The following is a 56274-nucleotide window of genomic DNA, read 5'->3' as shown; positions in this document are numbered from 1 at the left end:
AGGAGATGCTGAGGGTCGTCCCCAACGAGCTGCGTGAGGCGTCGTACGCGCTGGGCGTGCGCAAGTGGAAGACGATCATGAAGGTCGTCCTCCCCACGTCGATCTCCGGCATCGCCTCCGGTGTGACGCTCGCGATCGCACGTGTCACCGGCGAGACAGCCCCCATCCTCGTGACCGCGGGCTTCCTCGCCACGACCAACTGGAACCCGTTCAGCGGCTGGATGACAGCGCTGCCCGTCTACATCTACCGCCAACTCGTCAACCCGACCGCCCCCGCGGCCCCCGTGCCATCGGAGATGCGCGCATGGGCCGCAGCGCTCGTGCTCATCATCATCGTGATGCTGCTCAACCTGGTGGCACGCATCGTCGCCCAGGCGTTCGCACCCAAGAAGACAGGGCGCTGACTCAAGAGGACAGGGCGCTGATCGCAGCCGGGGCGACCACGCACCGACAGGCACAGCCGACACGAGCAGGCATCGAAGCAAAGGAATCTGAAGACTCATGGCAAAGCGCATCGACGCAGTCGACCTCAACGTCTACTACGGCAGCTTCCTGGCCGTCGAAGACGTGAACATCCGTATCGAGCCCCGGGCCGTCACGGCTTTCATCGGACCGTCGGGCTGCGGCAAGACCACGTTCCTCCGCACCATCAACCGCATGCACGAAGTGCTCCCCGGCGCCTATGCCGAAGGCAAGATGCTGCTGGACGGCGAGAACATCTACGACCCGCACGTCGACCCGGTGTCCATCCGGGCGGAGGTGGGCATGGTCTTCCAGCGGCCCAACCCCTTCCCGACGATGTCGATCCGCGAGAACGTGCTCGCCGGCTACAAGCTCAACGGCACGCGCATGTCGAAGTCCGACGCAGACGCCATCGTGGAGAAGTCTCTGCGGGGCGCCAACCTGTGGAACGAGGTGAAGGACCGCCTCGACAAGCCGGGCTCCGGGCTGTCGGGCGGCCAGCAGCAGCGTCTCTGCATCGCCCGCACGGTCGCGGTCGAACCGTCCGTCATCCTCATGGACGAGCCCTGCTCCGCGCTCGACCCGATCTCCACCTTGGCCGTCGAGGACCTCATCAACGAGCTCAAGAAGGACTACACGGTCGTCATCGTCACCCACAACATGCAGCAGGCTGCGCGCGTGGCGGACAAGACCGCGTTCTTCAACATCCAGGGGACCGGGAAGCCGGGCATACTCATCGAGTACGCGGACACGAAGACGATCTTCCAGAACCCGGAGAACGAGCAGACGATCAACTACATCTCCGGCCGCTTCGGCTGATCCGCTCCGGTGGTCCTCCCAGGCTGTTCCGGCTGCCTCAGCTGCCTCAGCTGTCCCGGCTGTTCCGGCTGTTCCGGCTGTTCCGGCTGCTTCAGCTGCTTCGGCTGATCAACGCTGGCCGATCCGCGTCGCATCAAGCCGTCCCGACCGGGCCACCTGGGCGAGTCCCTGACCGTGCTTTCGAGTGAGTGCGATTCGGCCCCAGAGCGCACGTTCTGGGGCCGAATCGCACTCACTCGATGCCGCAGCAGATCCGACCCGCCACCGCCACACCACGGCCAAAACAGTTCTGCGGGTCAGCGTCCCGTCACACCCCTGCGAGGACGAGCAGACCCGCGAACCCTGCTCCCAGGACCGCGGGCACCGGCATCGCCAGCAGGGCGGCACCCGCGACCGGGTAGAGGAACCGCATGCGGATGATGCCGCGGCGTCCGGAGAACTGGGTGCCCACGTTGGCCGCGGTCACGGAGTAGACGATGGAGACGGGGACGGCGACGGCGAAGGCCGACACGAGAGTGGCCGTGGCCGCGACGCCGTTCGCGATGACGGATTTGAGCGGGTCGAGCTTCACGAGGCGCACGGCGACGGTGCGCGCCACCCGCCAGCCGGAGGACACGGTGCCGACCGCCAGCGCCGTGGCGATGAGGAGTCGCACCGGCCATCCGACGGGAGATTCCTGCCCGTCCACGAAGTCGATGCCCTGGTACGCGAGGATGGCCATGACGAGCACCGCGGCAGACTTCTGCGCGTCCTGCACCCCGTGGCCCAGTGAGAGCAGACCGGTGGCGACCCCGTCCGCCGCGCGCGCGGTCCGGAACAGCGGCTTCGGTGCCGAATTCTCGGCCAGCCGTGTGACGACGAAGGTGACGAGCGCGGACAGCCCGAGCACGACGAGGGGTGCGGCGAGCAGCGGCAGGATGAGCCGCAGCAGCATCCCCTCGAAGTCCGCCACCGCTCCGAACACCAGCCCCGCTCCCAGCAGACCTCCCACCAGGCTGTACGTCGACGACACGGGGATCGCCAGCATGTAGGTGGCGATGCCCCACACTGTCGCGGCGGTCATCCCCGCGACGATGACGGCGAGGATGCCGTGGGGGTCGTGCGGGAGTGTCACGGTGTTCTCCGCGACGACCAGCGCAACTCCCTGTCCCAGGAGCGCGCCGATGAAGTTGAAGGTGCCGGCCAGCAAGAGCGCGATGCGCGGCTGGAGTGCGCGGTTCTTCACGGCGTTGCCGACGGTCACTCCGGCGTCGTGGAAGCCGTTGACGAACGCGAACGCCGTGATGACGACGACTGCGGCGAGGAAGAGGAGGTCCACGTCCCTTGCTCAGGACTCTCGGACGGCGATCTCCGCCACGACGGTGCCGATGCTCGCGAAGGACCGGGCCGTTTCGTAGAACATCTGGCCCAGGAGCGTTGCGGCCGCAAGGTACGCAAGGCCCCTCTTCGCTGCGGGGACGGCGTCGGACACCTGCAGGTGGAGTGCCTCCGCGCGGTGGAAGAGCCGGGACATCGATTCGACGTACTGCCACTGGTCCGGTTTCCCCGGCAGGCGCTTGAGCATGCTGTGCGTCTGGTCCGTCGCGTTGGACAGGAGGGCGAGGAATTCGAGGACGCCCACGGGGAATTCGTCGAACGCGGACGACGACAGCGCGAAGCCTACAGATTCCAGGCGGTGGGTGGTCTCGCAGAGAGTGCTCGTGAGTCGGTAGAGCGCATCCCGGTCGACGGGGGTCGCGTAGTTCTCGCGCAGTGCGCGCAGCACGGCTGATTCCGCAGCGTCAGCGTCGTCGGAGACGGCCGCGAGACGACCGGCGGCTTCACGGCGCTCGTCCATGGGGATGCCGGACAGTTCCGCGAGGATGAGCGTTCCCTGCCGGAGGCTGGCGGAGAGGTCTGTGAGGTGCTTGAAGTACTCGGCTTCGTTCGACAGCCGGCGCAGGCGCACGAGTCATCACCCTCACTGGTCTGGATGTGGGTGGGTGCCGGGCTGAGAGCGCCTCTCGGCGTTAGGCCGCTCGAAGCGGCGTGTGTTGGAGCCCGGGGCTTCAGCAGCCCGACACCCGATGTGACCCGAAGGCCACGACCCCAGTCTAACGGCTACCGGCCGTCAGCATCACCCCAGCGTGTCAGCTCTGTGCGAACGGGCGGAGGACACGAGGTCGGATGCCAGCTGTTCGAAGGCGCGGGATTCGTCGCGGCGGCCCAGTTCCCAGCGGCCGGCGGCGGCGACCTCGGCGAATGCGGCGGCCCGCAGCAGCGCCATCGTGAAGTCGCCGCGGAAGGCACCTGCGAGGATCTCGTCCGCGGCGCGCATCACCTCGTCGGGGCCGGGAGGGTCTTCGATACCGGCGACGAGCTCCGCGAGGTAGGCGTCGACGCGGATGCGTCCGCCCAGCCCTTCCGCGCGGGACACGTTGCGGCCGGTCGTGTACTCCTCGGCGGACCTGCGCGGGTTCCGGCTGATCCATTCGCGCAGGGCGTAGAGCCGCCACAGCACGCCCGGCAGGGAGACGGCGGGTGCGGTGGACCAGATCTCTGCGATCGCTTCGAGGCCGATCTCGTCGGCGAGGTGGACGAAGCGGGCCGTCGCCTCGTCGTCACGAGCAGACCGGACGGCATCCGTGCCCGAGGCGGCAGCCGCGTCCGAGGTCGCAGCACCTCCCGAGGCCGCGGCACCGTCGGAAGTCCCCGCACCTCCCGATGCTCTCGCACCACCCGACGCCGCGCCATCGTCCGCGGACGGGGTCCCATCGGTGTTCCCGTAGACCAGGAGGGAGGCAGCCGCGTGGGCGAGTTCGGCCAGCTGGGCGGGGTCCGGGTGGGTGTCGTAGGCGTCCAGGTCCGGTTTCGGCAGGGGTTTGTGGTGTCGGCGCATCATGCCTCAGGCTACTCCCCCGCCCTGAACGGCGGGCTCACGTGCCCCGACACGGCGAACTCACAGGAATGTGCGGGCGCTCAGGTTGTGTTTGTACTGTCGTGAGTGCGTCCCTCGCGCAGTGATCCTGCGCCGAGCAGCGGACGCTTCGAAGGCCCCGAGGAGGACCTATGACCCCGCACACCGCAGCATCGAAGGGACTGGGAACGGCGACGAAGTTCGCGTTCGACAAGAACGGGGAGCTGCGCCCGCAGGCCCAGACTCTGCTGGGCAGGGCGCTGTCCGTCCAGCGTCCCGTCGTTCTCGCCTACATCCGCAGTGTGCGCAGACGGCATCCGCTCGCCTCCCCGGAGGAGATCGCGGTCATCCTCCGCAAGCACTACGTGAACGTCGCGACCGGCGGTGGTGCGGCCGTCGGTGCGACGGCGGTCGTCCCCGGCCTGGGCACGGGTGCCGCTCTGGGCCTCGCGGCGGTGGAGACGGGAGGGTTCCTCGAGCTGTCGGCCCTGTACTCGCAGTCGATGGCGGAGCTCCACGGCATGCAGGTGAGTGAACCGAAGCGTGCGAATGCGCTGGTGATGGGTCTCATGCTGGGCGGGGCGGGCAAGGACCTCGTGCGTCAGTTCTCGCAGCAGATCGACGGGGGGCCACCCGTCCACTCGAACTTCGGCGCCCTCGTGACGAAGCAGATCCCCACGGTCTTCATGGACACGATCGTGAGGAAGCTGCGGAAGAAGCTCATCCGGACCTACGCGGCACGGACCGGCGGGTCGATCCTGGGGCGCGCGCTGCCGTTCGGCGTGGGTGCGGTCGTGGGCGGGACCGCCAACCGCGTCATGGCGAACACGGTCGTGAAGAACGCGCGGAACGCGTTCGGTGACATGCCCGCCCATTTCGCTCCGGAGCTCGACCCCGCCTCCAGTTCCGCGCTCAAGGACGCGGACATCACCGCAGGTCTGCGCCACTTGCTGAGCATGCGGGCCCGCCGCCGCGGGAAGAGCATCGAAGGCGAGACCGTCGACCAGCTGGGCCTTCCCGACACGGACGAGACCGACTCCGGGCCCGAGGCGCCCCGCACCTGGCGGCCCGACACCCGCCTCTGAGTCGGAAGACTCAGGACGCGGTGGCGGCTTCTTCAGTCACGAGCTCGAATGCGTCCTGCAGCCGGTCGTCGTCGACGTCGTTGCGGATGACGCGGCCGAAGTGCTCCTCCTCGATCGCCTCCGCGACCCGCGGGTCGTCGTAGGAGTCGCGGAGCACGCCCCATGCGGGTTCGTCCGCGCGGTCGGAGGTGGTGGCGATGACGTTGACGTACTGGAGCGTCTCGTCGCCCTGGGGGTCGTCGGCGACGAGGGCGTCCTCGATCGCGATCTCCTGGCTGGGGTCGAAGTAGTTCGACCCGACGACCACTGCGTCCAGTGACGGGTCGTCGTACTGCTGCGGGATGGTCGTCGCCTGCAGCTCCGTGAACGTGAAGTCCTTGGGGTTGTCCTCGATGTCGTCGAGGGACGCGAGGCCACCGGCGCCGGCGCGCAGGGTGATGAGTCCGGCGCTGTCGAGGATGCCCAGAGCACGCGCGGAGTTCGCCGCGTCGTCGGGGATCGCGATGTTCGCGCCGTCCGGCAGGTCGTCGATCGAGTCGATCATCGGGGAGAAGATGCCCCAGCGGACGACGACGGTGGAGAACAGCGGGACGATGTCGTCGTCGTTCTGCTCGTTGTAGGTCGCGAGGAACCGGATGTGCTGGAACGCGTTGCCGTCGAGCGCGCCGTTGGAGACCTCCGAGTTGGGCAGCACCCAGTCGTCCAGGTTCACCCATTCGACGTCGAGCCCCTTCTCCTGCGCGACGTCCGCCACCGTGTCGAGGTAGGCGTTGTCCTCCGAGGTCGCGAGCCGCAGCGACAGCTGCTCGTCCGTCGCCCCTGCGTCGTCGCCGTTGCCGGTCAGCGCGATCGTGCCGCCGGTGATGAGCGCGATCGCCGCGATGCCCGCACCCACCCCGATGGCGATGTTGCGCTTCCGCTTGCGTCCCGCGAGCTCCTCGCGGATCCCAGAGGGCGCCGCGCCGCCCGTCGTCTTCTCCACCATCGTCCTGCTCCCTGCCTGTCACTCGTGCTGTCGAACGTGACAACAGTGGTGCAGGACGTCAGGCGGAAGCGCGCGCCGCGTCACGCGGGGAAACAGACCGACACACGGCGCCACAGACTGCCGTGGTCCGCCAGCGGGTCACAGCAGCTGGCGCAGGTTCGCCTTCGCGAGGTCGATGAGCTCGTCACCGCGCCCCGACAGCACAGTGCGGACCGCGAACAGTGCGAACCCTGCTGCCTGCTCCGCCTTGATGGAGGGAGGCATCGACAGTTCCTGCCGCTCGACGACGACGTCCAGCAGAGCGGGGCCGTCATGGGCGAGGAACTCCTGCACGGTCGCTTCGAGGTCCTTGGGCTTCTCCACCCGGAACCCCTTGATGCCCAGCGCCTCTGCGACAGCCGCGAAGTCCGGGTTGTTGAGGTCCGTCGCGTGGGTGACGAAGCCCGCCGCCTTCATCTCGAGCTCCACGAAGTTGAGGGAGTCGTTGTTGTAGACGACAGTCTTGATCGGCAGGTCGTGCTGGGTGACGGTGAGCAGCTCTCCCAGCAGCATCGTCAGTCCCCCGTCACCTGCCATCGCCACGATCTGACGGTCCGGGTAAGCGGCCTGCGCCCCGATCGCCTGGGACAGCGCGTTCGCCATCGACCCGTGGGTGAAAGAGCCGATCAGCCGGCGCGTCCCATTCATCGTGAGGTGGCGGGCTGCCCACATGACGGGAGAGCCCACGTCCGGGATGAACACCGCATCGTCGGATGCCCCTTCGTCGAGCAGTCGGGTGAGGTACTGCGGGTGGATGCGTCGACGGGCAGGGGTCGCGAGCTCGTCGAGCTCCTTCCGCGTCTTCCGGTAGTGCTTCACCATCCGGTCGAGGTGCTTCGAGTCCTTCTTCTGGCTGAGCATCGGCAGCAGTGCCTCGACGGTCGTGCGCACATCGCCCACGAGCGGGTGCTCCACACTGATGCGGCGCCCGATCTGGCCACCGCGCACGTCCACCTGGATGACGGTGGCATCCTGCGGCAGGAACTGGGGGTACGGGAAGTCCGTTCCCAGCAGCACGAGCGTCTCCGCCTGCATCATCGCGTGGTAGCCGGATGCGAAGCCCAGCAGCCCTGTCATGCCGACGTCATAGGGGTTGTCGTGCTCGATGAACTCCTTGCCCCGCAAGGCATGGACAATCGGCGCCCGGAGCCGTTCGGCGAGTTCGACGACCTCCGCGTGGGCGCCTTCGACCCCGGCACCGGCCAGGATCGTCACCCTCGTGCAGTCGTTGAGCGCCTGCGCGGCCCCTGCCAGCGCCGGCCCGGCTGGGAGGACGGTGGACTCCGTGGGGAGGACGGCCTCGGCGGCGGTGTCGACCTGGGCGAGCAGGACGTCACCGGGGACGACGAGGACGGCGGGACCGCCCTGCCCCAGCGCTTCGCGGATCGCGATCCGGAGCAGGCGCGGCAGCTGCTTCGCCGCACTCACGTGCTCGACGTAGACACTGGCCTCGCGGAAGAGCTCCTGCGGATGGGTCTCCTGGAAATATCCGGTGCCGATCTCCTCGCTGGGAATCTGCGCGGCGATCGCGAGGACGGGCACGCGGGACCGCTTCGCGTCGTACAGGCCGTTGATGAGGTGCGTGTTGCCCGGTCCGCAGGAACCGGCGCAGGCGGCGAGCGAACCGGTGAGTCCAGCCTCGGCGGAGGCGGCGAATGCGGCGGCCTCCTCGTGGCGGGTGCTGACCCAGTCGATCCCGTCCGTCGCGCGCAGGGCATCGGTGAAGCCATTGAGGGAATCGCCCGCGATCCCGTAGACGCGGCTCACCCCGCTCGCTGCCAGTGTGTCGACGAGGTGTTGTGCGGCGGTGGGCATGGCGCTCTCCTGACGGATCGACTGCATGTGTCCGCTCCCGAGCCTAGCCGTGTTGTGTCCGCCGCGGCAGGGGACGTTGGTGAGCGGTGGGGTGTGGGCTGAGGGCCGTGTGGGTGGAGCGTCGGCGCCGGGTGTGAATCCGCTTCGGAACGGCCCGCTCCCCTTCCGTCGCACCGGCCACTGGACCAGGCTGAGGGCATGACTGGAGCAACGAGACCACGGGACCCAGAGGACATCGAGAACGCCGGGATCGGCCCGCACGAGGAAGGCGGGGCCCCTCAGGACCCGGGCAGCACGGGGACACCCACGGTGTTCGCCACCCTGCAGGCTGAGGATGCCCACGCGCTCATCACGTACCTGACGGAGACGTTCGGCTTCCGCCTCACCGCCCGCTACGACGACGGCGACACCGTCGCGCACGCAGAGCTGCTGTGGCCGGAAGGTGCCGGAGGCGTGATGCTCGGGTCGTACCGCGAAGGGCGCGACTGGACACGGAAGCCGGGCACCGCCGGGACCTACGTGGTGGTGCAGGACGTCGACGCACTGCACGACCGCGCGCAGAAGGCCGGCGCCGAGGTCGTCATCCCGCTTTCCGACACCGCCTACGGCAGCCGCGAGTTCGGTGTGAAGGACCCGGAGGGGAACCTCTGGTCGTTCGGCACGTACCCGGGCGTGCCGATGCCGTGAGGGCTGGTCGTCACGGCGTCACGATTGCTGACGGCCGACAGCCGGCGTGGGCCCCGATCGGTGGCCCTCCTCGAGTGAGTGCGATTCGTCCCCGCAGGGCTCGCCCGAGGACGAATCGCACTCATTCGAGGGGACGCCCCGTGAGGACGTCAAGGGGAGCTCCCTGAGAACGTCGTGAAGAGTGGAGCACCACGGGGTCCAGTGGGCCTCTCGAGTTCGATACACTTCTGCGTGGGCCTATAGCTCAGTCGGTAGAGCAACGGACTTTTAATCCGTGGGTCGTGGGTTCGATCCCCACTGGGCCCACCGTTTGCCCTGGTCAGGAACCTACTTGGCCAGGGCATCACACATTCAGGCCCCCACATGGGCCACATTCAGTCGTCCGCATGGGACATTCAGAGGACACGAGAACCCCTGAAGACACCCGGACAGGAACGGCATGGCCACAGCGCTTGTCATCGGAGCAACCGGATACGCCGGCCGACATCTTGTCGCCGAATTGCACGACCGCGGCCACAGCGTGCGCGCCCTCGTGCGTGATCGAGCACGCGCAGAACGCGCTGGACCCTGGGGAGCGCCCGGGCTCGCGGGACTCGTGGATGAGTGGGCCGTCGGAGACGTCACCCACCCCCGCTTCACGCGCGATGTCGCGGCGGGAGTCGAAGTCGTCGTCTCCGCCCTGGGCGTGACCCGCCAGAAAGCGGACCCGTGGGCGGTCGACAACCTCGCGAACTTGGCGGTCCTGCACTCCGCCCGGACCCACGGTGCCCGTTCGTTCACGTATCTCAACGTATTCGGGGGAGACAGGTGCCCTGCACAGCTCACGCGGGCGAAGACTGCGTTCGCGCAGACGCTCGCCGCCTCGGACATCACTGCTCAGATCATCAACCCGACCGGCTACTTCTCCGACTTGATGGAACTTGTGACGATGGCGAGGCGTGGGATCGTCCCCCTCTTCCGCCCCGGCGTCCGCATCAATCCCATCCACGGCGCCGATCTCGCCACGTTCACCGTCGACCGGATGAAGCATGACGGCACCGGCACGTGGGACGTGGGTGGACCGCAGATCCTCCGCTGGGACGAACTGGCCCGCACCGCGTTCGAAGCCGTGGGCAGACGGCCCCGCACGGTCCGCATCCCTCCGGCGGCGCTCCCTCCCGTGCAACGGCTGACCTCTCTGATCAGCCCTCGCCTGGCCGATCTGGTTCTCTTCGCCACGTGGGGCATGACGCACGACGGAGTCGCACCGCGCACGGGACTCCGGCGGCTCGCGGACTTCTACGCGGAGAACGCCTCGCGCTGACACCGCACAACGGGTTGACGGTCAGGGCTGCGACGCCACTGCGCTCTCTGATTCCTCAGTGTCGACGGCAGGTTCCAAGCGGACTCTCTGGGTGTTCGGAATCAGCAGGGTTGCGATGACTCCGAGCACGAGGAACCCGGCTGCGAGGTAGGACCCCAGCGCGAGGCTGTGCGTCATGGCCTCACGTGCAGCATCCGCGACGAATGCCGTATCCGGGTGAGCAGCCAGTGGATGGATGGCCGCGCCCGCACTGTCGGTGACGGCATCACCGAACTCGGCCGCTTGATCCGCCGACAGGCCTCCATCGACCAGCAGAGTCCGGATGTTCGAGCTGAGCGAGGAGAAGAACACCGTCGTGAGTGCCGCGATGCCGAGCGCAGAGCCCAGCTGACGGAACGTGCTCTGAATGCCTGAGCTCTGACCGTCTTCGTCCTCCGGCACATCTGCGAGGACCACATTTGTGACCTGCGACGTGGCGAAGCCGACGCCGATCCCGTAGAAGAACAGCACGAGGGAGATGAGGAGCCATCCGGCATCGGTGAACGTCGCAACCGCACCGAGACCCACCAGGCCCACGACCTCGAGCACGAGGCCGATGCGCACCAGACCGAGCGGTGAGACCTTCGCCATCAGCGGGAAGCTGATGCCACTCGCCACGAAACTGCCGATGGCGATCGGCACCAGAGCGGCACCCGCCTGGAGCGAGGTGTAATCCATCGTGAAGACCAGCCAGAGCGGGATCACAGCGATGATGCCGTATTCGCCCAGTCCGATGATCGCGGTGGCGATATTGCCGTTGCGGAACGACGCGATCGAGAAAAGCTTCGTGTCCATGAAGGGCTCGCGCATGCTGCCCGGACGGCTGGCAACCACTTGACGTGCGACGAAGACCACCATCAGGACGACGGAGAGCACGAGTGCGACAAATGCCGGGGACAGGCCGGAGTCCCACGTGAAGCCGGGCAGTTCGAATGCCTGCTCACTCATGACCCACCCGATCGTGCGTCCTTCGATCAGCCCGAACGCAAGGAGCCCGAGCCCGACGATGGAAAGACCTGCACTGACAAGATCGATGCTCCCCTTCTTCCGTGGAGTGGGAACGAGGTAGAGAGCCGCCAGGACGAGGATGACGATCGTCAGCGGGATGTTGATGCCGAACGCCCACCGCCACGACCAGTTCTCCGACAGCCATCCGCCGATGACCGGTCCGAGCGCGGTCGCCCCTCCGATCGTGGATCCCCAGATCGCGAACGCCTGACCTCGCGCCTTGCCCGTGAACATGCGGTTCAGGAGGGCGAGCGACGTCGGCAGGATCAATGCCGCCGCCACCCCCTGGAGGAAACGGGCGAGGATCAGGATCTCCCCGTTGGGCGCCAGTCCCGCCAGGAGGCTGGTGGCGCCGAAGCCGACGACGCCCCAGATGAAGATCGTCCGCGCTCCGACGAGGTCTGATATCCGACCGAAGAGCAGCAGCAGGGCGGCGAAGACGATCGCGTAGGATCCCTGGATCCATTGCGCCTGGGTGGAGTTGATCGCGATGTCCTCGACCACCGCCGGCGTGATGACGTTCACGATCGTGGTGTCGACCACGATCAGCGCCACGCCCAGTGCGATCGCTATCAGACCTATCCACCGACGGACACGTGTTGACGCAGGTGACATATTCACCCTCCCCTATGCTTGACCATGAAGTATCTTGACCGTGAAGCTACTTGAGCCCGTGATAGCTTGTCAACCGTCCGCGTCCGGACTCACACGACGAGGAGGCACGATGACGAAAGGTCGCAAGACCTCGCCGGAGCAGGATGCTCCGGAACCTCGGGAAGCCGTGCTTGCAGGCCTTCGCTCCTGCAGCGCGATCTCGGCAGAGATCAGCAAGCGCTTCGCCGGAAGCCTCGGGCTGCACCCGACGGACGCAACCGCCCTCATCGAGATCCTCGAAGCGGAGGAACGCGGCATGCACCTCTCCCCGGCACGCCTCAGCGAACGCATCGGACTGACATCGGGCGCGACCTCGTCACTCCTCAACCGCCTCGAAGAGGCCGGCCATGTCGTGCGGAGTCGCATCCACTCCGACCGGCGAGTCGTGACACTGCAGTCCACCGCCGGGGTGCAGGAGGTCGCGAAAGCGTTCTTCGACCCCCTGGCCGTGCGCCTGGATGCGACGATGAGCTCCTACCCGACCAGCCTCCTCGAAGAGCTCGACACCCTCCTGGCGGAGCTGCACGCGGTCACTGAGGAGTACGTGCAGGACCTCCCCTCCTGACGCGCACACGCCGGTGACCGCGCGCCGGCTCCCGCAGCACGACGCCGCACCCCACCGGCGTGCCGCAACGAAGTGAGCGCCAAGACCCCGGCGTCACCGTGAACCCCGCCCCCTCGCGCCCCGAGCTCGTGCGAAGCACTTGCGGCACCCACCCCCTCAGCACCCAACCCCCTCAGCGCCCGCACTAACCGGATTGTTCGCATCCACATACGGTGTTGGGTTGCTACTAACCGGATGACTCGACTCCGCTTACTTGCCCAGGAGGCGCACCATGGACACCACAGACACGCTGCAAGCGGAAGAAGGAGCGCGCGCCGCGTCATGGGTCGCAGTCGGAGCACTGGCCGTCGTCGTCGCGCTCCTCAACGCTGCGGAGCAACTGCCCGCCAGCCTGCTCACCCCCATGGCCGCCGGCCTCGACGCGACGGAGGGGCTGATCGGCCAGTCCGTCACGGCGACCGCGATCTTCGCGATCGCCGCCAGCCTCCTGACCGCACCGATGACGCGCAGGGTCGACCGACGCCCCGTCCTGCTGGCGCTCACCGCAGTCCTCGTCGCGTCCAGCCTGGTCGTCGCCCTCGCACCCAGCACGGCGATCATGCTCACCGCGCGCCTGTTCCTCGGATTGTCGGTCGGTGGTGTCTGGGGGCTCTCGGCCTCGCTCGCACTGCGGCTCGTCCCGGTATCCGACGTCCCCAAGGCACTCGCCGTCATCTTCGGTGGAGGCTCTGTGGCGATGGTCGCCGCTCCTGCGCTCGGCGCGTTCTTCGGCGGGATCCTCGGCTGGCGCGGAGTCTTCGTCGGCCTGACGGTGCTTTCCGCGATCGCACTCGTCGCCCTCCTCTTCGCCCTCCCCTCCATGCCCACGCAGAGCGCGAGCAACGGGACCGGGCTCGCCACAGCACTCAAACAGCCCGGACTGGCGTTGGGGCTCGTCGGCGTCATGCTGATGTTCGGCGGTGGACAGACGTTCCAGACCTACGTGCGGCCGTTCCTCGAAGAGGTGTCGGGGATGATGACCGGACAGGTTTCCCTCACACTGTTCATCTTCGGTGTCACGAGCCTCTTCGGGACGATGGCCGCCCCGCGCCTGCTGGGACGGATCAGCATCCGCACCGTCCTCGCCGGTGTCGCCGTCGCCGAGGTCGTGTCGCTCCTCGCACTGCTCGCGACCGGCGGGTCGATGGTGGCGGCGATGGCCTGCGTCGGGCTGTGGGGCTTCTTCCTCGGCATGGTCGCAGTCTCATGGTCCACCTGGGTCACGCGCACCTACCCGGACCACGCCGAACCGGCCGGCGGCATCCTCGTGGCCGCGATCCAGGGATCCATGATGCTGGGTGCCCTGGTGGGCGGCGGCCTCATCGACAACCTCAGCGTCGTCGCGCCGCTCATCGCCTCGATCGTGATCCTGGCCGTCGCAGCGCTCTACGTGTGGGGGCTGCTCGATCGTCAGGGCCCGTCGAAGGCGGAAGCCCCTGCGTGACTGGTGGTGGCCCCTGCGTGACGGCACCGGATGCTCAGTCGAGGCAGAACTCGTTGCCCTCCGGGTCCGTCATGACGATGAATCCGTAGCTGAAGGGCGGATCCGGGTCGAAGCGCTTCACACGGGTGGCACCCAGCGCCACCAGCCGCGCGCACTCATCCTCGAACGCCGCCATCCGCTCTTCACCGACCAGGCCGGGAGCGGTGCGCACATCCAGATGCACGCGGTTCTTCGCCATCTTGTCCTCCGGAACCTGCTGGAAGAAGATCCGCGGCCCCTTCCCCTCCGGGTCCTCGAGCGCGGAGGACGAGTTCCACTGCGACGGGGGCACACCCACCTCTTCGAGGAACTCGTCCCAGGCGGCGAGCGCCGTCGCAGCGTCCGCACCGCGCGCCAGCTTCACCCTCGGTGGCGGCGGGTGCACGTAGCCCAGCGCCTCGCGCCAGAAGAGGGACAGCGCCCGCGGGTCGTGCGCGTCGAACGTGATCTGGACCGATGTGCTCATGAGGAGCCCCTTCCGCTCACCTGGCCACCCTGCACTCCCTCATTCTGTGTATGCAGGTACAGATCCCTCAGCAGGCACACTTCCGCGAGGTGGTGCAGCAGCTCGCGATGGATGTGCAGCACCAGCCGTGACATGGGGTCCTCCGCGAAGTGCCCTTCCGCTTCCCCGCAGGCGCGGTGCAACCCGTCTTCGCCCAGGGATTCGACCCCGTCCAGCCACGTGGCGATCTCGTCATCGAGCTGTGCCAGGGCCTGCTCGGCGGTCACCGCGTAGTCGAAGGTGTAGTAGTCGACCGGGTCCCGCCCGAAGTGCGAGGCGTTCCGCATCGCCAGCACACCGACGGTCACGTGACCCAGCCGCCAGGCGATCGTCGTGAAGGGCGCGGGGTCCGGCTCCGGGAACGCGAAGTCGATGATCATCGCTCCCGCACCGGCCTGGACGGGCGCGACGCCCGTCCCCCGGGGCCGCACGCTCCAGCTTCCCGGGGCCGGTTCCCAGAAGTACTCGTCGTCGGTCATGCCCGTCAGTCGTTCGCGGAGCAGATGGCGCCAGTGCCACGTGAACTGATCGCGGAGCATCTGATTCCAATGCGATCCAGTCATGGACCAATGATTCCACCGTCAAGGGCTCCTGTCATTCCGCGAATCGCAGGACTGTCAGCCGGACGGCTGCACCCGGTACGTCACATGCGTGACGCCAGACCCCTCAGTCACTCCCGCGATCTCGAAGCGCGCGGCTGTTGCCACCGTCTCGTCGAACAGCCTCCGCCCCAGTCCCAGCAGGACTGGCACAAGATGCAGCTGGAGCTCGTCGACGTATCCGCCCACCAGTCCCTGTCGGATCGCGCCGCCGCCGTGCAGACCGACTGCCAGGTCGTCGGCGTCATACCGCGCCAGGGCCCACGCTTCGTCGAATGAACCGACGAAGTGGAACGTCGAGCCCTCCCGCACTTCGTCCCGGCGTGGGCGGTTCGTCACAACGTAGAGCGGCATCCGGAAAGGCGGCCGAGGCCCCCACGCCGCCTGCGCATGCTCATAGCTGTCGCGGCCCATCACCATGGCGCCGGTGCGCTCGAGCTCGTGCCGCAGGACGTCGTCCGCCGTGAGCTGCGTCCGGTCCGCGATCCCGTGGTCGAACCATCCGTGGAGTGCTCCCCCGCCTTTACCCATCGGCTGCTGCGGACTGGGGTCCACGCCGGTGTAGAACCCGTCCAGGGAGACGCTCAGACTCGCGATCGTGGTCATGTGCACCCTCCGTCGCCGTGGGACCCCATCGTCATGTCGACCTACTCACCTGCGATGTTACCCAGACCACACCGACAGCGTCCATGGAACGGGCCCGGGGGCCACGGTGACCTGCAGGTCCGCAGACACCGGTCCTCACTCAGAGGGTCGCTCCGACCTCCCCGTTCGCCCCGGTTCGGGCCTCGTGCGGGATCGGCAGGCGGTACCGGGGGAAGAATTCGGCCTCCTCGTCCCATGGCACCGCCGCCGCCTCGAACTCACGGCGCCGTCCTGCCACCAGTTCATCGAACGCCTGCGGATCGAAGATCCTCTCACCGGTGTGGAAGAGCACTCCCCCGTTCGGGGCGAACCGCTTCTTGTAGCCCTCCAGCCCGTCCCCCGCGTGCACGCCACCGCCCAGCACGTAATGGCGATACCCGTTCTCTCGGGCCCAGTTCATGGAATGGAACTCCATGAACTCCGTGGGACGCATGCTGAACGCCTCTTCGTCCGTGCCGCCGAGAAAGGCGTAGACCGCGTCGGACCCTGCGAGCAGGAGATTCGCGGCAACGGCCCGCCCCTCGTGGAGCACACACACGATCACCGTCCGATCACCCATGGCGGCGTGGAGGCCCTCGAAGAACTCGTCGCTGAACCGGTACCAGTCATCGCTCTCGCGGCGCGCCATCGTCCCGCTGTAGATGCGGATGAAGTCGTCGATGCGCGCGTTCGTCGTGTCGACCACGATGTCGAGGCCCATGCGCTGCGCGCGCCGAACGCCCTGCCGCACCTTCTTGTGCAGGCTCGCCCAGAGTTCGTCCTCCGTACTGGGCAGCTCGCACACGAAGTTGAGATTCCGGGACCGCTTCATGCCCGGGTACGGGAGGACGTCGTCGAACAGGGAGAACCTGATGAATTCGGCGACCACCGCGTTCGACTGCGCCCACTGGTCGAAGCCGGCCCAGAACCGCTCTGCGACGTCCTCGGCGTCAGCGCTGCCCCAGTGCAGCGGGCCTCCGTAGCCGTAGGGGGACGTGATGTCATGACGCGGGCCGTCACCGATCGGCCTCAGCACGAACGGGTACAGGACCGTGGACTCGGTGTCCTCCCGGACCGCCGCGTACAGCCTGCCGTCCGACGGACGCAGGAGGTCGCCGTAGCCCGGGTGCGCGTACGGCAGCTGCATGGGTGACCTGTCCCAGATCTCGCACCAGGCACTCCAGTCCGCCGGCGACCTCGGGTCCAGAACTCGAAAACTCTTCATCAGATCCAGCCGCTTTCCGTGAGTTCACCGATACGAGTGCCGACGCGGTCGTCTCAGGGCGAACGCCTCAGGCTGCTCCCACGCTAACGGCGATACCTCGCTTTCCAGCCGGCTCTGACGCCGCACTGCGGATTACCGCGCAGTAACTGCGGGATCCCGCAACGGGACGGGACGACCCGCAGAACGCTGCGGACGACCGCATGAACCTCCCCGACCCCTATCTCCCCCGCACTCCTCACGGCTATACGTGTCCTAGGAGGGCGCTCGAGCGGAGTTCGAGAGCTGCAGGAGAGGAGTGCGCATGGTCGGGCCAGCAGTCGAACCGGCGGTCGGACCAGCAACGGACGGTTCGCCTCGCACTCGCGGGGTGCGCACTCGCAATCCGCGCGCTCACAGCCCCCATGCTCGAAATCTGCATGCTCGCAGACGCACACCCCTACGCCTCGCGGTGAAACGGGTGCTCGACGTCGTCGGTGCATCCATCGGGCTGCTCGTGCTCAGCCCCTTGCTGCTGTGTGTCGCGATCACGGTGCGCATCCGCCTGGGTGCTCCCGTGCTCTTCACGCAGTGGCGCACCGGCCGGCACGGAGCCGCGTTCACGATGCTCAAGTTCCGCACCATGACCGATGCCGTCGGCGCGGACGGCGAGCTGCTCCCGGACGACCAGCGACTCACCGCGTGCGGCAGGCTCCTGCGCCGCACCAGCCTCGACGAGCTCCCCGAACTCCTCAACGTGCTCCGCGGCGACATGTCCCTGGTGGGGCCCAGGCCGCTGCTGGAGTCGTACACGGAGCACTTCACCGAGGTCGAGGCCCGCCGGCTCCTCGTCCGCCCGGGGATCACCGGGCTGGCGCAGGTGCGGGGCAGGAACACGGTGGGCTGGGACGACCGCCTGGCATGGGACGTCGAGTACGTGGACGGCCTGTCGGTCCGCCGGGACCTGCGGCTCCTGCTCGAGACCGTCGCCGCGGTGCTGCGCAGCGACGGGGTCGTGGAGGACCCGTCGTCCGTCATGGAGGACTTCGACGTCGAGAGGGCGCGGCGGAGTTGAGGGGGCGACGGACATGACTGTGAGCACGGACGCAGCAGGCACGGCGGACACTGCGGGCATGAGGACTGCCACTGTGTCAGCCGCGACAGGGATGAAGGGCACGGCAGGACCGAAGACCACCGATACCGGGCGCACCGACGATCTCCGGGTGCAGCCGCTGGCTGACGAGCATCTCGCGCACTTCGGCGACATCCTCCGGAGCACGGTCGAACCGGAGCACCAGCGCTTCCTCGTCGACAATCAGCACGGGTACCTCGACTACCTGCGTCTCGTCACCCGCTTCCCCGCATCGTTCCCCCACCACCGGCTGCGCGTCATCGCCGGGCCGGACGGAGGCCCCGCCGCATTCGCCGATTTCCGGGTCCCGCCGTCGGGTGCCGGCTTCCTGTCGTCCCTGGTCGTGTTCCCCGAGTTCCGGCGGAGAGGGCTGTCACGGCGTCTGCTCACCGCGTTCGCGTGCGAATTCCGCGAGGCCACGACGCTGAGCCTGGATGTGTTCGTGGACAACGAGGCGGCGATCGGTCTTTACACGTCGACGGGCCTCCGCCCGATCGCGACCGAGTACTGGCTGGTGCGTGACCTCCCGGAAGCGCGGGCCGGCTCCCCCCTTGCTCACCCCGACGAACCCGCCTCACAGGGGCTCGAGATCCGTGACCTTCCGCAGGTCATGAGCATGCACGAGGCCTACGGGTTCTCGAGCTTCGTCGCAGCCGGGGCGGAGTCGCGCGGCCGGGTCGGCCTGCTGGGCGCCGAGGTGGTCAACTGCTTCGAGGAGGCCGCCTTCACGGACCTCGATTTCCTCTCCACCGTGGCCCGGACGTTCCCCGACCGGCGGACCGCGTTCCATTCCACTCCGCACCGCGGCCTTGCAGGCGAACCGGGTGTCCGGCTCGTCAACACCTCCGTGCGCATGGAGCTGTCCGACCTGTCCGCACTGCGCAGCGCTCACGACACCTGAAGACGCGCCGCTGACACCCGACTCAGCGCCGATGGCTCCTGACGATGACCCACACCCGGCTCACTGCTGACAACTCCGTTCGAAGAGTCAGCAGCACCCGCGCGGTCGCGTCACACCCGTTCGATGTCGGGCACCGCAGCGTGCTCTTCGAACCCCGCGGATCGGTACGTGGCGACAGCAGCGACATTCGCAGTCTCCGTGCACACGAGGGCGCTCGTCGCACCCATGTCGCGCAGTGCAGCGGCTGCGGCGACGGTGATCGCCCGCCCGTAGCCGAGCCCGCGATGGAGCGGGTGGACCCCGACGGGTTCGAGGACCCCGGGCCGGCCGGGACCTGCGGACCAGGCGGTGGCGGCCGCGACCTCGGTGCCGTCGTCGTCGTAGGCGACCAGGCAGCGCGCGTCGCGGTAGACGGGGCAGCCCGCCATCGTGCGCCACTTCGCCGTCGAGAACGTGGAGCCGGAGAACGCGGCCCGCTGCACAGCGGTGCGCAGGTCGGCGGTGTCCGGCGTCGCGACCTCCACCCTCGCGCCGGGGTCCCGGACCGTCTGCGTGAGGTCGCGGGACAGCGGGGTCCACGGTTCGCCGTCGCGCCAGCCACCCGCGAGCAGAAGGTCGCGGAAGGCACCCGCGAAGCGTGCTTCGACGGCAACGCCTCCTGCCGGCAGGACGCCCCGGTCGGGTCGCATGACGTCGGAGGCGAGCCGCCACAGGAAGACGGGATCCTCGCGCACTTCGGGCGAGACTCCCAGCCGCAGGAGGGCGGCACCGTCGAGCAGCCCGACCGCCTCGATCCGCCCGTTCCGCCGCCATACCCGCAGTGATTCCGCGATGACCCGGGTGCCGAACCGCCAGAACCACCCGATGTCACCCGGGTGCAGCTGCATCGGCTCGCCGTCGGCCTGCCAGCCGCGCAGGGCGTCCACGACCTCGTCCAGCTCTGCTGGTGATACCGGAACCGTCACGTCGATCGACACAGTCCGATCTCACCATCTTCGAGAGATTCGCACAAACCCGCACCCGAGGCGCCCTGCCCCGCCACAGAGTCGCTCAGTTCCGCAGCCCCGCCCTCTCGACGTGGTTGCGCGCGTGTGCGATCGCTTCGTCGAGGTCCTCGAACAGGTGGTTGGCGTGGCGGAGCGATCGCAGCACGCCCACCGTGCGGAAGAGCTCTTCGTGCCGAGGCTGCACCCCCTTGATGAGGACGGTCACCCCGCGGCGCTCCAGCGTCTGGACGATGTCCGACAGTGCGTGGGCGCCGGTCGCGTCGATCACCTCGACGCTCGACATGCGCAGGATCACGACGACGACCCCCTCGAACTCCATCACCTCGTCGAAGACCCGCTCCGCGCCCGCGAAGATCAGCGGACCGTCGACCCGGATGATCGCGACCCTCTCGTCGCCGGGCTGCGGCTCACCGGGCAACGGCTGCCGGGAGACGCGCGTCTGCCGGGAGAGGTTGCGGATCGCGAAGAAGCCGGCGATGACGACGCCGATGAGGACGGCGACGACGAGGTCGAACGCGACCGTCACGATGGCGGTGAGGATGAACGACGCAGCGTCGGCTCGCGTCGATCGCATGATGGAGGCGGCGGTGATCCAGTTGATCATCCGCCACGCCGTGAGCATGAGGACTCCCGCGAGCGCGGCGAGCGGGATCATCCCGACAGGGCCCGCAGCGAAGAGGACGACGCCCAGCAGCACGACGGCGTGGATGGCGGATGCCAGCCGGGAGCGGCCGCCGGAGCGCACATTCACTGCGGTCCGCGCGATCGCGCCCGTCGCGGGCATGCCGCCGAACAGGCCCGAGCCCACCGACGCGATCCCCTGCCCCACGAGCTCACGGTCCGCGTTGTACGGACCGGTCTCCGCCATGGAGGCGGCGACGCGGGCGGACAGGAGCGACTCGATCGCCGCGAGTGCCGCGACAGCCAGCGCCGGCCCCATCAGGCTCGACAGGTCGGCGATGGCGAACTGCGGCAGGGACGGGGTGGGCAGCCCCGTCGGGAGTGTGCCGATGACGGCCAGCGGGTTGGTGAGCACGAGGCAGAGCACGGTCGCGATGATGATGCCCAGGAGCGAACCCGGGACCGCCGGGTGCAGCCGGTCGACCAGCAGCATGACGGCGATGACGAGCACGGCGGCACCGGCCGCCCATGCGGTGTAGGTCCAGTCGGCGTCCGCGATCGATTGGATCGCGGCGATGAGCGCATTCGTGCTGTGCTCGCCCTCCCCCACACCGCCCGGCGACATGATCGACGGGATCTGCTGCAGGAAGATGATGACGCCGATCCCCAGGGTGAAGCCCTCGATGACCGGCCACGGGATCACGCCGACGGCACGCCCCATCCGCAGCAGCCCCGCGAGCACGACGATGATGCCCGCCATGATCGACACGACCGCCACGGCGGCGGGCCCGTGGGAGGCGACGATCGGCAGCAGCACGACGACCATCGCGCCCGTCGGACCGGACACCTGCACGTTCGACCCGCCCAGGACGGCGGCGAGGAACCCGGCGACGATCGCGGTGATGAGGCCTTCACTGGCGGTGAGACCGGAGCTGATGCCGAAGCCCAGCGCCAGCGGCAGCGCGACGATGCCGACGGTGATGCCTCCGACCAGGTCACCGCGCCACGTGGTGCGCAGCTGCGCGTAGTCGGAGCGGTCCGGCAGGAGTCCACGCAGGCGGTTCCAGACGTTCAGAGGGTTCAAGAGCGCTCTCCTTCCGCCAGCGGCGTCGTGTGGAGCTTCGGGAGGGTACCGGCTTCCGCCAGCAGTTTCTCGTCCGCGGCCAGGGTATCGAGGACCAGGGACCTCACCACGGCGAGCATGTCTGCGACGCGCGTGTGCAGCAGGCGATAGTAGACGTGACTGCCGCGCCGTTGGGAGCCGACGAGCCGGTGACGACGCAGGACAGCCAGGTGCTGGGACAGATGGGATGCCTCCAATTCCGTCTCGCGGAGGAGGGCGGAGACGCTCATCTCACCGGGCTCGGCGGCGGGCGCCTCGACCTGAGCGCGGTCGTGAGCCGCGGCCAGCAGTTCGAGGATCCGGATGCGGAAGGGGTGGGCGAGACCCTTGAAGAGGTTCGCCTTGATCTCGTACAGAGGCCGTTGATCACTGATTGATGACATGATGGATTCATCATATCAGGTGGTGGCGGCGGGGTTGAGGGCGGGGCCGTCGCGCTGGGGCCACGTGGCGCGAGCCGCGCGCTCACGCAGTGATTTCACCTACTGAAATGCGTCCTTCACGGAATGGAATTTGGCGAGTATGCTGGCGGAGGCTCTCGCAGGCGCACAGAACGCTCTGCGGCACGGCTCAGAGCACAACCCCACCTTCGACGACGAGGAGCATCCTCTATGAAGCGCATCGGCATCATCGGCGCGGGCGCCGTCACAGCGGCGACCATCGCCTCCCTCATCGCCCCGACCGGCGTGGACCCGGAGATCATCATCGTGAACCGCACCCACGCGAAGGCTGTGGGACTGGCGGAGGACTTCACGTACGCAGCGGCGGCAACCTCACGGTCCCGGGTGCGCGCCGGCGACTATGCGGACCTCGCAGGCGCCGACCTCGTCATCATCACCGCAGGCGTGAACGAGAAGGACGGCGGGGCGACCGACCGGTCGGACGACGCCGGTCGCCGCGTCCTCATCCCCGCGAACGCACGCGCCTACGCGGACATGATCGGGCAGCTGCGGGAGGTCGACCCCACGGCGACCGTCCTCGTCGTCACCGATCCGCCGGACCCGCTGGCGGCACTCGCACGGAGGCTCGCCCCAGAGATGACGATCCTGTCATCCGGCACGACCATCGACACGGTGCGATTCCGCTACCGGATCGGGCAGGAGCTCGGGGTGCCCGCGAGCGAGGTCGATGCGATGGTGCTGGGTGAGCACGGGACCTCGGCGGTGTATGCGTGGTCCACGGCCCGGGTGGGTGGCAGGCGCGTCCTCGACCTCATCGAAGAGACGGGCGAGGATATCGCAACCGTCGAGCATCGCATCCGCGAGGCCGTGAAGTACTCGAACATCTCGATCATCGAGGGCATCGGCGCCAGCCAGCACGGGATCGGCGCAGTCGTCGCGCAGATCGCGGAGGCGATCGTCGACAACAGCCACGCGATCATGGCCGTCGCCTCCTACCGCGAGGAGTACGACACCTTCGTCGGGCTGCCGACCGTGCTGGGACGCGAAGGGGCGGTACGCGTGCTCACGCCGGAGCTCACCGACGAGGAGCAGGCGCAGCTCGACGAGAGCGCCCGCATCCTGCGCGAAGCGGATCAGATCGCGTTCGACTCCGCAGGGGTGTGAGGCGCTAGCCGGCGGCACCCCGATCGGCGAGACACCGCACTCATGCTCGAGACACTGTGGAACGTACCGGAGTCTCGAACTCGAGGACGGTGTCTCGTCGACGCACTGTTCCGCTCAGACGCTCAGAGAGTCGAGACATCCGTGTTCGCCCCGCAGACGACAACCGCGACCCGCTCCCCCGCCTCGGGCACGTAGGCGCCGGCCAGCAGCGCGGCGTAGGCGGCTGCGGCACCGTGCTCTGCGGCGATCCGGAACTCCTCCCACAGCGCCGCGCGTGCGGCGATGATCGCGTCGTCGTCGACCAGGAGGCTCGTGACGCCCACGCGCCCGGCGGTGTCGAAGCAGATGTCGCCGATCCTCCGCGCGCCCAGAGAATCCGCGGCGATGCCGGACACGTCGACATCGGTCGGTGCGCCCGCCTCCAGCGCGGTCGCGAGCGTCGCGGCCGTCACCGGCTCGACACCCACGACCTTCGCCCGGCCCTCCGCCGCAGCAAGAGTCCCGGCGATCAGCCCGCCACCGCCCACAGCGACGATGATCGTGTCGACGTCCGGGGCGTCCTCGAGGATCTCCTCGGTCATCGTGCCAGCACCGGCAGTGATCTCCGGCTGATCGTATGCGTGGCAGTAGACGGCACCGGTGTGTTCCGTGTGTTCCATCGCGGCGGCGAACGCCTCCGCGTACTCCGATCCGACCTGTTCGACGACGGCACCGTACGCCCTGAGGCGAGCGACCTTCACGGGGGGAGCGGTCTCCGGCACGAAGACCGTGGCGGGCACCCCTGCCTGACGTGCGGCGTACGCGTTCGCCATCCCGGCGTTCCCACCTGAGGCGACGACGATCCCCACACCCGGGTCGAGCTCTCCGCGCTCCAGCGTCGACAGCACGCGGTTGAACGCGCCGCGTGCCTTGAACGATCCGGTGTGCTGAAGATATTCGCACTTGAGGAGGAACGACGGAGAGGAGTTCGCGCCTGCGACGGCGAGCATCGGGGTGCGCCGCACGTGCGAACGGATGCGCTCCTGTGCGGCGAGGACGTCGTTTCGAGTGAGCACGGGAGCCTTTCAGGAGGGGACACGAGTGGCGGCGCTGCGACCGCAAGTCCCGCAGCGCCGCCGTCAGGCTATCGCGGCCCTCTCAGTCGGTGGGGGCGACTTCGATCTCCGCGCCGACCGCGAGATCGCTGATCTGACGGGCCAGCTGCAGGTCCCGGTCCGTCACCCCGTTCACGTCGTGGCTGATGAGGCGGACCCCCACAGTCGGATATGTGAGGAGCAGGTCCGGGTGGTGTCCGGCATCTTCAGCAACCGCCGCGATGCGCTGGACGAAGTCCAGGCCGGTGACGAAATCACCCGTGTTGAAAGTGGCGCGCAGGCCATCATCTGCGGCGTGCCAGTCGATGAGTCGAGCGTCCTGCAGTGCTTCCGTGAGCTGCTGTCCAGCGTACTCAGTCATACCTCCACCCTACGCGCGTGCACGTCGTCCGCACCTGGAAATCCAGTCATCATTCCGCCAATGGGCCCTCATCACCGCTGCGTGTTGCGGATCAGCCACCCCGCTGCATGCGTGCGCAAGGGCCATTGGGTGCACAATCGGAGGGACGACAACCGAATGGAGAACCCCATGCACGCGGCAGGAGCCGATGGACATCCCGGCCACGTCCGCCCACCGGGCAAGCGGATGCGCGCTGTGGGGCGCGTGCTCTTCTGGATCGGCGCGGCCCTCATCGTCGTGTGCCTGGTGATCGGCACGATTGTCGCCATCACGGGTTTCACGCGCGTTGCGGACACCGCATCGGACACAACGGTCGTGGCCGGTCCTACGGACGTGACGCTGGAGGAGGGCGAGCGCCTCCTGTTCTACGTTCCCGGTGAACCCGGTGAGCCGAACGTCTACTCCGACTCCCCGCCCGTCGTCGCCACTGCAGATGCGAACTGCACTGTCACCGGACCCGCGCCGCGCGAGATCAGGAGCCCGGGGGCCCATCGTGTGACGCTGAACGGCGAGACCCGCGTGTCCGACGGTGGCTTCGAAGCCGAGTCCGCCGGAACCTACACGACCACATGCGCACCGGTTCCGGATGTGGAGGTCACGCTCGGGCCGCCGACGGACGTCGGAGGCATCCTGGGAGGGATCGGCGGTGTCTTCATCGGTGTGTTCGGTGCGATCGGCAGCGGTGTCATCACCATCTTGGGCCTGGTGCTGTGGCTGGTGGGGCGCAGCACCATGAAGAAGAACGGTCTCCTCTGACGCAGTCCCCTCTGACACCGGCGCGCGGTTTGCCCCGCGGCGGTGTCAGCCCGCCAGTGCGCCCGCCTTCCAGTCGTCGACGAAGGTGTCGTTGTCCTCGACCCATTCGGCGACTGCCTTATCGAGGTTCTCCCCGGCGTAGTTGTCCTCCGAGAACATGGTGTTCTCCAGGCTTGCGAGGTTCTCGTCCGTGATGACGAGGTTCTTCAGCAGCTGGGCGACCTGCGGGTGGTCCTCGCCGAACCCGGAGTAGGCGAAATTGTAGACCACTTCGCCCGCACCCATCGCGCCTTCCGGGTCCTCGAGGTCGCGGACCGGGAACGCGTCGTACGCCCAGTGCGGACGCCACAGGGTGACGACGATGTTCTCACCGGAGTCTGTCGACGACTGCAGCTGGGCGAGCATCGCCGGGGTGGACGAGATCTTGAAGTCCCAGTCCTCCAGGCCGTAGGTGGGGATCATCTTCTCTTCGGTCATGCGGGTGAGGCCCGCCCCCGCTTCGATGCCGTAGATCGTGCTGCCGTACTCGTCCGCCATCTCCTTGAGGTCCGCCAGTGACTGGGCGGGCGAGTCCTCATTCACTGCGATCGTGTTCTTCGCGTCGATGTACCAGCAGCCCTGGGCCTCCATGTCGTCGCCGAACTGCTGGATGTAGTCCTCGTGCGTGACCGGCAGCCAGCTGTCCATGAGGAAGTCGATGTCGCCCTGCGCGACCGCGGTGAATGCCGGGCCCGCGTCGAAGGATTCGACAGCCACGGTGAAGCCGTCCTGTTCGAGCGCGTACTTCGTGAGGTGTGCCGCGGCATAGGACTCGTCCCAGCCGTTGAAAGCACCTATCGTGATGTCCTTGTCGTCTTCGGAGTCCAGGTCGACCTCCGCGGACTCCTCGCCCGGGGTGCAGTCGCTCCAGTCGACGTCACCATTTCCGGCGTCGGCTTCCACCGACGCGTCGTCACCGTTGTCCGTCGCACCGCAGGCGCTGAGGCCCAGCGCGATCACGGCAACAGAACCCGCCACTGTCATCATTCTTCGGAGCGCCATCGGCTCGATCTCCTCGCGAACTGACGCACAGGCGGGAACTCCGACGTCCGGCCGGGCACCTGTGCAAGACCTGAGCACAGTCTGACAGCCGACTCGGACACAGAACAGAGCTGGACGGAAACTGATTCGAGGGCGTTACTCGATTGTTAGCCAAAGGGGACACTGTTGCGCATAGTGCACCTGACCAGGCATTATTCCTCTTTCGATCTCAGTGCATGACCTTCCGTGCGACCCAGTTCCCCAGGGCCTGCGCGAACTGCACGAGCAGGACGAGGACGACGACGATCACGGCGACGACCAGCCAGTCGAACCGCTGGTAGCCGTAGCGCATCGCGAGGTCACCCAGGCCTCCGCCGCCGATCACACCGGCGACCGCTGTCGCGTCGACGAGCGCCACGAAGATGTAGGTCATCCCCAGCGTGAGCGGGCCCAGCGCTTCCGGCACGACGATCGTGAAGAGGATCCGCAAGGGGCTCGCACCCATCGCGGCACCGGCCTCGATGGCGCCTGGGTCCACGGACACGAGGTTCGATTCCGCGATACGGGCGATCGACATGCTCGCGACGACGGTGAGCGGCACGATCGCGGCGACGGGGCCGATGCTCGTGCCCATGATCGCGCGGGTCAGCGGGATGAGCGACACCGCGACGATGAGGAACGGGATCGGCCGGACGATGTTGATGACGAAGTTGAGGACGGCGAAGACCGTCCTGCTCTCCAGCAGGTTGCCCTTCCGCGAGGCGTAGAGCACGAGCCCCAGCAGGATGCCGACGACCCCCGCCAGCAGGAAGGACACGGCCACCATGAGCAGCGTCTCGAAGATCGCATCGGACAGACGTGGCAGGAAGGCGTTGAAATCCGTGACGCGCATCAGGCTGCGACCTCCTCGACGTCGGTGGCCCTCCGCAGGGCGGCGATCGTCGCGTCGACGTCCGGGCCCGCACCCAGCAGTTCGATCGTGAGCCGGCCGAACAGGCTGTCCTTCGATTCGCTCACCCCGCCGTAGACGATGTTGAAGTCGACGCCGTGCTCGCGGGTGATGCGGGACAGGAACGGGTCGTTGGACTCGCGGTCGCCCACCCGCACCTCGACCAGCCGCCCTGTGTGGACCTTCCGGATCGTGGACAGGGACCGCGGATCCGGGCGGTGCCGCAGCACGGAGGCCACGAACCGCTTGGCGGTGCCCGTCTGCGGGTCGGAGAACACGCTGGAGGCGCTGCCTTCCTCGATGACCCGGCCGCTCTGCATGACGGCGACCTTGTCCGCGATCTCGCGCACGGCGTCCATCTCGTGGGTCACCATGAGGACGGTGACCCCGTACTCCTCGTTCACCCTCTTGAGGAGGTCGAGCACCTCGAGGGTCGTCTCCGGGTCGAGCGCACTCGTCGCCTCGTCGGAGATGAGCACGTCCGGCCGGGTGGCGAGCGCGCGGGCGATCCCCACCCGCTGCTTCTGCCCACCGGACAGCTGGCTGGGGTACTGCAGGGCCTTGTCGGAGAGCCCCACGAAGTCCAGCAGCTCTTCCACGCGGTCGATCGTGTCGGATTCGCTCAGCCCCGCCAGGCGCAGCGGGTAGGCGATGTTCTTGTACACGGTGCGCGACCGCAGCAGGTTGAACTGCTGGAACACCATGCCGATCCGCTGCCGGGCGGACAGGAGGCTCTTGCCCCGCAGCGACGAGATCTCCTTCTCGCCCACGAACACGGACCCGGTCGTGGGCCGTTCAAGCGCGTTCACCGTGCGCAGCAGGGTCGACTTCCCCGCACCCGAATAGCCCACGATCGCGTAGATGTCGCCCGGGTCGATCGTGAGGGAGACGTCGTCGAGCGCCGGCACTGTGCGCCCGCGGTGCTCGAACGACTTCGACACGCACTCGAACGTGACCGACTGCGACATCAGGCGAGACCTCCCATCGGGGCTGCAGCGCCGCAGTGCACTGCGGCACCGTCACCAGCTGCGGCACCGCGCCCGGCTGCGGCACCGTCACCAGCTGCGGCACCGTGACCGGCTGGGGTGGGGTCCCCACCCTGAGAACGACGAACACTGAGGGGCATGGCGGGCCTTCCGACGGCGACAGAAACGAGAGAGAAACGAGAGAGCCCCATCGTCCTGCCAGGTGAGTGGTGTGAGGATGCCGCAGCGACGCACGTGGTCATCGGGAGTCACACAGCGTCAAGACCGCCTCGCGTGCGAGGCCGCCGAACCCGGCGAAGCCCCGGCCTCGGTGTGATGACACGATGAGCACTCTTGGAAGGAGGTGCGTCCTGCCTACCGATCCCCGCCCCTCATCCTCGACCGCTGACGGCAGTTCCGGTCACGGCATCCGTCGTCTCAAGGTCGCGGTCGCGACGGCGTTCTTCCTCCCCGGGCTGGGCATGTCGTCGTGGGTGACGCAGACTCCTGTCATCCGGGACCTCGTCGCTGCGACGACCGCGCAGATGGGGATCGTGCTCTTCGGCCTGTCGATCGGGTCGATGGTGGGGATCCTCGCGTCCGGTGCACTCGTCGCCCGCTGGGGCGCACGTCGCGTCATCGTCGCCGGCATCGTGGGGATCAGCCTGAGTCTCGTCCTGGTCGCCTGCGGTGCAGCGGTCGGCAGTCAGGCCGCTGCGATGGCGGGTCTGGGTGTGTTCGGGCTGGGGATGGGCAGCGCGGAGGTCGCATTGAACGTCGAGGGCGCGGAGGTCGAGACCCGCACCGGTCGCCCCTTCCTCCCCGTGGTCCACGGCAGCTACAGCCTGGGCACCCTGGTCGGTTCCGGGATCGGGATCCTCGCCGTCACCTTCCAGGTGGACCCGCTGTGGCATCTGCCGGTCGTCGCCGTCGTCATCGCGGCAGCGCTCCTGCGCGCGGCGCGCGTTCTGCCACCGGCCACTGGACGCACTCATGGCACGGATGCGGACGACTCCGCCGCCGAGGCCCCCGCCCCTGCTCCTTCCGCCGCCCCACCGCGCAGGAGGTCTCAGGTGTGGCGGGATCCTCGCCTGCTCCTCATCGCGGTCATCACGCTCGCGGTGGCGCTCGCGGAAGGCACCGCCAACGACTGGCTGCCCCTCGTGATGGTCGACGGGCACGGTCTGGGCCCCGGCCTCGGCTCCGGTATGTTCGCGGTGTTCGCGGCCGCGATGACGCTGGGCAGGTTCGTCGGCAACCCGGTCGTCGCCCGGCTGGGGCGTGCACGCGTCCTGGCGGCGAGCGCAGGGTTCGGCGTGATCGGTCTGGGACTGGTCGCCTTCGTCGACCATCCGGGGGTCGCAGTCGCGGCCGTCGTGCTGTGGGGTCTGGGCACCTCGCTCGGCTTCCCCGTGGCCATCTCCGCGGCCGGCGCGAGCGGCGATCATCCTGCGTCACGGATCGCACTCGTATCGATGATCGGATACGTCGCACTGCTGGCGGGACCGCCGGTCCTGGGCTTCGCGGGCGAGCACTGGGGGCTGCGGGCAGCGCTCGTCATCCCGCTGGCAGTCCTGCTCGTCGCGATGCCGCTGTCACGCTCCACCACGCCGAGGGCTCACGCCCGCGCACGCGTGGAGTGACACGCCTCCCCCGCCTCCGCGCGGCCATCCACTCAGTCCCGGCCCGTGGCCGCCTCGGCGATGCTCTGCGCCAGCCGCTCCACGTCGTCCGGAGTCGTCCAGCGTCCCTGTGACAGGCGCAGCGCCCCCATCGCCCGGGGGACCTCCACGCCCATCGCGGACAGCACCGGTGACGGCGCATCCGCCCCGGCATGGCAGGCGGAGCCCGTCGACGCCGCGACCGAGCTCGCCCCCGCCAGCACGTCCATCCCCCGCGTATCGTCGATGCTCACGTTGAGGGTCTGCGGCAGCCGCTGCTCGCGCGGCCCGTTGAGGCGCACCCGCCCGGGCAGCAGCTCCTCGAGTCGCGCGGCGAGCCGATCCCGCAGTGCCCGCATCCGCTCGACCGACCCCGCCTCGAGCTCCTCCCCACAGAGCCGGGCGGCCTCCCCGAACCCCGCGATGCCGGCGACGTTCTCCGTCCCGCCCCGCAGCCCGCCTTCCTGCCCGCCGCCGGGCAGCAGCGGCGCGAGGGGCGCGCCGGACCGCACGTAGAGCGCGGCCACTCCCTTGGGCGCGTACATCTTGTGCCCGACGACCGTGAGCAGGTCGGCTCCCAGCTCGTCGACGTCCACGGACACCTTCCCGACGCTCTGCGCCGCGTCCGTGTGGAAGAGCGCCCCACCCGCGTGAGCTGCATCCGCCAGCTGCCGGATGGGCTGGATCGCACCGGTCTCGTTGTTCGCGTGCATGATCGACACGAGGACCGTCTCCGGCCGCAGAGCCTCAGCCAGCACGGCGGGGTCGACCAGTCCGTCGGGGCCCACGGGCAGGATGGTGACGTCGGCACCGTCGGCGACTGCGGCCTCGGCGGCGGCCAGCACGGCCGGGTGCTCCGTCGCCTGCACGATGAGGTGCGTGCCGGAATCCGCGCCCGAGGCGGTCCCTCCGTCCGACACAGACCCCGCGCCCGAGGCCGCCCCCACCGCCCGCAGCACGCCGCGGATGGCGAGGTGGTCGGCTTCGGTGCCGCTGCCGGTGAAGACGATCTCGTCCGATGCGCTCGCGCCGACGAGCGCCGCGACCTGTTCCCGCGCCGTGCGCACCGCGGCGGCCGGCGCCGCCCCGAAGTCGTGGGCACTGGAGGGGTTGCCGAAGTGGGTGGTGAGGAACGGCATCATCGCGTCGGCGACACGCGGGTCGACGGGTGTGGTGCCGTTGTAGTCGGCGTAGACCGCGGATGAATGAGTCAGGGGAGACCGGGGATCCATGCCCCCAGTCTCCCCCCGGTCGTGACGGTCAGTACACAGTCACGGCGAGTGGTCGAAGCACCGCGATCCGTGTGGACCCATCACGATCAGTACATCGCGTGCTGGCCGCCGTCGATCGGGACGACGGTGCCGTTGATGAAGCCGGAGTCGTCGGACAGCAGGAAGGCGACGAGTGCCGCGACCTCTTCCGGCTTGCCGAAACGCTTCATGGGGTTGACCGACACGAACTCCCTGCCGGCCTCTTCCCAGTCGTCCCCACCCAGCTGGCGCAGTGAACCTTCGACCATCGCAGTCATGATCGCGCCAGGAGCGATGGCGTTGATGCTGATGCCGTGTTCACCGTATTCCCGAGCCGAGTTGCGGGTCAGGCCCACGACGCCGTGCTTGGAGGCTGCGTAGCCGGACTGGTTGCCCACGCCGCGGATGCCACCGACGGATGCGGTGTTGACGATCGACCCGGAGCCCTGCTTCCGCATCTGCTTGAGGACAGCGGCCATCCCGGCGAAAACACCGGTGAGGTTGACGGCGACCACCTTGGCGAACTCGTCATCGCCATACTCCTCGGTGAGGTTCTGCGTGCCCTCGATGCCGGCGTTGTTGAAGAATCCGTCGATCGCCCCGAACTTCTCCACAGCGACATCGACGTAGCGCTGGACGTCTGCGGACTTCGTGACGTCCGCGGTGACCAGTTCGACGCCGCCTGCACCGCTCGCCGCCTGTATCTGCGCCTTCGTGCTCTCAAGGCCGTCGGCGCTCATGTCGACGAGCACGAGATTCGCGCCCTCCTGCGCCAGGCGGACTGCGGTGGCCTGCCCCAGGCCCGAGCCGCCGCCCGTGATGATGACTGTCTTGCCGTCGAAACGTGCCATGTGCGATCACTCCTCTGCATCGAACGGCGAGCGCACGTGGTCGTACAGCGCGCCCACCTGGAAGAAGGACTGTCCACCTTCTATGTTGTTCAACATTGAACCAGATGGTTTCATTCCAGCGGCCGCGGTGATGTCCAGTACATCGACGGAGGCTCCTCCCGCTCAGCAGACCCATGCACCTGTCAGCGGACCACAGCCACGCGTCAGCGGCGGCGCTTGGCGGCCCGCTCGGCCTCCGCCTCGGCGACGAGGGCGCGGATGGCGGCCATGATCTGCTCGGTGAGCTCGCGGCGCTGCGGACCGGCAGGGTGGGCACGCGCCGGCGCCGGGATCGCCTTGCCGAACGTCATCGCGAACGACTTGGGCTGGGGGAAGTTCGCGTCGACGGGCATGACGTCCTCCGTGCCGACGATGCCCACCGGCACGATCGTCGCGCCCGTACGGATCGCCAGCTCCGCAGCGCCCGTCTTGCCCTCGCCGATCTTCCCGTCGCGACTGCGCGTGCCCTCCGGGTAGATGCCGAACACACCCCCGGACCGCAGGATCTCCTCGCCCATCTCCAGCGCCTTCACCGCTGCCGCAGCGGATCCCCGCTCCACCGGGAACGCACCGACGGACGCCATGAAGCTGCCCACGAACTTGTTGGCGATGCTCCGCCCCTCGAAGTACTCCGCCTTCGCCATGAAGCTCACGCGCCGCGGAGACAGTGCGGACAGGTAGATCGAGTCCGCGAACGACCGGTGGTTGCTCGCGATGATGACGGGCCCCGTCTTGGGCACGTTCGTGACGCCGGTGACCGTGGGGCGGTGCGCGGACTTGATCGATCCGCGGAACAGTGACCGCATGGCCCGGTACTTGAAGGTGAGCTCCTCACCGCCCATCCCCAGCGGATGACCGTCGCGAACCCCGTCGTCCGCCGCGAGTTCCATCGCTGAACCCGTGGGCTCCTCCGGCTGCTCGCTCGTGGTGTCATCCATCTCGTGGCTCATGTCCTGACTGCTGTCCTCCCTCGCACAGGAACGATCCGCCACCGGGCCGCGCGGCTGCTCGTGAGCCACGGGATCATGGGCATCCGTTCCTGACTGAATGCTAGGAACATCGTAACCACGAGCCGAGCACTCCCGGGCATCGCACGGATCATCCGCGGACCAGTTGAGGGCGATGAGCGGCCGAGCAGCGTCCGCCACCTGCCCTGCCCCCGGCAGCGCCTCCCCCGCAGCGCCTGCCCGGCGTCGCCTCCCCGGCAGCGCCTGCCTGGCGTCGCCCGCGTCACTTCCCCCGACACTCACGCGGAATCACCCCCGCAGCCCACCTCGTCGCCGCGTCTCTGGTGAGACCTGTCACGACGTCCCGATCCGCCTATCTTCCGCCCCCACGGACACTTAGGCTTGATCAGTTGCAGGCGCACCCCGGGGCCCGCGCCCCAGCCCTCACAGACCTCACAGCCCCCTCAGCCCTCCTTCGGATTGGACATCGCCATGGTTCGCGCCCGTTCCGCCGGCGACACGCCTGCCGCCCCGCGTTCGACCGGACTGGCCCTCACTGCGCTGGCCGCAGGCGGGTTCGCGGTCGGCACCACCGAATTCGCGTCGATGACGCTTCTGCCGTGGATCGCGGAGGACCTGGACGTCTCGATCCCGCAGGCGGCGATGTCCGTGAGCGCATATGCGATCGGCGTGGTCGTGGGCGCCCCGCTCCTGACGGCACTCACCCCGCGCATGGACCGTCGGCTGCTGCTCCTCCTCGCCGCCGCCGTCTTCACCCTGGGCAACCTGCTCACGACGCTTGCGGTGAATCTGCCGATGCTGGTCGGGATCCGCTTCTTCACGGGGCTGCCCCACGGCATCACGCTGGGTGTGGCTGCGATCGTCGCCGCCAGCCTGGTCCCGCCGGAGAGATCCGGCAGAGCGATCTCGCGCACGATGCTGGGGCTCACGATCGCGAACATCCTGGGTGTCCCCGCCGCCACCGCCCTGGGCAGCGCTGCAGGGTGGCGCTCCGCGTACATCGTCATCGCGGTCGTCGGGCTCGCGACGATCGTCGGGCTGCTGAGCTTCCTGCCCGCGGTCCCGGCGAAGCCCTCGTCGTCCGCCCGTGCGGAGCTCAAGACCATGCTCCGCCCCCAGATCTGGCTGCCGCTGCTGGCGGGTGCGGTGGGGTTCGGCGGGGCCTTCGCGCTCTACACCTACATCACGCCCACCGTCACCCAGGTGACCGGCATCCCGGAAAGCCTGCTCCCGTGGGTGCTGGTGCTCTACGGCTGCGGGATGACTGCGGGCTCTCTGGTAGCTGGCCCGTGCCTGGACCGGTCGATCGACAAGTCCGCCCTGGCCGGGGTCGTCGGGATGGGTGTCATCCTGGCGTTCTTCGCCGTGTTCGCCCACCTCTGGTGGGTCGCCCTCCCCCTGCTGTTCCTCATCGGCATCGCGACGAGCCTCTTCACGAACGGCCTGCAGGCGCGGCTGCTGCGGGAGTCCCCCGACGCACCCAACATGTCCGCAGCCATGAACCACGCCGCGTTCAATGCGGCGAACGCGCTGGGCGCGTACCTGGGCGGCCTGGTGGTCGCCGCCGGGCTGGGCTACCGGGCGCCGGCTGTGGTCGGTGTGCTGTGCTCGGTCGCCGGCACGGCGATCCTCCTCCTGGCCCTCGGTCTGGGACGTCGACGTCACCGCACCCGCGTGGTCTGATCCGTTGCCGCCGAGGCCTCAGGGCCTCGGTCTGCGCCGCGCCGGGTACGTTCGCGTAACGAATGGGGCCTCGTACGGGACGGGAAGGGGCGCGTGACGCGAACCACAGGTATATTTTCAGGGTATGTCCGCGGTTCGGGCAGGTCGACAGATACGACCGCATCAACCCGCCGCCAACCTGTCATGTGGAGGCAACTGTGAAGAAGTTCCTGCCCGCGTGCGCCGCCGGCGCCGCAGCCCTGATCGCCCTGTCCGGATGCGGTGGAGGTGACAGCGGCGGCGACGAGGACGCCGCGACGGAGGTCAACGGTGTGGAGCTGGTGAGCGCTGGGAAGCTCACGCTCTGCTCCGACATCCCCTACGAGCCGTTCGAGTTCGTCGAGGACGGCGAGAACGTCGGCTTCGACATCGACCTGGCACAGGCGACGGCGGACGATCTGGGTGTCGACCTCGAAGTCATCACGACGGCGTTCGAAGCGATCCAGTCGGGGTCCGCGCTCGACACGAACCAGTGCGACATCGCGCTGTCCGGGATGACGATCACGGAGGACCGCGCGACGAAGATGGACTTCTCGAAGCCGTACCTCAAGGACAACCTCGCGCTCATGACGAAGAAGGATTCGGACATCACGAGCATCGACGACCTGCAGGGCGAGAAGGCGGGCGTCCAGCAGGCCACGACCGGTGAAGCGTACGCGACGGACCACGGTGTGGAGCCGGTCCAGTTCGAGGACGCGGGGCTCATGACGCAGGGCATCCAGTCCGGTCAGGTCGATGCGGTCATCGCGAACATCTCCACGATCTTCGCGGCGACGGAGGCGGACGACACCCTGCACCTGGTCGAGGAGTACGACACCGGTGAAGTGATCGGCGCGGCCGTCAAGAAGGACAACACCGCTCTGCTCGAGCAGTTCGAGACGACGGTGACGGAGCTGCGCGACTCCGGCGAGTACGACGACATCGTCGACCAGTGGTTCGGCGAGGTCGCGGACGCGGCCCGCATGAGCGCGGAAGAAGCCGACGCCTGATCCACGGCTCACGCATGATCGCCCGGGCAACGGCGCCCGGGCGATCAGCGACGGTCCGGCGGTGAGCGCCGGGCACTGGACCCGGTGCGTACCGCCGGGTCACGACGGTCCGAGCCGTCGAGTCGACTACTGTGGCTCGATGGCCCCGGCCATCCCGCTCCGTCACGACGGTCGCGACGACGGTCGACGGGGCACTGACTGCATCCACCTCTGACGGAGGAGAGCCTCTGTGGCAACAGCCCCCGCTTCACCGCGTCGACGCACGAGCATGAGTCCGCGCAAGCGCGCCCAAGTGAATCGGATCGTGCAGTACGCGATCCTCGTCGTCGCCGCTGGCGCCGCAGCAGTCCTCACCGACTGGTCGACGGTCGGCGAGAAGTTCTTCAACCCGCAGGTCGCGCTCAACCAGTTCCCCGGCGTCGTCACCGTCGCGCTGAAGAACACGGTCATCTACACGGCGCTGGGATTCGTCCTGGCCCTGGCGCTGGGTCTCCTCCTTGCCCTCATGAAGATCTCTCCGGTCGCGCCGTACCGGTGGATCGCGACCCTCTACATCGAGTTCTTCCGCGGCCTTCCCGCACTGCTGATCTTCATCGCGTTCGGCTACGCGATCCCCTACGCGTTCGGCATCCGGATCGACACGTATGTCACCGTCATGCTGGCGCTCGGCATCGTCGAGTCCGCCTACATCGCAGAGACCCTGCGCGCAGGTCTGCAGGCGGTGCCGAAGGGCCAGTACGAGGCGGCCCGCTCGCTGGGCATGAGCAACAGCCGCGCGATGATCACCATCGTCATCCCGCAGGCGGTGCGCATCATCCTGCCGCCGCTCACCAACGAGATCATCATGATGACGAAGGACTCGTCGCTCATCTACCTGCTGGGGCTCACCGCCAGCCAGTACGAGCTGGCGAAGTTCGGCCGTGAGGCGATCTCGTCGCCGGAGGCCGGCCTCACGCCCCTCGTCGTCGCCGGAGCGGCGTACCTCGTCATCACGGTGCCGCTGGGGATCCTCGCCCGCACGTTCGAATCGCGCACCGCGAAGCTGTCGAGAGAGTAGGCGGGATGATGCCCCGCACTCTCACGATCCGACCGACCCTGCACCCGCGCAAGGAGCACCCATGAGCACCCCCGATCATTCCCCCACCGGCGGCGGTATGTCCGCAGCGGCGGGACTCGCCGCGACCACCGCTGAGGGCTGCACGATCACGGACCTCCACAAGTCCTACGGCGACGTCGAGGTGCTCAAGGGCATCAGCCTCACCGTGAACCCGGGCGAGGTCGTCTGCGTCATCGGACCGTCGGGCTCCGGCAAGTCGACCCTGCTGCGCTGCATCAACCTGCTCGAGACGCCCAACCAGGGGAAGATCACGGTCGCCGGCTACGACGCGACGGATCCGGACGTGCAGATCGACGACATGCGCGCACAGGTCGGCATGGTGTTCCAGAGCTTCAACCTGTTCCCGCACATGACGGCGCTGGAGAACTGCTCGATCGCACAGCGCCGCGTCCTGGGGAAGGACAAGGCGGAGTCGGATGCCACGTCGCTGCAGAACCTCGAGAACGTGGGGCTGGAGCATCTGGCGGACAGGTACCCGGACCAGCTGTCGGGCGGCCAGCAGCAGCGCGTCGCGATCGCCCGGGCGCTGGCGATGAACCCCTCCCTCATGCTGTTCGACGAGCCGACGTCCGCCCTGGATCCGGAAACGGTGGGCGACGTGCTGGGCGTCATGCGTCAGCTCGCGGAAGCGGGGATGACGATGGTCGTCGTCACCCACGAGATGGGCTTCGCCCGCGACGTGGCGGACCGTGTCCTCTTCATGGACGGCGGGGTGCTCGTGGAGGAGGGCCCGGCGAAGGACGTCATCGGCAACCCGCAGCACGAACGCACCCAGTCGTTCCTCGCCCGTGTCCTCCACCCGGACGGCACCCCGGAAGGCTGAGGCATGCGCAGAACTTTGCCACCTACTGGAAACTTCGCCACCTACAGTGTTCTAGGTACGTAGCTGGCGAAGTTTTGTGTAGGCGGGTACGGCGACCTGCGCCCCGGGAGTGCGACCTGCTGCCCGAAGGTGCGACCTGCTGCCAGGGCCGCAACCGCACCTCTTCCTCTGTGACGACGAACACGCGTAGGCTACGGTCATCTCAGCCCCCTTCAGCAACAGGATGACCTGCCATGACGGAACAGCCGGGACACAGGCCCGACACCACCGCCAGCCCCGACACCACCGCCCGCATCGAAGCCGGCGCCGCCCACCAGCTGACTGAGGCCGAAGCCCGCAAGGTCACTCTCGGCGCCCTGGTCGGCACCGCTATGGAGTGGTACGACTTCTTCCTCTTCAGCGCGGCCGCCGCGCTGGTCTTCAACGTCCAGTACTTCGCCAACGACAACGCGGCCGCCGCCGCGATGGCTTCGTTCGCGACGTTCGGTGTGGGCCTGGTGGCCCGACCGCTGGGTGGCATGTTCTTCGGGCGGATGGGCGACCGGATCGGCCGCCGCACGACGCTCATGGTGACGATCATCGGCATCGGCATCGTCACGGGCCTCATCGGCATGCTGCCGACCTACGCAGCGATCGGCATCGCCGCGCCGATCCTGCTGGTCCTCCTGCGCATCGTGCAGGGACTGTTCGTGGGCGGCGAATGGGCCGGCGCCATGACGATCGTCGTGGAGAACGCCCCGCTCAAGCACCGCGCCCGCTACGCTGCGATCCCCCAGATCGGCTCCCCCATCGGCACGATCCTGTCGTCCGGAGGGTTCTTCCTCGCCACGATGTTCTTCTCGAAGGACAACTTCGATTCGTTCGGCTGGCGCATCCCGTTCCTCGCCGCGATCCCCATGCTGCTGCTGGCGCTGTGGATCCGCAGCAAACTGGAGGAGTCGCCGGTCTTCCAGGAGCTCCTCGAGTCGAACGAGGTCGTCAAGGCCCCCATCTCCACGACACTGCGCGAATCGTGGAAGCACATCATCGTCGGCATGGCGGCCGCACTGCTGGGCGTGGGCGGCTTCTATCTGGTGACGACATTCGTCGTCTGGTACGGCGTGAACGTCCTGGGCGAGTCCGACCAGGTCATGCTGCTGGGCACCCTCTTCGCCGCCACGGTCGAGATCCCCGTCCTCATCATCGGCGGACGTCTGGGAGGGAAGTACGGCGCCAGTCGCGTCATCCTCTACGGCGGCATCGTCTCCGCTGTCCTCGCGTTCCCCGCGTTCCTGCTCATCGACAGCGGCAGCTCGGTGCTCGTCATCGTCGGGATGACGATCGCGGTGTCCGCACTGTCGTTCCCGTACGCCGCATCCGGCACCGTCCTCACCGGGCTGTTCCCGGCCACCACTCGCTTCACCGGCGTCGCGTTCGCCCAGAACACCGCGGGCATGCTGAGCGGGTTCGTCCCCCTGCTCACCACCGCCCTCGTCACGGCCGCGGGCAACCACTGGTGGCCGGCGGCCGGACTGCTGGTCGTCGTGTCCGCGTTCACCGCTGTCGCCGGCTACCTCGCACCCCGGATGAGTCAGGACCTGCCGGGCTTCAAGCACTGAGGCTCGCGGGCCCCGCAGCCACCACTGGTCCCGCCGGACAGACAGCCCCTGCCGTGTGTCCGGCGTGCGTGATAGGACTGAGGACATGAGCGAAGTCACAGCGTCCGCCACTGCCGCCGGAGCCTCCACGTCCACGATGTCCGCCGGTCACCTCATCGTCCGCCAGCTCGAAGCGGAAGGTGTGGAACGCATCTACAACGTGCCGGGCGAATCGTTCCTCGACGTGCTGGACGGTCTCTACGACTCCTCCATCCACACGATCGTCTGCCGGCAGGAGGGTGGCGCTGGGTATGCCGCGGTCGCAGAAGCCCGCCTCACCAGCCGGCCCGGCATCGCCATGGTCACGCGCGGCCCCGGCGCATCGAACGCGATGATCGCCGTGCACACCGCCTACCAGGATGCGACTCCGCTGGTCCTGTTCGTCGGGCTGATCCCCACCGCTCAGCGCGGACGGGAAGCGTTCCAGGAGTTCGATCCGAACGCCTGGTTCGGGTCCACCGCGAAGAAGGTCCTCATCCTCGACGACCCGGACTCCGCCGCACGCATCGTGGCAGATGCGATGCACACCGCCGCATCCGGTCGCCCCGGCCCCGTCATCGTGGGGCTGCCGGAGGAGACTCTCCTCGACCAGACGACGTCGCAGGCCGTTCCGCCGCGGCCCGTCCCCTCCCCCGCGCCCACGCGCGACGACCTCTCCGCTCTCGAGTCCGCGGTCGCCGCCGCCGAGCAGCCGCTGGTGATCGTCGGGGGTCAGGGATGGACCGCCGAATCCTCGGCCCAGATCGCGGCGTGGGCGCGCCACCGCGGGGCCGGCATCGCCGCGGACTTCCGCGCACACGATTCGGTCGACCATGCCTCGGAGGTCTTCCTCGGCCCGTTGGGCTATTCGAGCTTCATCGGCACCCGCGAGGCGCTGGCCGCCGCGGATCTGCATGTCTTCATCGGCTGTGTCCGTGCGGATGTCATGACCGGCGGCTACGAGTTCGGCGTCGACCCGCAGCACACGATCGTGGCGGGTCCCGACCCAGACGCGCACGGGCACTTCGGCCCACTCGACCAGCAGATCGTCACGACCCCGGCGGCGTTGGCGGCGGCGCTGTACGGCGACGTCTCCGGAGCAGCTGGGCACGGCCAAGCGGACGAGACCGGCACCTCGGCGGACGGGGCGGCACACCGCGAGCGGCCGGACCATGCGGCACCGGCGGACTCAGCGGAAGCTGCCCGCGCCGCAGAGGACTCCGACACCGTGCCCTGGTATCGCCACTACCGTGAACGGTTCGTCGAATGGCGCACCAGCGTGGTGGGCGGCGAGCGCAGCGACGAGTTCGTCGACCGGGACCGCGCCTACCGGGATGCCGCGGACATCCTCCCCCGGGATGTCGTCCTCACGTACGGAGCGGGGAACTACTCCGCGTGGGCGCTGCGGTACTGGCCGCTCCAGGGGCCGGGATCCGTCGCGGCACCGCGCAACGGGGCGATGGGGATGGGGACGCCCGCAGCCGTGGCCGCGGCGCTCACGTTCCCGGACCGGCCGGTGGTGGCCCTCGCCGGTGACGGCTGCTTCATGATGAACGGTCAGGAGTTCGCCACCGCTGTCCACGAAGGGCTCAACATCACGGTGATCGTGGACGACAACACCGTGTACGGCACGATCGTCGGCCACCAGGTGCGGGAGTATCCGGGACGCCCGTCGGGCACGACCTTCACGAACCCGGACTTCGCGGCGCTCGCGAACGCGTACGGCGGTCGCGGTTACTCCGTCGAGCGGACGGAGGACTTCGTGCCGATGCTTCAGGAGGCGCTCGCCCACGACGGCCCCGCGCTCCTCCACATCCACACGGACCCCGACGTGCGGCTGCCGCGGAGCTGACCGCCGCGGGCGCTCTGCGCGGTAGCCTCGGTATGACCGAAGCCACCGTCCTCGCACGTGACACTCCTCGCACGTGACACTGCAGATTCGGAGACCCCACCATGCTCGACCTCATCCTGGACAACGCGCGGATCCGCACGATGGACGACGACCGTCCCGGCGCCGGCGCGATCGGCATCTGGGGCGGCAGGATCGTGGGCTTCGACGATGACGTGCGGGGTCTCAACGCGAAGCGCCGCATCAACATGCACGGGGCGACGGTGCTGCCCGGCTTCAACGACGTCCACTGCCACACCACGTGGTACGGGCTCACGCTGGCGAGCATCAACTGCACGGCGCTTCCGGGTGGGCTCGACGAGGTGTACCGGAGGATCGAAGAGGCCGCCGCATCCACCCCGTCGGGCGAGTGGATCAACGCGACCGGGTACGGGCACCGCGACTACGGCGGACAGTACCCCGACCTCGAGGTGCTCGACCGGATCACGGGCGACCGTCCCCTCTTCCTGCGCCAGCAGTCGGGGCACGCCGCGATCGTCAACACGGCGGCGATGAAGCTCGCGGGCATGACGGAACCCGGCTTCGAGGATCCCGCCGGGGGCCGCGTCGTCCGCGACGCGCACGGCCGCCCCACCGGGCTCGTCGAGGAGACCGCGCAGGGCCTCATCCAGGACCTCATCCGCCCGTACTCGCTCGATACGGTCGTCGACGCGCTGGACCGTGCGACCGCGGGCTATGCGTCGGAGGGGATCACGAGCTTCGGCGAATGCGGGATCTTCGCGGGCTGGATCGGCCACTCGCCCCTCGAGGTGCATGCGTATCAGCTGGCGCGCGAAGCGGGGAAGCTGCGTGCGCGCGCCCAGATCATGCCGATGGCGGACGGCCTGCACACGGTCGCCTCACATTCCGCGGACGGCTACGGCATCGGTCTGGACACCGGCGTCAGGACCGGGTTCGGCGACGACTGGCTGAGCTTCGGGCCGGTGAAGATCTTCATGGACGGCGCGATGAGCGGCGAGACCGCGGCGATGCGCGACGATTACGCCGGGAGCGACACGGCCGGCTACCTGCAGGACGACCCTGAGACGCTGCGGCGGACGATCCTCGACGTGTACCGGTCGGGGTGGTCGCTCGCCGTCCACGCGATCGGCGATCTGGCCGTCGACCATGCTGTGAAGAATATCGTCGAGGCGATGGACACGTACGGTCTCCGCCGCGTGCCCAACCGCATCGAGCACGCGGGAACCGTGCACGACGAGCATCTGGCGACGCTCGCGCAGTACGGCATCGCGGTGACACCGCAGTCGGCGTTCGCGCGCGACATCGGCGACGGGATGAATGCGTCGGTGGGTCCCGACAGGCGTCGGCTGCTCTACCGCGGGCGCTCGTTCGTCGACGCCGGGGTCATGCTCGCGGGGTCGTCCGACCGTCCGTGCGCGGACGGCACGCCTCTGCGCGGCATCCAGGCGTTCGTCGACCGCGCCACGAGCACGGGCGACGTCTTCGGCTCCGCAGAGGAATGCCTGACAGTCGAGCAGGCTTTCACGGCCTACACCAGGACCGCCGCCGAGGCGTCCGGCCACGGCGCTGTCAAGGGCACCCTGGCACGGGGCAAGCTCGCCGACATGGTGGTCCTGGGAGACGACCCCTTCTCCGCGGACCCGACGACGATCAAGGACATCGACGTCGTCGCGACACTCGCGGACGGGGAGTTCACGCACTCGACACTGTGAGTGCCAACGGGCTCCGCGTCTGGCGTCAGACTTCAGGCGTCGGCGACGAAGCCGAAGAAGCGTGTCGGTTCGCTGTAGTCCGCACCGGGGGTCCCGGTGGCGTTGGCGGGCGCCCCGATCCACGGCACATCGGCCTCCTCCAGCCCCGCGTACTGGCCCGCAGGATAGAGGAAGGTCGCATCGACGTGGGTCCCGCGACCTGGGTCGGGCGCCTCCTCGCCGGTCATGCGCCACGAGACGGTGAGGTCGTCGCCGGGCTCCAGCCGGTCCGTGACGGTCCAGGCCAGGGACCAGCGTCGCTTCGAGGAGCGCTCGTCGGGTGCTGACAGCTTGTCCGCCGCGCCGCCGGTGACGCTCACGAGCTCCGCGCGGTACTCGTTGCGCCCGTCGCCCGCGAGGCTCACGGTGAGGACCCCTCCGGTCTCAAGGGAGTCCGGCCCCTGGTAGGTGAGCTCCGTTGTGACATCCACCCAGGAATCAGGGTCGCACTGCCCATGGAACACGTCCCCCATCTGCACACCGCGCGACGCTTCCGTCGTGGCGGTCGTGGAGATCGTCGCGTGCACGTCGGCCTCCATGTCGAGGGTGCGTGCGCTCATCGCGAGATCGGGTGCGGCCGTGCCGGAGACGTCGCTGGGTTCAGTCCACAGCGAATCCTTGGTCGCCACGCGTGTGGAGGTCTGCTCCGGTGTCGTCGCCTTACCCATGGGTCCTCCTCGGTCGCCTGCGATTTCGTCTGCCCGCGCAGACACCGCCGCAGCAGGTGCCAGTGATGCCCGGCCATTCAGTTCACGAAGCATAACAACCATGCGAAGCAGTCGCAGTAGAGGCGCGCCTGAAGAGCCCCGCCCACGCGCCTCTCACCGTTGAGAGAGTGATCGCGGGCGCCGGATGCGGCGCATCAATGGGGCTTGTGCCCCAGCCGCCCCGGTGTCGCATCTTCCGAAAACCAACCGTATAGTAACAACACGCGCCGCTTTCAGAGGAGGCATGATGATGCGTCGCTTCCCACAGTTTCCTGCAGATCTCGCCCCGGCGGCCCCGCTCCCCTCGGAGTCACCCGCGCACGCGGCCTCGGCCCCCGCACCGTCAGCGCCCCACGCCCCAGGACAGGTCTTCGCTGTTTGGGCTGGTGAGAACGCCATGTCAGACGTCCGTCGCCGGTCTCTCGACATCCTGCGCTACACGAACCTGGGCCTCGACTTCCACCTGGTGACACCACAGAACCTCAGCGAGTACCTCGTCGCCCAGCACCCGCTCCACCCCTCCTACGAGGACCTCAGCTTCCACCATCGTGCTGATTACTTGCGGGCATACTTCATGCACCACCACGGCGGTGCGTACGCGGACATCAAGCCACTGACCGGAGCGTGGGGACCGGTGCTCGACAAGCTGAATTCCTCCGCCGTCCTGTGGGCAGGAGGGATGAGCGCGAAGGCGCTGCCGTCCTTCACTCCCATGGGGAAGCGTGTCGCGCGCACCCGTCGCGGGGCCCGCGCACTCCACCCCGCCGCAGTCGCCTTCAAACCCGGGTCGCCGTGGACCGCCGAGTGGCTGTCGCAGGTCGAACGACACATCGACGAAGCGGCACCGCTCCTGCGGGACAACGCACCCGTCCAGCCGTGGGGACTCAACCCGGAGTATCCGCTCGCGTGGGATGCCCTGTCCTGGGGCTCTTTGGAGTCCGCTGCGCGCAAGTACAGACGGCACAGCTTCACCGCCCGGTCACTGCGGGTATCCGTCGCGCCCGGTGGGGGCGGTTTCGACTGACCCTCCCGCCACAGCCTCTCAGGAGCTCGCGGCGGCACCGGAGGCAGCGGCAGCCGTGACCGCCCCCATGATCGCGGCGTTCATGGCGTCGATGACACCCTTGATCGCCTGATTCCCGCGCTGGGCGGCCTCCGGCAGCTCCTCGGAGATCCGCTCGATGCGCTTGCTGAGCGCACGGCCTTTGAGCCCAGCGCTCGCGGCCTCCTCCTTGAGGACGACCTTCGCCGCATCCATTCCGCGCAGGATCCCGAGGATCATCGCGTCTGTCACGGAGACCTCGCCGCGTCCCGCCAACGCGTCATGCAAGCGCGCCCGGGTGAGGCGCTCCGGCTCGTCATCGACAACCGGGTACCTCTCCGGCTTCAACCCCAGGAACCGGGCCTCCTCGAGCCCGACGACGCCCTGTGCCATCAGGCTGCGGGATACGACCACCTTCGGGTTGAACCAGCCTGCGGTGATGAGGGATTGGACGCGCGGAGGCTTGCTCCGTGCCGCCAGCGCCTGCAGCCCGAACGCCATGATGGCGCCCGGGCCGTCCGGCTGCGACCCACCGCCCGCGCCTGCGGCACCGCCGATCGGTCCCCCGGCACCGCGGACACTGCCCGCCGGCCCGCCGATCCTGTCGGCCGATCCACCAGTCCCACCAACCATCAACACCCGGGGGTTCCTCTTCTTCCCCGGCTCGAACTCGACGCATTCGGCGAGCGCGAGGTCGCTCAGCAGTCCGGCGGCCAGCGCGTAGTCACGGTAGGAGACCCACGCCTCCGTCCTGCCGTCGTCACGGGTGAGCAGCAGGAGGAGGTCTTCGCTGATGAGCATCAGAGGGGTTCCGTGAGGGCCCGCTCGATCACGTCGAGCCCCTTCCGCAGGTCCGCTTCGGTCACATTGAGCGGTGGGACGACGTGGATGCGGTTGAAGTTGGCGAACGGCAGGACGCCGCCGGCCTTGATCCGGCCGATCACCTCGTTCATCTGCGGGGAGGATCCACCGTAGGGTGCCAGCGGCTCCTTCGTCGCCTTGTCGCTCACCAGGTCGATCGCCCAGAACATCCCGGTGCCGCGGACTTCGCCCACCAGTGGGGACGCCTGCTCGATCTCGCGCAGCCGCGGGCCCGCGACCTCGTCGCCCAGCCGTGCGGCGTTCTCCACCATGCCTTCGTCCTGCATCGCGTTGATCGTCGCGACCGCAGCGGCGGCCGCCAGCGGGTGCCCGGAGTAGGTGAGGCCGCCCGGGTAGGGGACGTCGGCGAACGAATCGAAGATCGCGTCGCTGATCGCCACACCACCCAGCGGCACGTAACCGGAGTTCACGCCCTTCGCGAAGGCGACGAGATCCGGCACGACGTCGAAGTGCTCGAACGCGAACCACTTCCCGGACCGGCCGAACCCGGCCATCACCTCGTCGGCGATGTACACGATGCCGAATTCGTCGCACAGTGCGCGCACGCCCTGCATGTACTCCTTCGGCGGGATCATGATGCCCGCGGTTCCGGGGATCGTCTCGAGGACGAGCGCGGCGATGGTCTGCGGCCCTTCGAGCTCGATGGTGCGGCGCAGGTGCGTGAGTGCCCGCTCCGTCTCCTCCTCCTGGGTCGTCGCGTGGAATTCGGACCGGTAAAGGAAGGGCCCGAAGAAGTGGACGGTGCCGGCGTCGCCCACGTCGTTGCGGAACCGTCGCGGGTCGCCCGTGATGTTGATGGCCTGCTCCGTGCCGCCGTGGTAGCTGCGGTAGCGGGACAGAACCTTCCGGCGTCCGGTGTGCAGGCGTGCCATGCGCACTGCGTGCTCGATGGCGTCCGCACCGCCGTTGGTGAAGAACACCTTGTTGAGTGATTCCGGCAGGCGTTCCGCGATGAGCCGGGCCGCTTCGGAGCGCTTGTCGTTCGCGTGCGCGGGATTGATCGTGCAGAGCAGGTCCGCCTGGTCCTTGATCGCCTGGACGACCTCGGGGTGCTGGTGCCCGATGTTCGTGTTGACGAGCTGCGAGGAGAAGTCGAGGAACGGCTTGCCCTCCCCGTCGTAGACGTACGAGCCCGCCGCCCGGGACACGACCATGGGCGTGATCTGCTTCTGCGCCGACCACGAATGGAAGACGTGCGCCCGGTCCAGGTCGTACGCTCGCTGCGACTCCGCGCGGAGCTCGTCCAGTTCATCCTCCGTGAAATCCAACATCGTCGTTCCTCCCTGGGGTTGTGCAGGTGCGCGCTCGCGCTCACTCTGCGCCGTCGGGTAGCCTGCCCGACACCTTCCACCGTACGTCCGAACCGCCCGTTCGGCACCCACTCGATCGCACCCACCGGCCCACCCGCACCGGCACGTCCCGATAGAGTCGGACCATGTCGTCCCCCACGTCGTATCGCACAGTGTCCGGTCCCGTGGAGGCCGAACTCGAGATCAAGCGCTCCCGCTTCCTCGCCCTCCTGGCGCCCGTCGCGAACGAGGACGAGGCCCGCGAGGTCATCTCCCAGCGCCGGTCGGAGCACCCCAAGGCCCGCCATCACTGCACTGCGTTCGTGATCGACCCGGATTCCCGGACGCGGCGGTTCAGCGATGACGGGGAGCCTGCGGGCACGGCGGGTGCGCCCATCCTCGACGTCCTCGTCGGGAATGAACTCACGTATGTGCTGGCGGTCGTCACCCGCTACTTCGGCGGCACGCTGCTGGGTGCGGGCGGTCTGGTCCGCGCGTATGGTGACGCGACCTCGGAGGCGGTCGCGGCCTCGGCTGCGGTGACGTACTCCCAGCGGGTGCCGGTGACGATGACCGTCGACTACGCGCTCGCAGCCGCCATCGACCGGATGGCTGCCGCTGCCGGGTGGACGACGGAGTCGGAATACGCCGCCGAGGTCGTCGTCACCGTCTTCATCCCGCCCGCCGAACTCGACGCGGGACTCCGCAGCCTCGCGGACGTGAGCGGTGGGTCGGTGGAACCCGCGGTCGGCGAACCCGTGTGGGCGCCCTGACAGCGTGAGCCCGTGCGGGCGCACTGACGGTGAGCGGCAACTGAGAAGTGGATCCGGTCAGATGGAACCGGGGAGCGGATGACCGCCAACGACCGGGCGCGGACGCGCAGGCGTCAGTCGAGCTGGGCGATCCTCGCGACGGACGCGTTCGTGAGCATGAGGAGGTCGTGGGGCCGCATCTCGATCTCGAGGCCCCGACGGCCGGCGGAGATGAACACCGAGTGGTGCTCCGTCACGGAATCGTCGATGTAGACGGGGGTCGCGGCACGCTGTCCGAACGGGCTCATGCCACCGGTGACGTAACCCGTGCGCCGTTCGGCTTCTGCCACCCCGGCGAGTGTCGCCTTCTTGCCACCCGCAGCAGAGGCGAGCGCTTTGAGGTCAAGCTGGCCTGACACCGGCACCAGTGCGGTGACCGGTTCGGCGTCGACGAGGATGTGCAGTGTCTTGAACACCCGGTCGGGTTCGACACCCAGCTTCTCCGCGGCTTCGCCGCCGTAACGGCGCGCACGCGGGTCGTGCTCGTACTCATGGACGGAGTATTCGATACCGGCCAGGCCGAGGACACGGAGCGCGGGCGTAGCGGCTGCCACTTGTGTGAGTCGGGACATGATGCGGCCACGATACGAGATACGCTGTTCCCATGTGAAATCGTGCGATACGAGTCACATCGCCCCCACTCAGCCCCACCCGAGCTCGTGGAGCCGGTCCTCCTCGATGCCGTAGTGGTGCGCGATCTCGTGGACGATCGTCACGAGGATCTCTTCCCGCAGATGCTCCAGGTCCTCCGCGTACCCCACGAGCGGGTTCTTGAAGAGTGTGATGGTGTCCGGCGGCACGAAGCTGAAGGATCCGGAAGCCCGCTCTGTGAGGGGGATGCCGTCGTAGATGCCCAGGAGTCCGGGCGAGTCCGCCGGCGGGTCGGGCTCGATGAAGAGGGCGACGTTGTCCATGAAGTCGACGACCCCTGCAGGAAGATGACGCACCGCGTCATCGATCAGCGAATCGAAGAGCTCATCGCTCACGGCATGCACATCCATGCCCGCAGTCTAGGGAAGAGCGCGAACGACCGCGGTCGGAGCCTGTGATCAAGGACACCGACGAACCGATTTGCGCGCCGCGAAGAAGTCGGGCTAAGCTTACGGAGGTTCAAGGCCGAAAGGCGGTAGACCGCTAGCAAGCCCCCATCGTCTAGTGGCCTAGGACACCGCCCTTTCACGGCGGCGACACGGGTTCGAATCCCGTTGGGGGTACGTGTATGATGAGCTTCGACGCCCATCGGCACAGCAGTAACAAGAAGTGAATATGGCCCTGTAGCGCAGTTGGTTAGCGCGCCGCCCTGTCACGGCGGAGGTCGCGGGTTCGAGTCCCGTCAGGGTCGCGGAGCACAAGGCTCTTCTCACACAGAAGGGCCTTTGTTCTTTCAAAGACTGAATTCTTCAGCTGCATCCCGTTCAGTCGATATCTGAATATGGCTCTGTAGCTCAGTTGGTAGAGCGTTCGACTGAAAATCGAAAGGCCACCGGATCGACGCCGGTCGGAGCCACCAGACAGTGAAGACCCTCGCCTCGGCGGGGGTCTTCTGCCATGCCCCGCGCAAGAACCACCCGGAACCCCTCGCAGGGCGTGAAGCTCGCCGAGCAGCGGAAACCCAGGCGGCTGCGCGGAGTCGCTTGCACCCCTTGTATGCCTCACTGTGCGTCTATAGACTCAAAATTGAAAGCGACGTCGATTTCACAAAAGTCGCACGCTGTCATCGTCGACAGTTGCAGCGCGCATGAGGCACTCGATTTCAAGGGAGAAATATGCTTCGGAGCACACCGACCACGGGAGTTTCGGCCGTTGCAGCGATCGCATCGCTGCTGTTCGTCAGCGGATGCGCAGGTTCGGTCAGCAACAGCAACAGCGCGGGCGGCGGCGAAGGTTTCGCGTACGTCGCCTCACAGCCCGAGGTCGATGCGGTTATTGAAGACCTCGACCCTGTCACGCTCGTCTATCAGCCAAGCGGCTCCTCGCCGGATACGCCAGCTGCTGTCGCGGGGCATTCCTTCGCGGAGGCGATCGAGGAGCGGTCGGGCGGAAAGATCTCCCTCGATATGGTCTGGGGGCAGGCGATCGCCGGCTACCCCGAAACCAACGATGCACTCGCAGACGGCCGCATCGACATTGCGTATCACGTGCCGATCTACGACCCAGCGGCATACCCGACGATCGATGCGTACAACAAGCTGACTCAGTACTCGAGCGCCGCACCGTTGACCGGGGAAGCGATCTCACAGGCAATGATGAGTGAGGCCGCGTGGAACGACCCGCAGCTCATCGAAGAGTACGAGGAAAAGGGCCTGACACCTCTCTCGCCATTGCTGTCGTCAGGGGACTACTGGATCGCGTGCAACACACCGATTGCGGGAGCCGACGACTGGGAGGGCCGACAGATCCGGATCGGCGGGACTGCGCAAGGGCCGATCGCTGAAAGCATCGGCGCATCACCTGTCTCCATGGAGTACGGCGAGACATTCGAAGCACTGCAGCGCCACACTGTCGACTGCACCTTCGTTCAGGGGCAAGTCGCAGGATCGACGGGCCTGCTGGAAGTCGCACCGCATGTCACGCTGTTCGAAGGCCACAGAATGACCGGCGGCGCGACGGCGTCACACGTCGCAGGATCGAGCTTCACTGACCTTCCACTGGCTTACCAGCAGATCATCTTCGATGCCGAAGTCGACATGTTCCATGGTCAGCTTGCGAGCACGATGGATTCGAGCCTCAAGGCAGTGCAGGACGCTCGGGCTGCAGGAGGCGGCTTCAACACCATCGATCCTGAAGTGCAGGAAACGATGGAGCAGACGCAGGAGGAGCTGGTCGACGGCCTCATCGCCGACAGCAGGATCGACGAGGACATCCGGGAACAATTGACGTCGTCCGCAGACAAGTGGTCAGGAATCGTCGAAGAGCTCGGCTACACCGACGACGGCGACTTGGAGAACCTGGACGAGTGGTACGACGTCGACAGCGTGGACTTCCGCCCACTGGGTGAACGCGTTCTCGAAGAAGCGGCACTTGCGCACCGGCCCGAGTGAGGGTTCGTTCGGCTGACCGTCCGCAACTCCGGAGGTGAGCACGCCTTCAGGAGCCCTCCTTACACTGGGGGGCATGCCTCGTCGGGTGGATGACTTCCGGGGACTCACACAGGTGAGTCGACTTCGCCTGCTCCAATCAGTGCAGCGGAAGCCCGGGCGGCAGCTGCGGGAACTGGCGGATGAGACCGGCGTGCATGTCAACACCGCACGCGATCACCTGCGAGTCCTCGAGGAAGAGGGCTTCGTCGTGAGCGCCCCCGTCGAAACGGGTAAACGAGGCCGCCCGCCGATGGGCTACTCCCCCGTGCGGAAGGCAGAGCACAGCTCGGCGGCGCAGCGTCGCCTGGAGGAGGCGAAGGACCGAGGCAGGCTGCTGCGCAGGATAGCCCCGGACCTCGACTACAGCGAAGAGCTGGGCGACGAGGCCTCCCACCAGCTGGATGTCCTGTACGAACACCTCGATGACGCGGGGCTGGAGCCCGACGTCGATGAAGGCGAGCTCACCGTCGGCCTGCTTCCCTGCCTCTACCAGGACCTCATCGACACCAACCGTCCGCTGATCTGCTCCGTCCACGCGAAGCTCGTGCGCCACCAGCTCGAACAGGTTCCCGGCCCACTCGAGCTGAAGAAGCTCCACCCGTTCGTCGAACCCCACCGGTGCCTGCTGGTCCTGGGCCTTGCCGGCGAAGGCGCACGCACAGCGCAGCCGGGTGGCATCGACAGCGATCGCGACGCCGCGGAACTCGAGCAGTATGCCGCGGATGCCATGCGCTCCCAGCGCTGACGCATCGACCAGCACGAGAGTTCACCTTCCAGGGCACGGAACGTCGTCCCGTGCCCCCGGAAGGTGAACTCACGATCGCTGGGCGGATGCGCGGCGCCTCACCGCCTGCTTTGTCCAGCCTCAGCAGACAGACCCGGCCTCAGCGACCGGGTCCGGTTTCAGTGACCAGACCCTGCCTCACTCACCCGTCGGGGTTCTGCGCCCACATATCGGGGCCGAACACCTCGTAGTGGATGCGCTCGCTCGGCACGCCCTGATCGATGAGGGTGCGGCGGGCGATCTGCATGAAGGGCAGCGGCCCGCACATGAACACCTTCGCCTCCGCCGGCAGCTCGACGTCCTTGAGGTCCATGAAGCCGGGGCGGGCTGGATGCAGGGTGGGTGCAGCCTCGGCGTTCTCCTCGTACCAGTTCTGCGCACGGGCATCCGGCATGGCGAGCACCTGCCGGCGGAGTCCGTCGTAGAGGGCGTGGTGCTCGTGCGACTTGTCCGCGTGGAACAGACGGACCGTGCGGTCGGGCTGGCGGCGGGACAGATCCTCCATGATCGCGGCGACGGGAGTGATCCCGATGCCTGCGGACACCAGCACCACCGGCGTATCGGACTCGTCGAGCACGACGTCACCCGCCGGCTGCGACACATCGAGGATCGTGCCGGGCTTCGCGTTCTCGTGCAGCCAGCCGGACACCTGCCCGTCCGGGGCACCGTCGACACCTCGGACCCGCTTGATGGTGACGCGGATCGAATCACCCCGAGGCCCCGACGAGATCGTGTACTGCCGCGGCTGCCGCGTCCCCCCGGGTACGTCGACGGCGATCGCAACGTACTGCCCCGTCCGGTGGCTGGGGATATTCCCGGACACCGGGGCGAGCAGCAGGGAGAACACCTCATCGGACTCCTCGAACCGCTCGACGACTCGGTACTGGCGCCACGGCTCGTCCGGATCCGTGCCTGCCTCGGCGTACAGCTTCGCCTCTTCGGCGATGAGCGAGGTGGCGAAGAGCCAGTACACCTCGTCCCACGCTGCTGCCACCTCTGGTGTGACCGCGTCGCCCAGCACCTTCTGCACGGCGCCCAGCAGGTACCGGCCCACGATCGTGTATTCGGCGGCCTTGATGCCCAGGGACACGTGCTTGTGGGCGATCCGCTGCATGATCGGGGTGAAGTCCGGGGCGTCAGGGTCGATGAGGTGGACCGCGAAGGCCACGACGGACGCCGCGAGTGCCTTCGGCTGCTCTCCGATCGCCTGGTTCGCGACGTTGAAGACGTTGAGCAGCTCCGGATGCGCATCGAACATGTCCGGGTAGAAGACCTTGGTGATCTGCTCCGCGTGGTCGCCGACGACACCTGCGGTCGCTGCGACGACCGCTTCGGAATCAGGGGACAGCTTCATGAACGTGTTCCTCTCGTCTCACTGAGGGTGACTGGTGATCCGATCATTGCCCGAGCACCCCTCTTCGCGCTCCCGGTTCGACCGTGAGTATTCATAGTCGGCCTTCTGACCAGCGCATTCACACCCATGAGACCAGCCGGCCGTTCAGTGCCCGCAGGCGGGCGCTCAGGGTTCTCACCGGAAGCCTGTGAAGAGAGTGCGCCCCATTCCCCGCTGAGCGTGCTACGCTCGAACCAGTCGGTGCGACGGTTCCACGCTCACAAGGCAACTGGACAAAAACACCGGCGAGTCCGTCGGAGAGCCACTCCGGTCGACATGCCCATCAGTACCCGGCGATCACATCGACTCAAGCCTCATCGGCCCGACGAAACGAATCTTCATCTTCTTCACTCGCTTCACCTCTCCGCATTCGCAGGCAGGCACTGCGCGCACCGATGCGCGCCATACCAAGCCGCCTCGTCGAACGCCCCTCACATGTCCGGCAGTCACTGTCGGATGCACAGCGCACCCTCGGATGCGCACCCCAAAGATCTCCGGACCGGTAATCGGTTCGGAAAACACGGTCACTCAGGTGGGTGACCCGTACACAAAGGATATGCAGTATGGCTACAGGTACCGTCAAGTGGTTCAACGCGGAAAAGGGCTTCGGCTTCATCGAGCCCAGCGATGGGTCCGCTGACGTCTTCACCCACTTCAGCGCGATCGAGGGCTCGGGCTACCGCAGCCTCGAAGAGGGCCAGTCGGTGGATTTCGAAGCGGAGTCCAGCCCGAAGGGCATGCAGGCTACGAGCGTTCGCGTTCTCTGATCCTCGTTGAGCGGGGGTGTGCGGTCTCTGACCGCCCACCCCCGCTCTTCCATTCCAGGCCCTCCGCACCACTCCACACACACCCCACACCACAGATCTCGACCTGGCGATGCCGGCACACCCTTGACGGAACAGCCTCCGCCAGTCCCCTTCCGCCCCGAACCCCCTCACCTCTCCCCTCGTTCCGGCGCAATGATGACCGGAAACCACTCGCACGATGCAGCACAGCCGTGAACCCCGGTGACAGGGATTCGACGACGACGGCTCCGAAGAGAAGCGGTACGTTCAATGTCTCCATCCGCCACGTCCTCCAGCCCGACCACGGACAGCCAGACAATGGCCGGTCCGTTCACAGCACTCCCGCACGTGGGTGGCGCGGACGCACACGACCCTTCCGCTGACACGATCATGGGTGATCCCGTCACGGCCAGTCCGGCGAAGGAGTCCGGCCTCATCAGGACGCGCCCGTTCCCCACGCTGGCGAAGTCGTACCTGGAGGTCTCCAAGATCGTCCGCAGCGAGGGCCTCTTGGCGCGCACCCCCTGGTTCTACGGCATGGTGGGGGCTGCTCTGATTGTGGGGCTCGCCGGCTGTGTCGCGGGATTCATCCTGTTGGGCGACAGCTGGTTCCAGCTCCTCATCGCCGCGGCGCTGGGCATCCTCTTCACGCAGGTCGCTTTCCTCGCGCATGAATCCGCGCACCGCACGATCCTGTCGACCGGACCCGCGAACGACAAACTCTCCCAGGTACTGGGCGCCGTCGTCGGCATGAGCTATTCGTGGTGGGACTCGAAGCACTCCCGCCACCATGGCAACCCGAACATCGTCGGCAAGGATCCGGACATCGCGCCGGGAGTCCTGTCGTTCGCCGCGGAGGACGCCGCGAAGTCGAAGGGCTTCTTCCGCTGGCTCCAGTCCCGCCAGGGTTGGCTGTTCTTCCCCCTCCTCACGCTTGAGGGCCTCAACCTCTATGTGCAGGGCTACGTCCACCTGTGCTCCCGCGGGAAGGTCAAGAACCGCTGGCTGGAGCTGACCCTCCTCACCCTTCGCACCGTCCTCTACCTGTTCCCGATCTTCTTCTTCCTGCCGCTGGGCATGGCGTTCGCGTTCCTGGGCGTCCAGCTGGCGGTCTTCGGTGTCTATATGGGCGCGTCGTTCGCCCCGAACCACAAGGGGATGCCGCTCATCGATCGCAGTGTGAAGATGGACTTCTTCTCGAAGCAGGTCCGCCTGTCGCGCAACATCCGCGGCGGTTGGTGGGCGACGTGGTTCATGGGTGGCCTGAACTACCAGATCGAGCACCACCTGTTCCCGAACATGCCGCGACCGCACCTCGCGAGGACACGTCAGATCGTCATCGAGAAGTGCCGCGAGCTGGGCGTCCCCTACACGGAGACCAGTCTGCTGAAGTCGTACGGCATCGTCATCGCCTACCTCAACCGCGTCGGGTTGGCCGCCCGCGACCCGTTCGACTGCCCGATGATCGCGGAGTTCCGCCGGGGCTGACACTGCCGCTGCCAGCTCACCTCACCGTACCCCCGGTCCGGCCCACCGCCGCCGAGGCCGCCTCCCGCCCGCGCGCCCCCTCCCCTCCCGTACGCTCGTAGTGATGACGGCTCCACACTCTTCACGTCCTCGCGCCGGGTGGATGGACATGCTCCGCGGTCTCGCGGTCGTGCTCGTCGCGGTCTTCCATATCCAGTACCCGCTGGTCGAGCGTGTTCCCGGCACCCCGGATATTCTGTTGCGCTTCGGGGAGGCGATGCAGCCGTTCCGCATGCCTCTGCTGTTCTTCCTCTCCGGGCTGCTGCTGCCGCGGTCGCTCACGAAGCCCGCGGGCGCCTACGTGTGGGGCAAGGTGCGGGGGCTCGTGTGGCCGTTCGTGCTGTGGACCCTCGTCGTCGCGGTGGCGTTCGAGGCCCTGTGGCGCGACGACGACCCGTGGTGGCTACTAATGGATGCCCCAGCGATGCTCATGGGCTGGCAGCATCTGTGGTTCCTGTCGGTGCTCATCGTCTGCTACGCGATTGCGCCGCTCACCCGTATCGTGCCGGCGTGGGTCTTTCCTGTCCCCATGGCCGTCGTCTCCTCCTTCATGACCTCCGACGTCGCGTGGGTGGACTACGGGGAGAAGGTGCTCTGGTACGGCGCGTTCTTCTTCGCGGGGGCGGCCGTCGCCGGGGTCATGGAGACCTGGCAGCGGCTCTCCCCCGTCCTACCGGCCGTCATGGTGATGTTCACCGTCGTGTGGGGCTACCTCGCCGCACAGGATGCGGAGCTGCGGACGACGCTGGGCTTCGCGACGTTCACGACGTCGCTCGTCGGGGTGCTCGCGGTGACGTGGCTGGCGCCCCGTCTCCCGCGCCTTCGCTTCCTCGAGTGGGTGGGGCGCGGATCGATCGTCGTCTACCTCGTGAACCTCACGACCATCACGCTCGCGTTCGAGACTATCGACACAGTCGGGATCACAGAGCCGTGGTCGATCATCGCACTCCTCGTCATCGCGGGCCTGGTCGTCCC

The 56274-nt window shown here is 67.8% G+C and carries 53 protein-coding genes and 4 tRNA genes (2 of these 57 running past the window's edge); 30 read left to right on the top strand and 27 right to left on the bottom strand.

Features of this window, described 5'->3' with window-relative positions; genetic code table 11:
• Positions 1 to 404, top strand: partial view of a phosphate ABC transporter permease PstA gene (gene pstA, locus JFC09_RS15175; RefSeq protein ID WP_198394883.1) — the 3' end only. Its footprint begins 808 nt before the window's first position; 404 of the gene's 1212 nt are visible here — the last part of the coding sequence; its start codon lies beyond the left edge, outside the window; its stop codon occupies positions 402 to 404.
• A gap of 97 nt (positions 405 to 501) precedes the next feature.
• On the top strand, positions 502 to 1281 hold the full coding sequence (gene pstB / locus JFC09_RS15170; RefSeq protein ID WP_198394882.1) for a phosphate ABC transporter ATP-binding protein PstB: 780 nt from the start codon (positions 502 to 504) through the stop codon (positions 1279 to 1281).
• A 307-nt stretch (positions 1282 to 1588) separates the two neighbouring features.
• Here the strand turns inward: pstB and JFC09_RS16970 are convergent, their stop codons facing one another.
• From JFC09_RS16970 to JFC09_RS15155, 3 genes are all read right to left on the bottom strand, one after another.
• Complete coding sequence (locus tag JFC09_RS16970) at positions 1589 to 2599, bottom strand: inorganic phosphate transporter (RefSeq protein ID WP_198394881.1); 1011 nt, start codon at positions 2597 to 2599, stop codon at positions 1589 to 1591.
• A 9-nt stretch (positions 2600 to 2608) separates the two neighbouring features.
• A complete protein-coding gene (locus JFC09_RS15160) occupies positions 2609 to 3229 on the bottom strand; it encodes a DUF47 family protein (protein ID WP_198394880.1) in 621 nt (206 codons plus the stop codon).
• A gap of 168 nt (positions 3230 to 3397) precedes the next feature.
• Positions 3398 to 4162: a hypothetical protein gene (locus tag JFC09_RS15155; RefSeq protein ID WP_198394879.1), complete on the bottom strand. Its 765-nt coding sequence runs from the start codon at positions 4160 to 4162 to the stop codon at positions 3398 to 3400.
• Between the two features lie 167 nt (positions 4163 to 4329).
• Between JFC09_RS15155 and JFC09_RS15150 the strand changes: the two genes are divergently transcribed.
• The gene (locus JFC09_RS15150; protein ID WP_198394878.1) at positions 4330 to 5262 is read left to right on the top strand and encodes a hypothetical protein; all 933 of its coding nucleotides are present in this window, start codon (positions 4330 to 4332) and stop codon (positions 5260 to 5262) included.
• 10 nt (positions 5263 to 5272) lie between these two features.
• Here the strand turns inward: JFC09_RS15150 and JFC09_RS15145 are convergent, their stop codons facing one another.
• Together JFC09_RS15145 and poxB are read right to left on the bottom strand one after the other, a co-directional pair.
• On the bottom strand, positions 5273 to 6247 hold the full coding sequence (locus tag JFC09_RS15145) for a MetQ/NlpA family ABC transporter substrate-binding protein (protein ID WP_198394877.1): 975 nt from the start codon (positions 6245 to 6247) through the stop codon (positions 5273 to 5275).
• A gap of 138 nt (positions 6248 to 6385) precedes the next feature.
• A complete protein-coding gene (gene poxB, locus JFC09_RS15140; protein ID WP_198394906.1) occupies positions 6386 to 8101 on the bottom strand; it encodes a ubiquinone-dependent pyruvate dehydrogenase in 1716 nt (571 codons plus the stop codon).
• Positions 8102 to 8299: 198 nt separating this feature from the next.
• Between poxB and JFC09_RS15135 the strand changes: the two genes are divergently transcribed.
• The 3 genes from JFC09_RS15135 (at position 8300) to JFC09_RS15125 (ending at position 10091) form a co-directional block, all read left to right on the top strand.
• On the top strand, positions 8300 to 8788 hold the full coding sequence (locus tag JFC09_RS15135; protein WP_198394876.1) for a VOC family protein: 489 nt from the start codon (positions 8300 to 8302) through the stop codon (positions 8786 to 8788).
• Between the two features lie 233 nt (positions 8789 to 9021).
• Positions 9022 to 9094: transfer RNA gene (locus tag JFC09_RS15130), tRNA-Lys, on the top strand.
• Between the two features lie 133 nt (positions 9095 to 9227).
• Positions 9228 to 10091 (top strand): SDR family oxidoreductase, encoded by an 864-nt coding sequence (locus tag JFC09_RS15125; RefSeq protein ID WP_198394875.1) that lies wholly within the window; start codon positions 9228 to 9230, stop codon positions 10089 to 10091.
• A 21-nt stretch (positions 10092 to 10112) separates the two neighbouring features.
• Here the strand turns inward: JFC09_RS15125 and JFC09_RS15120 are convergent, their stop codons facing one another.
• Positions 10113 to 11753 (bottom strand): MFS transporter, encoded by a 1641-nt coding sequence (locus JFC09_RS15120; RefSeq protein ID WP_198394874.1) that lies wholly within the window; start codon positions 11751 to 11753, stop codon positions 10113 to 10115.
• Positions 11754 to 11862: 109 nt separating this feature from the next.
• Here JFC09_RS15120 and JFC09_RS15115 point away from each other — a divergent pair, with 109 nt between their 5' ends.
• Together JFC09_RS15115 and JFC09_RS15110 are read left to right on the top strand one after the other, a co-directional pair.
• Positions 11863 to 12357, top strand: coding sequence for a MarR family winged helix-turn-helix transcriptional regulator (locus tag JFC09_RS15115; protein WP_198394873.1), 495 nt, complete (start codon positions 11863 to 11865; stop codon positions 12355 to 12357).
• Between the two features lie 271 nt (positions 12358 to 12628).
• Positions 12629 to 13840, top strand: a complete 1212-nt coding sequence (locus JFC09_RS15110; RefSeq protein ID WP_198394872.1) for an MFS transporter — start codon at positions 12629 to 12631, stop codon at positions 13838 to 13840.
• 34 nt (positions 13841 to 13874) lie between these two features.
• Here JFC09_RS15110 and JFC09_RS15105 read toward each other — a convergent pair whose 3' ends face one another.
• The 4 genes from JFC09_RS15105 to JFC09_RS15090 all read right to left on the bottom strand — a co-directional run bounded on the left by JFC09_RS15105 (position 13875) and on the right by JFC09_RS15090 (position 16754).
• Positions 13875 to 14345, bottom strand: coding sequence for a VOC family protein (locus JFC09_RS15105; protein ID WP_198394871.1), 471 nt, complete (start codon positions 14343 to 14345; stop codon positions 13875 to 13877).
• On the bottom strand, positions 14342 to 14947 hold the full coding sequence (locus JFC09_RS15100; RefSeq protein WP_198394870.1) for a DinB family protein: 606 nt from the start codon (positions 14945 to 14947) through the stop codon (positions 14342 to 14344). The genes JFC09_RS15105 and JFC09_RS15100 overlap by 4 nt, the downstream gene beginning before the upstream one ends.
• 54 nt (positions 14948 to 15001) lie before the next feature.
• On the bottom strand, positions 15002 to 15589 hold the full coding sequence (locus JFC09_RS15095; RefSeq protein ID WP_198394869.1) for a dihydrofolate reductase family protein: 588 nt from the start codon (positions 15587 to 15589) through the stop codon (positions 15002 to 15004).
• A gap of 139 nt (positions 15590 to 15728) precedes the next feature.
• Positions 15729 to 16754 carry a GNAT family N-acetyltransferase gene (locus JFC09_RS15090; protein ID WP_198394868.1) on the bottom strand — a complete coding sequence of 342 codons (1026 nt, stop codon included), beginning with the start codon at positions 16752 to 16754 and terminating at the stop codon, positions 15729 to 15731.
• A gap of 535 nt (positions 16755 to 17289) precedes the next feature.
• On the opposite strand from JFC09_RS15090, the gene JFC09_RS15085 reads away from it, so the two are divergent.
• Together JFC09_RS15085 and JFC09_RS15080 are read left to right on the top strand one after the other, a co-directional pair.
• A complete protein-coding gene (locus JFC09_RS15085; protein WP_198394867.1) occupies positions 17290 to 17883 on the top strand; it encodes a sugar transferase in 594 nt (197 codons plus the stop codon).
• A gap of 58 nt (positions 17884 to 17941) precedes the next feature.
• Positions 17942 to 18841: a GNAT family N-acetyltransferase gene (locus tag JFC09_RS15080; protein ID WP_198394866.1), complete on the top strand. Its 900-nt coding sequence runs from the start codon at positions 17942 to 17944 to the stop codon at positions 18839 to 18841.
• A 110-nt stretch (positions 18842 to 18951) separates the two neighbouring features.
• On the opposite strand, the gene JFC09_RS15075 is transcribed toward JFC09_RS15080, so the two are convergent.
• From JFC09_RS15075 to JFC09_RS15065, 3 genes are all read right to left on the bottom strand, one after another.
• The gene (locus JFC09_RS15075; RefSeq protein WP_198394865.1) at positions 18952 to 19818 is read right to left on the bottom strand and encodes a GNAT family N-acetyltransferase; all 867 of its coding nucleotides are present in this window, start codon (positions 19816 to 19818) and stop codon (positions 18952 to 18954) included.
• Positions 19819 to 19891: 73 nt separating this feature from the next.
• Entirely contained in the window at positions 19892 to 21544 is a 1653-nt protein-coding gene (locus JFC09_RS15070) for a SulP family inorganic anion transporter (protein ID WP_198394905.1), read from the bottom strand.
• A gap of 5 nt (positions 21545 to 21549) precedes the next feature.
• Complete coding sequence (locus JFC09_RS15065; protein WP_198394864.1) at positions 21550 to 21975, bottom strand: ArsR/SmtB family transcription factor; 426 nt, start codon at positions 21973 to 21975, stop codon at positions 21550 to 21552.
• Between the two features lie 228 nt (positions 21976 to 22203).
• Between JFC09_RS15065 and JFC09_RS15060 the strand changes: the two genes are divergently transcribed.
• Positions 22204 to 23157 carry a malate dehydrogenase gene (locus JFC09_RS15060; RefSeq protein ID WP_198394863.1) on the top strand — a complete coding sequence of 318 codons (954 nt, stop codon included), beginning with the start codon at positions 22204 to 22206 and terminating at the stop codon, positions 23155 to 23157.
• Positions 23158 to 23279: 122 nt separating this feature from the next.
• On the opposite strand, the gene JFC09_RS15055 is transcribed toward JFC09_RS15060, so the two are convergent.
• Entirely contained in the window at positions 23280 to 24212 is a 933-nt protein-coding gene (locus tag JFC09_RS15055; protein ID WP_198394862.1) for a threonine/serine dehydratase, read from the bottom strand.
• 82 nt (positions 24213 to 24294) lie between these two features.
• Positions 24295 to 24612, bottom strand: coding sequence for a 4a-hydroxytetrahydrobiopterin dehydratase (locus JFC09_RS15050; RefSeq protein ID WP_198394861.1), 318 nt, complete (start codon positions 24610 to 24612; stop codon positions 24295 to 24297).
• Positions 24613 to 24780: 168 nt separating this feature from the next.
• Between JFC09_RS15050 and JFC09_RS15045 the strand changes: the two genes are divergently transcribed.
• Positions 24781 to 25407 (top strand): hypothetical protein, encoded by a 627-nt coding sequence (locus JFC09_RS15045; protein ID WP_198394860.1) that lies wholly within the window; start codon positions 24781 to 24783, stop codon positions 25405 to 25407.
• A gap of 45 nt (positions 25408 to 25452) precedes the next feature.
• On the opposite strand, the gene JFC09_RS15040 is transcribed toward JFC09_RS15045, so the two are convergent.
• From JFC09_RS15040 to JFC09_RS15030, 3 genes are all read right to left on the bottom strand, one after another.
• Positions 25453 to 26448 (bottom strand): glycine betaine ABC transporter substrate-binding protein, encoded by a 996-nt coding sequence (locus JFC09_RS15040; RefSeq protein WP_232483671.1) that lies wholly within the window; start codon positions 26446 to 26448, stop codon positions 25453 to 25455.
• Positions 26449 to 26656: 208 nt separating this feature from the next.
• Positions 26657 to 27319 (bottom strand): methionine ABC transporter permease, encoded by a 663-nt coding sequence (locus JFC09_RS15035; RefSeq protein ID WP_198394859.1) that lies wholly within the window; start codon positions 27317 to 27319, stop codon positions 26657 to 26659.
• Complete coding sequence (locus JFC09_RS15030) at positions 27319 to 28344, bottom strand: methionine ABC transporter ATP-binding protein (protein ID WP_198394858.1); 1026 nt, start codon at positions 28342 to 28344, stop codon at positions 27319 to 27321. Before JFC09_RS15030 ends, JFC09_RS15035 begins: the two co-directional genes overlap by 1 nt.
• 341 nt (positions 28345 to 28685) lie before the next feature.
• On the opposite strand from JFC09_RS15030, the gene JFC09_RS15025 reads away from it, so the two are divergent.
• Positions 28686 to 29984, top strand: coding sequence for an MFS transporter (locus JFC09_RS15025; protein WP_198394857.1), 1299 nt, complete (start codon positions 28686 to 28688; stop codon positions 29982 to 29984).
• A gap of 32 nt (positions 29985 to 30016) precedes the next feature.
• Here JFC09_RS15025 and JFC09_RS15020 read toward each other — a convergent pair whose 3' ends face one another.
• The 3 genes from JFC09_RS15020 to JFC09_RS15010 all read right to left on the bottom strand — a co-directional run bounded on the left by JFC09_RS15020 (position 30017) and on the right by JFC09_RS15010 (position 33080).
• Positions 30017 to 31234: a cysteine desulfurase family protein gene (locus JFC09_RS15020; RefSeq protein WP_198394856.1), complete on the bottom strand. Its 1218-nt coding sequence runs from the start codon at positions 31232 to 31234 to the stop codon at positions 30017 to 30019.
• 86 nt (positions 31235 to 31320) lie between these two features.
• Positions 31321 to 32103, bottom strand: coding sequence for a glucose 1-dehydrogenase (locus JFC09_RS15015; RefSeq protein WP_198394855.1), 783 nt, complete (start codon positions 32101 to 32103; stop codon positions 31321 to 31323).
• Positions 32104 to 32306: 203 nt separating this feature from the next.
• The gene (locus JFC09_RS15010; protein WP_232483670.1) at positions 32307 to 33080 is read right to left on the bottom strand and encodes a lysophospholipid acyltransferase family protein; all 774 of its coding nucleotides are present in this window, start codon (positions 33078 to 33080) and stop codon (positions 32307 to 32309) included.
• 501 nt (positions 33081 to 33581) lie between these two features.
• Between JFC09_RS15010 and JFC09_RS15005 the strand changes: the two genes are divergently transcribed.
• The 7 genes from JFC09_RS15005 (at position 33582) to JFC09_RS14975 (ending at position 42959) form a co-directional block, all read left to right on the top strand.
• Positions 33582 to 34793 (top strand): MFS transporter, encoded by a 1212-nt coding sequence (locus JFC09_RS15005; RefSeq protein WP_198394854.1) that lies wholly within the window; start codon positions 33582 to 33584, stop codon positions 34791 to 34793.
• 197 nt (positions 34794 to 34990) lie between these two features.
• Positions 34991 to 35821, top strand: a complete 831-nt coding sequence (locus JFC09_RS15000; RefSeq protein ID WP_332839792.1) for an ABC transporter substrate-binding protein — start codon at positions 34991 to 34993, stop codon at positions 35819 to 35821.
• Positions 35822 to 36089: 268 nt separating this feature from the next.
• The gene (locus JFC09_RS14995) at positions 36090 to 36878 is read left to right on the top strand and encodes an amino acid ABC transporter permease (protein WP_198394902.1); all 789 of its coding nucleotides are present in this window, start codon (positions 36090 to 36092) and stop codon (positions 36876 to 36878) included.
• Positions 36879 to 36975: 97 nt separating this feature from the next.
• Positions 36976 to 37761: an amino acid ABC transporter ATP-binding protein gene (locus JFC09_RS14990; RefSeq protein ID WP_198394901.1), complete on the top strand. Its 786-nt coding sequence runs from the start codon at positions 36976 to 36978 to the stop codon at positions 37759 to 37761.
• A gap of 233 nt (positions 37762 to 37994) precedes the next feature.
• A complete protein-coding gene (locus JFC09_RS14985) occupies positions 37995 to 39359 on the top strand; it encodes an MFS transporter (RefSeq protein WP_198394852.1) in 1365 nt (454 codons plus the stop codon).
• An 85-nt stretch (positions 39360 to 39444) separates the two neighbouring features.
• Positions 39445 to 41229 (top strand): thiamine pyrophosphate-dependent enzyme, encoded by a 1785-nt coding sequence (locus JFC09_RS14980; protein ID WP_198394851.1) that lies wholly within the window; start codon positions 39445 to 39447, stop codon positions 41227 to 41229.
• Positions 41230 to 41330: 101 nt separating this feature from the next.
• Positions 41331 to 42959 (top strand): amidohydrolase, encoded by a 1629-nt coding sequence (locus JFC09_RS14975; protein ID WP_198394850.1) that lies wholly within the window; start codon positions 41331 to 41333, stop codon positions 42957 to 42959.
• A gap of 32 nt (positions 42960 to 42991) precedes the next feature.
• On the opposite strand, the gene JFC09_RS14970 is transcribed toward JFC09_RS14975, so the two are convergent.
• Positions 42992 to 43666: a hypothetical protein gene (locus tag JFC09_RS14970; protein ID WP_198394849.1), complete on the bottom strand. Its 675-nt coding sequence runs from the start codon at positions 43664 to 43666 to the stop codon at positions 42992 to 42994.
• Positions 43667 to 44102: 436 nt separating this feature from the next.
• On the opposite strand from JFC09_RS14970, the gene JFC09_RS14965 reads away from it, so the two are divergent.
• Positions 44103 to 44729 carry a glycosyltransferase family 32 protein gene (locus JFC09_RS14965; protein ID WP_198394848.1) on the top strand — a complete coding sequence of 209 codons (627 nt, stop codon included), beginning with the start codon at positions 44103 to 44105 and terminating at the stop codon, positions 44727 to 44729.
• A gap of 18 nt (positions 44730 to 44747) precedes the next feature.
• On the opposite strand, the gene JFC09_RS14960 is transcribed toward JFC09_RS14965, so the two are convergent.
• Together JFC09_RS14960 and JFC09_RS14955 are read right to left on the bottom strand one after the other, a co-directional pair.
• A complete protein-coding gene (locus JFC09_RS14960) occupies positions 44748 to 45548 on the bottom strand; it encodes a GOLPH3/VPS74 family protein (RefSeq protein WP_198394847.1) in 801 nt (266 codons plus the stop codon).
• Positions 45548 to 46900: an aspartate aminotransferase family protein gene (locus JFC09_RS14955; protein WP_198394846.1), complete on the bottom strand. Its 1353-nt coding sequence runs from the start codon at positions 46898 to 46900 to the stop codon at positions 45548 to 45550. The genes JFC09_RS14960 and JFC09_RS14955 overlap by 1 nt, the downstream gene beginning before the upstream one ends.
• A 164-nt stretch (positions 46901 to 47064) precedes the next feature.
• Here JFC09_RS14955 and JFC09_RS14950 point away from each other — a divergent pair, with 164 nt between their 5' ends.
• The gene (locus JFC09_RS14950) at positions 47065 to 47691 is read left to right on the top strand and encodes an IMPACT family protein (RefSeq protein ID WP_198394845.1); all 627 of its coding nucleotides are present in this window, start codon (positions 47065 to 47067) and stop codon (positions 47689 to 47691) included.
• A 113-nt stretch (positions 47692 to 47804) separates the two neighbouring features.
• Here the strand turns inward: JFC09_RS14950 and ybaK are convergent, their stop codons facing one another.
• On the bottom strand, positions 47805 to 48302 hold the full coding sequence (ybaK, locus tag JFC09_RS14945; RefSeq protein ID WP_198394844.1) for a Cys-tRNA(Pro) deacylase: 498 nt from the start codon (positions 48300 to 48302) through the stop codon (positions 47805 to 47807).
• Positions 48303 to 48371: 69 nt separating this feature from the next.
• Positions 48372 to 48731: a metallopeptidase family protein gene (locus tag JFC09_RS14940; RefSeq protein ID WP_198394843.1), complete on the bottom strand. Its 360-nt coding sequence runs from the start codon at positions 48729 to 48731 to the stop codon at positions 48372 to 48374.
• A 140-nt stretch (positions 48732 to 48871) separates the two neighbouring features.
• Between JFC09_RS14940 and JFC09_RS14935 the strand changes: the two genes are divergently transcribed.
• The 5 genes from JFC09_RS14935 (at position 48872) to JFC09_RS14915 (ending at position 51555) form a co-directional block, all read left to right on the top strand.
• A tRNA-Glu gene (locus JFC09_RS14935) sits at positions 48872 to 48944 on the top strand.
• 54 nt (positions 48945 to 48998) lie between these two features.
• Positions 48999 to 49072, top strand: a tRNA-Asp gene (locus tag JFC09_RS14930).
• A 92-nt stretch (positions 49073 to 49164) separates the two neighbouring features.
• Positions 49165 to 49240: transfer RNA gene (locus JFC09_RS14925), tRNA-Phe, on the top strand.
• 256 nt (positions 49241 to 49496) lie between these two features.
• Positions 49497 to 50771, top strand: a complete 1275-nt coding sequence (locus JFC09_RS14920) for a type 2 periplasmic-binding domain-containing protein (RefSeq protein ID WP_198394842.1) — start codon at positions 49497 to 49499, stop codon at positions 50769 to 50771.
• A gap of 73 nt (positions 50772 to 50844) precedes the next feature.
• Positions 50845 to 51555: a helix-turn-helix domain-containing protein gene (locus JFC09_RS14915; protein WP_198394841.1), complete on the top strand. Its 711-nt coding sequence runs from the start codon at positions 50845 to 50847 to the stop codon at positions 51553 to 51555.
• Between the two features lie 181 nt (positions 51556 to 51736).
• Here JFC09_RS14915 and JFC09_RS14910 read toward each other — a convergent pair whose 3' ends face one another.
• Positions 51737 to 52948 carry a globin domain-containing protein gene (locus JFC09_RS14910; protein WP_198394840.1) on the bottom strand — a complete coding sequence of 404 codons (1212 nt, stop codon included), beginning with the start codon at positions 52946 to 52948 and terminating at the stop codon, positions 51737 to 51739.
• Between the two features lie 602 nt (positions 52949 to 53550).
• Between JFC09_RS14910 and JFC09_RS14905 the strand changes: the two genes are divergently transcribed.
• From JFC09_RS14905 to JFC09_RS14895, 3 genes are all read left to right on the top strand, one after another.
• Positions 53551 to 53754 (top strand): cold-shock protein, encoded by a 204-nt coding sequence (locus JFC09_RS14905; RefSeq protein ID WP_019158244.1) that lies wholly within the window; start codon positions 53551 to 53553, stop codon positions 53752 to 53754.
• A gap of 408 nt (positions 53755 to 54162) precedes the next feature.
• On the top strand, positions 54163 to 55260 hold the full coding sequence (locus JFC09_RS14900) for a fatty acid desaturase family protein (RefSeq protein WP_198394900.1): 1098 nt from the start codon (positions 54163 to 54165) through the stop codon (positions 55258 to 55260).
• A gap of 103 nt (positions 55261 to 55363) precedes the next feature.
• A protein-coding gene (locus JFC09_RS14895; protein WP_198394839.1) for an acyltransferase family protein crosses the window boundary here: on the top strand, positions 55364 to 56274 show its 5' portion. Its footprint extends 100 nt past the window's final position; 911 of the gene's 1011 nt are visible here — the first part of the coding sequence; its start codon is at positions 55364 to 55366; its stop codon lies off the right edge, out of view.

Source organism: Brevibacterium yomogidense (assembly GCF_016107685.1).
Classification (GTDB): domain Bacteria; phylum Actinomycetota; class Actinomycetes; order Actinomycetales; family Brevibacteriaceae; genus Brevibacterium; species Brevibacterium yomogidense.
The sequence above is the reverse complement of the archived record's forward strand: the minus strand, read 5'-3'. Positions and strand labels throughout refer to the sequence as shown.

Coding starts and splice junctions, on each gene's coding strand:
- JFC09_RS15125 (WP_198394875.1), top strand. CDS start 9,228: ATGGCCACAGCGCTTGTCATCGGAGCAACCGGATACGCCGGCCGACAT.
- JFC09_RS14920 (WP_198394842.1), top strand. CDS start 49,497: ATGCTTCGGAGCACACCGACCACGGGAGTTTCGGCCGTTGCAGCGATC.
- JFC09_RS15025 (WP_198394857.1), top strand. CDS start 28,686: ATGAGCACTCTTGGAAGGAGGTGCGTCCTGCCTACCGATCCCCGCCCC.
- JFC09_RS15090 (WP_198394868.1), bottom strand. CDS start 16,754: ATGCAGCTGCCGTACGCGCACCCGGGCTACGGCGACCTCCTGCGTCCG.
- JFC09_RS15020 (WP_198394856.1), bottom strand. CDS start 31,234: ATGGATCCCCGGTCTCCCCTGACTCATTCATCCGCGGTCTACGCCGAC.
- JFC09_RS15065 (WP_198394864.1), bottom strand. CDS start 21,975: ATGTCATCAATCAGTGATCAACGGCCTCTGTACGAGATCAAGGCGAAC.
- JFC09_RS15050 (WP_198394861.1), bottom strand. CDS start 24,612: ATGACTGAGTACGCTGGACAGCAGCTCACGGAAGCACTGCAGGACGCT.
- JFC09_RS15105 (WP_198394871.1), bottom strand. CDS start 14,345: ATGAGCACATCGGTCCAGATCACGTTCGACGCGCACGACCCGCGGGCG.
- JFC09_RS15060 (WP_198394863.1), top strand. CDS start 22,204: ATGAAGCGCATCGGCATCATCGGCGCGGGCGCCGTCACAGCGGCGACC.
- JFC09_RS14955 (WP_198394846.1), bottom strand. CDS start 46,900: ATGTTGGATTTCACGGAGGATGAACTGGACGAGCTCCGCGCGGAGTCG.
- JFC09_RS15015 (WP_198394855.1), bottom strand. CDS start 32,103: ATGGCACGTTTCGACGGCAAGACAGTCATCATCACGGGCGGCGGCTCG.
- JFC09_RS14905 (WP_019158244.1), top strand. CDS start 53,551: ATGGCTACAGGTACCGTCAAGTGGTTCAACGCGGAAAAGGGCTTCGGC.
- JFC09_RS14970 (WP_198394849.1), bottom strand. CDS start 43,666: ATGGGTAAGGCGACGACACCGGAGCAGACCTCCACACGCGTGGCGACC.
- JFC09_RS14915 (WP_198394841.1), top strand. CDS start 50,845: ATGCCTCGTCGGGTGGATGACTTCCGGGGACTCACACAGGTGAGTCGA.
- JFC09_RS15115 (WP_198394873.1), top strand. CDS start 11,863: ATGACGAAAGGTCGCAAGACCTCGCCGGAGCAGGATGCTCCGGAACCT.
- JFC09_RS14975 (WP_198394850.1), top strand. CDS start 41,331: ATGCTCGACCTCATCCTGGACAACGCGCGGATCCGCACGATGGACGAC.
- JFC09_RS15100 (WP_198394870.1), bottom strand. CDS start 14,947: ATGACTGGATCGCATTGGAATCAGATGCTCCGCGATCAGTTCACGTGG.
- JFC09_RS15145 (WP_198394877.1), bottom strand. CDS start 6,247: ATGGTGGAGAAGACGACGGGCGGCGCGGCGCCCTCTGGGATCCGCGAG.
- JFC09_RS14900 (WP_198394900.1), top strand. CDS start 54,163: ATGGGTGATCCCGTCACGGCCAGTCCGGCGAAGGAGTCCGGCCTCATC.
- JFC09_RS15080 (WP_198394866.1), top strand. CDS start 17,942: ATGAGGACTGCCACTGTGTCAGCCGCGACAGGGATGAAGGGCACGGCA.
- JFC09_RS14950 (WP_198394845.1), top strand. CDS start 47,065: ATGTCGTCCCCCACGTCGTATCGCACAGTGTCCGGTCCCGTGGAGGCC.
- JFC09_RS14985 (WP_198394852.1), top strand. CDS start 37,995: ATGACGGAACAGCCGGGACACAGGCCCGACACCACCGCCAGCCCCGAC.
- ybaK (WP_198394844.1), bottom strand. CDS start 48,302: ATGTCCCGACTCACACAAGTGGCAGCCGCTACGCCCGCGCTCCGTGTC.
- JFC09_RS15135 (WP_198394876.1), top strand. CDS start 8,300: ATGACTGGAGCAACGAGACCACGGGACCCAGAGGACATCGAGAACGCC.
- JFC09_RS15005 (WP_198394854.1), top strand. CDS start 33,582: ATGGTTCGCGCCCGTTCCGCCGGCGACACGCCTGCCGCCCCGCGTTCG.
- JFC09_RS15035 (WP_198394859.1), bottom strand. CDS start 27,319: ATGCGCGTCACGGATTTCAACGCCTTCCTGCCACGTCTGTCCGATGCG.
- poxB (WP_198394906.1), bottom strand. CDS start 8,101: ATGCCCACCGCCGCACAACACCTCGTCGACACACTGGCAGCGAGCGGG.
- JFC09_RS15010 (WP_232483670.1), bottom strand. CDS start 33,080: ATGGATGACACCACGAGCGAGCAGCCGGAGGAGCCCACGGGTTCAGCG.
- JFC09_RS15150 (WP_198394878.1), top strand. CDS start 4,330: ATGACCCCGCACACCGCAGCATCGAAGGGACTGGGAACGGCGACGAAG.
- JFC09_RS14995 (WP_198394902.1), top strand. CDS start 36,090: ATGAGTCCGCGCAAGCGCGCCCAAGTGAATCGGATCGTGCAGTACGCG.
- JFC09_RS15110 (WP_198394872.1), top strand. CDS start 12,629: ATGGACACCACAGACACGCTGCAAGCGGAAGAAGGAGCGCGCGCCGCG.
- JFC09_RS14960 (WP_198394847.1), bottom strand. CDS start 45,548: ATGCTCATCAGCGAAGACCTCCTCCTGCTGCTCACCCGTGACGACGGC.
- JFC09_RS14980 (WP_198394851.1), top strand. CDS start 39,445: ATGAGCGAAGTCACAGCGTCCGCCACTGCCGCCGGAGCCTCCACGTCC.
- JFC09_RS14990 (WP_198394901.1), top strand. CDS start 36,976: ATGTCCGCAGCGGCGGGACTCGCCGCGACCACCGCTGAGGGCTGCACG.
- JFC09_RS15045 (WP_198394860.1), top strand. CDS start 24,781: ATGCACGCGGCAGGAGCCGATGGACATCCCGGCCACGTCCGCCCACCG.
- JFC09_RS15120 (WP_198394874.1), bottom strand. CDS start 11,753: ATGTCACCTGCGTCAACACGTGTCCGTCGGTGGATAGGTCTGATAGCG.
- JFC09_RS15030 (WP_198394858.1), bottom strand. CDS start 28,344: ATGTCGCAGTCGGTCACGTTCGAGTGCGTGTCGAAGTCGTTCGAGCAC.
- JFC09_RS15095 (WP_198394869.1), bottom strand. CDS start 15,589: ATGACCACGATCGCGAGTCTGAGCGTCTCCCTGGACGGGTTCTACACC.
- JFC09_RS15155 (WP_198394879.1), bottom strand. CDS start 4,162: ATGATGCGCCGACACCACAAACCCCTGCCGAAACCGGACCTGGACGCC.
- JFC09_RS15040 (WP_232483671.1), bottom strand. CDS start 26,448: ATGGCGCTCCGAAGAATGATGACAGTGGCGGGTTCTGTTGCCGTGATC.
- JFC09_RS14965 (WP_198394848.1), top strand. CDS start 44,103: ATGTCAGACGTCCGTCGCCGGTCTCTCGACATCCTGCGCTACACGAAC.
- JFC09_RS14910 (WP_198394840.1), bottom strand. CDS start 52,948: ATGAAGCTGTCCCCTGATTCCGAAGCGGTCGTCGCAGCGACCGCAGGT.
- pstB (WP_198394882.1), top strand. CDS start 502: ATGGCAAAGCGCATCGACGCAGTCGACCTCAACGTCTACTACGGCAGC.
- JFC09_RS14940 (WP_198394843.1), bottom strand. CDS start 48,731: ATGGATGTGCATGCCGTGAGCGATGAGCTCTTCGATTCGCTGATCGAT.